Origin of the sequence: Synechococcus sp. CCY 9618 (genome assembly GCF_019038415.1) — a bacterium.
Taxonomy (GTDB): domain Bacteria; phylum Cyanobacteriota; class Cyanobacteriia; order PCC-6307; family Cyanobiaceae; genus Cyanobium.
The window spans coordinates 1-54,411 of record NZ_JAFKRG010000019.1 but is presented as its reverse complement, the minus strand read 5'-3'; the positions used below and the strand labels follow the sequence as shown (position 1 = coordinate 54,411).

The following is a 54,411-nucleotide window of genomic DNA, read 5'->3' as shown; positions in this document are numbered from 1 at the left end:
AGCAGCAACCGGTCCCAGTGGCGATCGATCGCCACAAGGGCGTTTCGCCAGCGCTCCAGCAGCGCCCCCTCGGAGCAGGCCTCCAGCAGAGGCGTGACCCCGCTCACGGGGGTCTGCCATGCCTGCGGATCGTCCACGGCTGCGGAGATCCGCTCCAGATCGTTCTCCAGGCTGCCGCAACCGATCTGATGCCCCACCAGGCCGGGATCCAGCTGGTCGGCCAGGGCGTGATTCAGGCTGCTGAACACCACACAGCCGCAGGCCAGGGCCTCGATCGGGGGCAACCCGAAGCCCTCGCTCACCCCCCGGCCGCGCCAGTAGTCGGCGGAGTCGTAGAGCACCACCACCGCGCTGTTGAACAGATCCACCAGATCGTCCACCCAGCCGCTCTGAACCTCCACCCGAAGCCCCCGCCGGCGCAGGGCCGGCACCAGTAGCTCGAGCACGTAGCGGCTGTTCTTGCGCTGCTGCACGAGCACATCGATCGGCCGGCTGCCGCCGCCCGGGGCCGCCCCTGGCCGGTGGCCCCGCTCCAGCCATTTGGGCTGCAGGGCATTCGGCACCAGGTACAGGGGATTGCGGGGGGCCCGGTCCCCCCAGTAGCCGAGGGTGTTGCGGCTCACCGCCAGCACGGGAACACCGGGCGGCAGGGAAAACCCGTAGCCGCTGCTGTGGGCGTGGTAGGCCACCGGGCGCCCCCTCAGCCGCCGCAGCAGGCCGGGAACATCAAAGCCCCAGCTGACGATCCAGAGGGCGTCTCCGGGCGTGGGCTCCCGCTCCAGCAGGTCGTCGAGGAAGGGATGATCGGGCTCCCGCTGGCGGTAGGTGACCACCTCAGTGGGCGCCAGCTGGGCCGTGAGCCGGGCCGTCTGCAGCTCCACCAGCAGGCCGCCGCAATTGAAGCGTCCGGTGGTGCCGGGAAGCAGAAAGCGAATGGGGCGCACGCGGATCTCGGTGGCGGCGTCCGCCGACGGCCCGGGGACCCTAGGCCGGTACGGCCTCGGTGCTGCCGGAGCGGCTGCGACGGGTGAGGAAGCCGAAGAGGACCTTGCCGATGGCGGCCACCAGGTTGCCCTCCAGCTCCTGGAACATCTTCATGTTGCAGTGGAAAGCCTCGTTGGCCTCCTCCACGATCCGATCGGCCATGGCCTGGTCGATGGGCAGGCTGTCGAGGGTGGCGCGGTAGTTGGTCTTGAAGGCCTTCTCGTCGGCGATGGCGTCGAATTCGTAGAAGCGCAGGCCGTCGTGTTCGCCCAGATTCATGGCCTTCTGGGCGATGTTCTTGAGGATCTGGCCGCCGGAAAGGTCGCCGATGTAGCGGGTGTAGTGGTGGCCCACCAGCAGCTCGGGGCACTCCCGGGCCACCTGGTGCAGCCGGGCCACGTACGCCTGGGCACCGGGGGTGGCCCGGATCTGCTGACGCCAGTCGCCACCGAAATAGAAGGCCAGGTCCTGCTCCAGCGATTCACGCCGGTTGAGCTCGGGTGAGGCGATCGGTCCGACCACCGGGTGGTCGGTCAGCTTGCCGATCTCCTCCTCCATGGCGCTGTAGACGAACCAGAGGTCAGCCACCAGGGTGCGATAGCTGGCCTTGTCGACGACCCCCTTGAGGAAACAGCTCACGAAGCCGGTGTTCTCGGCCATCGTGTGGGCTTTCTTCGTTCCCTCACGGAGTTGGGAGGCAAGGGCGACGGACATGGGTTCGGAAGGCTGCGCGGGCAGACGATCCAACGTAGGTGGGGCTTTCCCGGGCGTGCAGCAAGGTTGCGAAGGATTACGCGGCTCGCTCCCCGCTGGCCGCCTCGCCGCCGAAGAGATGGAACAGCTCACGGCACACCTGCTGGAGGGTGCCGACCACCTCGGCCACCGGCAGGTGCGAACCCGAGGGCTGCCAGTCACCCACGGTGGCCAGCCGCCAGCGCTCCGATTCGTAGGTGAGCCCGCGGATCAGCACCCCCAGCAGCCGGGGCCGCTCACCGGAGCCGGCGGGCGCCCGCTCCAGCCGCAGCTGCACCAGCAGCGAGCGGCACTGGAGGCGGGGACTCCAGCCGGGGAAGTGGAAAGAGAGATCCAGGCTTTCCCGCTCATCGAAGGCCCGGGTGAGGGGATCATCGCGCCAGGGGGTGAGGTTGGCCCGGGCGGCGGGGAAGTGCAGGCGGAACTGACCGACCACAGCGGCGATGGCGGCGGCCAGTTCCACCGATCGGGCCTGGTCAGCCGCATTCATGCCGTTTCCCCTGAGCAGAAACCCAACTTGGCTGAAACCTAGGCTCGCCCGCGTGTTTCGTGCCGACGCAATGGCCACATACGAGAAGCTCACCGTCCCTGCCAGCGGCACGGCAATCCGATTCGAGGGCGGCCAGCCGATCGTTCCCAACGACCCGATCATTCCCTTCATCCGCGGCGACGGCACCGGCGTGGACATCTGGCCGGCCACCCAGCGGGTGCTGGACGCGGCGGTGGCCAAGGCCTACGGCGGCGAGCGCCGCATCGAGTGGTTCAAGGTCTATGCCGGCGACGAGGCCTGCGAGCTCTACGGCACCTACCAGTACCTGCCCCAGGACACCCTGACAGCGATCGAGCAGTACGGAGTGGCGATCAAGGGACCCCTCACCACACCGATCGGCGGCGGCATCCGCTCCCTCAACGTGGCCCTGCGCCAGATCTTCGACCTCTACTGCTGTGTGCGGCCCTGCCGCTACTACGACGGCACCCCCAGCCCCCACAAGCGTCCCCAGGACCTCGACGTGGTGGTGTACCGGGAGAACACCGAGGACATCTACATGGGGATCGAGTGGGAGGCCAGCGATCCGGTCTGCGTTGAACTGATCGCCCACCTCAACGACACGGTGATCCCCGCCAACGGCAAGCTGGGCAAGCGCCGCATCCCGGAGGGCGCCGGCATCGGCATCAAGCCGGTGAGCAAGGCCGGCACCGAGCGCCATGTGCGCAAGGCCATCCTCCATGCCCTCGGCCTTCAGGGCGCCAAGCGCCACGTGACCCTGGTGCACAAGGGCAACATCATGAAGTTCACCGAGGGGGCCTTCCGCGACTGGGGCTACGACCTGGCCACCAGCGAGTTCCGCGACCAGTGCATCACGGAGCGGGAGAGCTGGATCCTGGGCAACCTGGAGGAGAAGCCGGGCCTGAGCATCGAGGACAACGCCCGCCTGATCGAACCCGGCTACGACAGCCTCACCCCCGAGAAGAAGGCGGCTGTGGATGCGGAGGTGCAGGGGGTGCTCGACGCCATCGGCTCCAGCCACGGCGACGGCAGATGGAAGCAGATGGTGATGGTCGATGACCGCATCGCCGACAGCATCTTCCAGCAGATCCAGACCCGTCCCCAGGAGTATTCGGTGCTCTGCACCCTCAACCTCAACGGCGACTACATCTCCGATGCGGCTGCCGCCGTGGTGGGCGGCCTTGGCATGGCCCCGGGGGCCAACATCGGCGACAGCGCCGCCATCTTCGAGGCCACCCACGGCACGGCCCCCAAGCACGCCGGCCTCGACCGCATCAACCCCGGCTCGGTGATCCTCTCCGGCGTGATGATGCTCGAATACATGGGCTGGCAGGAGGCCGCCGACCTGATCACCGCCGGGATCAGCGCCGCGATCGCCAACAAGGAGGTCACCTACGACCTGGCCCGGCTGATGGAACCCCGTGCCGAGGCCGTGAGCTGCTCCGGCTTCGCCGAAGCGGTGGTGCGCCACTTCGGGGGGTGAGCCCGGCACACTGGACGCCATGAGCGGTACCCCTGCCGAAGCCTTCATCGCGGCCGACCCCTGCGTCCACTGCGGCTTCTGCCTGCCCAGCTGCGCCAGCTACCGGGTGCTGGCCACGGAGATGGATTCCCCCCGAGGGCGGATCCACGCCCTCAAGGCCATCAACGCCGGGGAGCTGGAACTGGATGCCACGGTGGCGAAGCATTTCGACAGCTGCCTGGGCTGCTTCGCCTGTGTCACCGCCTGTCCGGCGGGGGTGCGCTACGACCAGCTGATCGAACAGGCCCGGCCGCTGCTGAATGCACCCGAGCTGCGCAGCCCGGCCCAGCGGGCCTTCCGGCGCCTGCTCTTCGCCCTGCTGCCCTATCCCCAACGGCTGCGGGCGGTGCTGCGGCCGCTGCGGCTCTACGCCGGCACGCCCCTGCAGGCCCTGGCGCGCCGCAGCGGCCTCACCCGCCTGTTCGGGCCCCAGATCGCGGCGATGGAGAAGCTGCTGCCGCCCCTGGCGGAGGAGGCCTTCCGCGACGACCTGCCCGTGCTGGTGCCGGCCCTGGGACCACGCCGCCAGCGGGTGGGGCTGGTGCTGGGCTGCGTGCAGCGGCTGTTCGATCCGGCCGTGAACACCGCCGCCATCCAGGTGCTGGCCGCCAACGGCATCGAGGTGGTGATCCCCCCCGGCCAGGGCTGCTGCGGCGCCATGACGCACCATCAGGGGGAACTGGAACAGACCCGGGAGCTGGCCTCAGCCCTGATGGAGAGCTTCGCGGCGGTGATCGGGCCGGGGAAAGCGGCGGGCCCGGAGCCCCTCGACGCCCTGCTGGTGGCCGCCTCGGGCTGCGGCCACACCCTCAAGAAGTACGGGGAGATCCTCGGCAGCCAGCACCCCCTGGTGGGGAAGGTGGCCGACATCCAGGAGTTCCTCGACGCGGTGGGCCTCAGCGAGGACTTCCAGGCGGCCCTGCAGCCCCTCCCCCACGCCGACGGCACCCCCGCCAGTGCCGAGCGCCCCCTGGAGCTCGCGTACCACGACGCCTGCCACCAGCTCCACGGTCAGGGCCTGCAGGCCCAGCCGCGCCGCCTGCTGGGCCGGATCCCCCATGTGCGGATCCGGGAGGCGACCGAGGCCGGGGTGTGCTGCGGCAGCGCCGGCATCTACAACCTCATCCAGCCCGAGGAGGCGGCAGAACTGGGCCGCATCAAGGCGGCCGATCTCTCGGGCACCGGCGCCGAGCTGGCGGTGAGCGCCAACATCGGCTGCACCCTGCAGATCCGCCAGGCCATGGGAGGTCAGCACCGTCCCCTGCCGGTGGTTCACCCCCTGGAGCTGCTTGTTCGCAGCTACACCCCCCCCGACTGACCCTCCATCCACCCCCAGGCCTCCCGCAGGGTTCCGGCCTCGCCGAGATTGCCCGGGAAGGTGAGCACCGGCAACCGCGCCTCTCCCGCTTTCCGGTCAGGGTCCCCGCCGGGTCCGGCCAGCACGAGCGACAGCCCCGGCAGCAGCTGCCCCTGCAACTCCACCGTCTCCAGACCCAGCCCATCGGCCAGCAGGGTGTGGGTGGTGATGCCCCCCTTGCTGATCACGTAGCCGAGCTCCGGCGCCAGGGCAGCCGCCAGCCTGGCCATCAGCCCCGCCAGGGCCTGGCCCAGGACCCGCCGTTCCTCCGGGTGACGACAGCGGGCCTCACCTCGGCTGGTGAACAGCACCGGTGTTCGGCCGTCGGCCAGCACCGCCGCCAGCCGCTGCCTCCAGGCCTGCTCCAGGGAAGCCAGCAGCAGCCGGGGCTCCGGACCCTCCAGCACCCGCTGCACCCGGGCCACGTCCAGCTCCACCCCGACGCAGCCGGGCTCGGCCAACAGGCGCTCCAGCTGGGCATCAGCCAGGGGCACATGGGAGCCCACCAGCACCAGTCCCGGCAACGACGTGGTGCCGGCCCGGCGGCGCAGACCCGCCAGGGCCGCCGGAGGCAGGGGCTGGGGGGGCAGCGCCGCCAGGGCCTGGATCAGGCTGGCGGCGCTCTGGAACAGGAAACGGCGGGGCCGCCCTTGGCCGCTGGGTGCCGCGGATCCTTCCGGGACCGCCAGGGCCCGCACCGCCGCCGCCAGGGCCGTCAGCTGCCGGTGCGAGGCCCCATCCACCGCCACACAGACATTGCCCTCCAGCTCCGCCAGGTGGCGGCGGAGGACAGCACCGCCACCCTCCAGTTCCTGCCGGCCGATGCGCTCCACGCTGGCGGCCGGGATGCGACCGCCACTCTTTTCAGCCACCCAGTCCGGCAGGTAGCTGGTGCCGTAGCCGAAGAGGCGATCACGGCCGAAGGGGCTCTCGTGCACCGGCCGCCCCTTCAGCAGGTGGACCCCATCCACGGTGGTGCGCCCCCCCTCCAGGAAGGCCGGCACCAGCAGGGTGGCATCGAAGGGACCGAGTTCCGCGGCGATCACCTCCACCTCCAGGGGGAAGTGGCCCCGCAGGGTCGAATCGCCCCGACTCACCACCAGCCAGCCGCCGATGGCGCCGGCGGCCACGGCCCGCGCCAGAGCTGGCTTCAGGGCACAGCAGATCTCACGCACCCGCTCGGCCGCCGCCGCCGGCGCCAGGGCCCGGGTGTTGGCCAGCAGGAACAGCAGCGGCGAGGGATGGGCCAGCCCCGCCGCCAGCGCCTGCCGATCCCAGCGCAGCAGCAGGGGGCAGCCGTGCACCGTCTGGGAGCCGGTGGGGTCGTCGTCGATGACGATGATCTTCAGCACCACCCCGGGATCAGCGGTCGCCTGCGCCATGGCACCATCGTGCCGTGATCTGCCCTGAGCCCAGCGAGCTGCAGGAGCTGGTGCGGGACCTGCACCGGCGCGGTGCGACCTGGCTGCCCGCCGGCCTCGGCTCCCGGCTCGACTGGGGGCCGCCGATCCAGGGGTCCTGCACCGTGATCAGCGCCGCCCGCCTGCGGGGGGTGAAGGAGTTCAATCCAGGCGATTTCACGATCACCGTGGCCGCCGGCACACCACTGGTGGAGGTGCAGGAGGTCCTGTCCCACCACCGGCAGTGGCTGGCCCTGGATCCCCCCTGGGGCGACGGCGGCGGCGCCGCCGCAGGCAGCATCGGCGGTCTGGTGGCCCGGGGCCTGGCCGGCGGCTACCGCCAGCGCTACCTGGGGGTGCGGGATCAGCTGATCGGCCTGGAGCTGATGCGGGCCGATGGCGTCAGCGCCCGGGCCGGGGGGAAGGTGGTCAAGAACGTGGCCGGCTACGACCTGATGCGGCTGTTCACCGGCAGCTGGGGCTCCCTGGGGCTGATCACCGAGCTCACCCTGCGCACGCTGCCCCGGCCGCCCCTGCGGCGCAGCGTCTGCTTCCAGGGCGATGCCGAGGGGCTGGCCGCATTGAGCCGCTGGCTGCTGGGCTCCAGCCTCAGCCCGGAGCGGGTCGACTGGTGGAACGGCCCCCTCGCCGCCACCGCCGGCCAGCCCGCCGAGTCCCTGCTGCTGGTGGGCCTGGCCAGCGTCGACGGGGCCACCCTGGAGGAACAGGTGCGCTGCCTGCAGGAGCGCAGCAGCCTGGGCGCCCGGGTGCTTGATGCCGAACACACCCAGGCCTGGCTGTCCCTGGCGCGGGGAGGTGCCGGCACCACGGACGTTGCCACGGAGACGGCCAGCGCCACAGCGCCCGCCTGGTTGCTGCGCGTCGGCGTCAGCCCCGACAGGCTGGAGCAGCTGATGCAGGCTCCCGCCCTGGAGGGTCTGACGGTGGACATGGCCGCCGGCAGCGGCCTGGGCATGGCCTGGAGCCCCCCCACGCCGGCCGGTGCAGCCGTTTCGCCCGGCCAGGTGGGCGACCTGCGCGAGCTCTGCGCTGCCCTCGGCGGCCACCTCACCGTGCTGCGCCAGCCCCCGGGCGCCCAGCTGCCCGCCTGGCTGGATGCCCCCTCCCGTCCGCTGATCGAGGCCATCAAGCAGCGCTTCGATCCGGCCGGGCAGCTGGCCCCTGGACGGCTGCCCGGGGTGGATCAGAGGCTGTCCACGGTGTAGCGGCAGCCCAGCTCCAGAACCTCGCCGGGGGCCACCTCCAGGCGCCGGTCTCCGGAGCTCAGGGCTCCCCGGGGGCCGCTCCAGGGCTCCAGGCAGACCATCGGCCGGGGCGGGTCGGTCCACACCACCACCAGATCCATCGGCGCCGCCGGATGCAGCGTCACCGCCCGACCACCGGCCGGATCCACCAGCCGCACCGGGCCGCAGCCCCGGCAGAGGAAATCGACCCCCTGCTCCAGCCGTGCCAGCTGGGCCGCCGTGGCGGCGGGGGTCATGGTGAGGTGGTCAAAGCAGTCGGACGGCAGACCTTCGAGGCGCACCCGGGCCGGATCAGCCACGACGACGTAGGGGTGCAGGCCCAGGCTGAAGGGCAGCGCCGAGGTGCCGGCCTCGCCCCGGTTGTGGATCCGGGCGGTGATGGCCAGGCTCTGCGGCTGCAGTCGCAGCTCCAGCTCCAGGGCGAAGGCGAAGGGGTAATGGGGGCGGCTGAGGGGGCCATCCTCCAGGCGCATCACCACCCCGTCACCCGCCGGCAGCGGGGCCACCGACCAGGGCAGATCCCGGGCGAAGCCGTGCTGGGCCAGGGGAAAGCGGCCCTGGGGCAGCACGAGCAGGTCGTCGGGCAGGTTGCCGCAGATCGGGAACAGCACCGGCATCCCCCCCCGCACCGACTTCGCCGGATCAGCGAAGCGTTCGGCATCGAAGTAGAGGACCTCGCGGCCGCCGCACTGCCAGCCGGTGAGCAGCCCGCCCCGCTCCGGCACGAGGGTGAGTCCATCGCCCGTGGCGGGGTCGGTGAAGCGGCGGACGGGGGAGGAACCGGAGGCGGGCTGGAGGGTCATGGCGGCGGAGATGGGGGCTGGCCTGGGACAGGATTCAGCCGGCGGTCAGCACCGGAACGGGGCCGGCCACGAGGCCCGCCAGCCAGTCGAGCAGAACGGCGTTCACCTGGTCGGGCACCTCATCGTGGGGGCAGTGGCCGGCCTCGAGCACCACCTCGGTGGTGCGGGGTGGGGCATGGCGCTGGAAGCTGGCCCGCCGGCCGGCGGCATTGATCCAGGGGTCGCGGATGCCCCAGAGCAGCAGCAGCGGCGCCTTGAGTTCGATGAAGAGTTCATCGAGAGGCTGGCCGCGGGGGATATCGAAAACCGTGCGGAACACCCCGAAGGCGCCGGGATCCCTGGAGGGTCGCAGGATGGCCTCCACCAGGGCGTCATCGACGTTGGTGCGATCGATGTAGACCTGCTCAAGCGTGCGTCGCACCGTGGCCGGCCGCCGCATGTTTTCGAACAGCAACCGCTGCAGCACGGGGCTGCGCAGCAGGGCCGCCCCGACGGTGCGGCGGGCGATCGCCCCCCAGCCCCGGGGGGGCTCCTGTTCGTCGCTGAAGGGTCCTGCCGCGTTCAGCAGGGCCACCCCAGCGGCCCGCTCCCCCAGGGCGGCGCCGGCCGCCAGGGCCGCGAAGCCCCCGAGAGAGTTGCCCACCAGCACCGTGGGCCGCCCGATCCGCTCCTCCACATAGGCGCAGAGCTGATCCCGCCAGAGGGCACCGCCGTAGGTGAGGCCGGCGGGCTTGGCGCTGCGGCCGAAACCCAGCAGATCGATGGCATGGACCTCGTGGGTCTCGGCCAGCACGGGAATGTTGAAGCGCCAATGGTCGGTGGAAGCACCGAAACCATGGACAAGCAGGATCGCCGGACCGACCGGATCGGGCGGTGCCACCCGCAGGGCGTGCACCCGATGGCCCAGGAACTGCCAGGGGGACTCGGGGGTGGAAGCCATGGACAGGGTGGTGGCTCAGGGAGGAGCGATGCTAGGAACCACGGCCAGCGAGCGGCCCTGCCCCCTGCGACTGCCGCCATGTCTGAAGCCTTCACCCTCTCCGTGCTGCGTCCGCTGCTGCCGGGGATCGCCCTCTGGGCCCTGGCGCTCTATCTGCCCCTCAGCGTCCCGCTGGCCCGGCTCGAGCAGGCCCTGGCCGAGGGTCCCCTGGATGAGGGATGGCAGCAACTCGTGCTGGTGGGCGGCAGCCTGCTGCTGTCGTTGGCGGTGGGCCTGGCGGTGGCGCTGGTGCTGAGCTTGGCCCTGGGCCCCAGCTGGGCGGCCAGCCTGGGGCTGATCGCCGTGCTGGGGGGACTGGGGCTCAGCCTGGCCGCCCGAAGGGGCAGGGACGATGATCGCGGCTGAGCATTCAAGCGCTGAAAGCGATCAGGCCGCCTGTTCGGCGGGCTTGTCGACTCGCGCTTCAGCACCTCCCAGCACGAGGCGCAGCAGCAGAGGCGCCAGGAAGGTGGTGCCGATCACCATCAGCAGGATGGCTGCCTCCAGGGGGGCCGAGAGGATGCCCGCCTGGCTGCCCAGCCCCAGGAAGATCAGGCCCACCTCGCCGCGGGGCATCATCCCCAGCCCCACCACCAGGCGGTTGGTCTTCTCCTTGCTGAAGTAGCTCCAGCCGGAGGCCACCTTGCCGGCGATGGCCACGGCCAGCAGGAACAGGGCGACGATCAGGCCCTCGTGGTTGCTGGCGTTGAAGGGATTCATCACCGAAAGGTCCAGCGAGCTGCCGATCAGCACGAAGAACACGGTGGCGAACAGGGCCACCAGGGGCTTCACCGACTGCTGGATGGCGTGGGTGTGCTTGGAGGCGCTGAGGATCAGGCCGGCAGCGAAGGCCCCCAGGGCGGCCTCCAGGCCGATGGCCTCGGCAGCGAAACTGCAGAAGCCCAGCACCACGAAACCAGCCACCACCACCTCACCGGGGGCCTTGAGCCGATCGAGGATCCAGTCGAAGGCGGGGGCGGCGGTGCGGCTCAGGAACAGGGCCACCGCGACGAACACGGCCGCGGCCAGCACCAGCTTCAGGATCGGACCGGCGGAGAGAACGCCATCGCCGGCGAGCGCCACCACCACCGCCAGGATGACGATGCCGAAGATGTCGTCGAGAACGGCGGCGCCGATCACGGTCTGACCTTCACGGGTCTTGAGAAACTTCAGCTCACCGAAGACGCTGGCGGTGATGCCGATGCTGGTGGCGGTCATGGCCGCACCGGCGAACACCGCCGGGAACAGCGGCACATGGAAGAGGTAATAGAGGCCGGCGGTCCCCAGGGCGAAGGGGAGGATCACGCCGGTAAGGGCCACGGTGGTCGCCTGCTTGCCCACCGCCATCAGCTCGTCGAGTTCGCTCTCCAGGCCCGTGAGGAACAGCAGGGCGTAGAGGCCGAGCTTGGAGGTGGCCTCCAGGGAGGGGAAACTCTCGTTGTAGACCTCGACCACGTCCTCGGGGGTGACCCCTGAGCAGCTGGCGATCAGGTCGAGCATCCCCTGGTTGAGCTCGGCGTGCACGGCCGGGGGCAGGATCAGATGCAGCCCTGTGACGCCGATCAGGACGCCGGCCACCAGCTCCCCGAGGATCGTGGGCAGCTTGAGGCGGACCATCAGTTCGGCCAGGGCGCGGGCCACGATGAAGATCACCATGTACCGGCCCACGCCCAGCAACGTCTCCACCGTTTCGATCTGGGTGTTGTCGACCTCGAGCAGAAGGGTGGGCGCGAGCATGAAGGGGGAGAGGTCATCGATGCGGCTAGGACGTTAGTGGCAGGGACGCCGGGCTGGTGTGCCCTTGCTGATCTCCGTACAGGTCGGGCGGGAAAAACGGCAACCACCGCTACGGTCTGGGAACGCACTGGAGGGCTTGCGCCTGAAGGACCCCCGCGCGCCGACCGCCATGACCGACCACCAGCCCCGCATCCTGAGCCTGCCCACCCCCGGGTGCTTCGCGGACCCCGATCGCAGCGGCCTGACGGCGACGGACGTGTTCGACGGCATGACCGAGCACCTCTTCTACACGCTCGGCAAGCTCGCCCCCAGCGCCAGCCGGCACGATCTCTACATGGCGCTGAGCTACGCCGTGCGTGACCGGCTGATGACCCGCTACCTGGCGGGCATCGAGGCGATCGGCGCCAACCCGAAACGGATCGTCGCCTATCTCTCCGCCGAATTCCTGATCGGGCCGCAACTCGGCAACAACCTGCTGATGCTCGGCATCCAGAAGGAAGCGGCCGAGGCCCTCAAGCAGTTCGGCATCAACGACATCGAGGAGATCCTCGACGTGGAGGAGGAGCCGGGCCTGGGGAATGGCGGACTGGGTCGCCTGGCCGCCTGCTTCCTGGAATCCCTGGCCTCCCTGGAGATCCCCGCCACCGGCTACGGCATCCGCTACGAGTTCGGCATCTTCGACCAGCTGATCCGCGACGGCTGGCAGGTGGAAATCACCGACAAATGGCTCAAGGCCGGCTGGCCCTGGGAGATCCCCCACCCGGACCAGGCCTGTTTCGTCGGCTTCGGCGGCCACACCGAGAGCTACCGCGACCAGCACGGCGCCTACCGGGTGCGCTGGATCCCCTCCGAGCATGCCATCGGCGTTCCCCACGACGTGCCAGTGCTGGGCTATCGGGTCAACACCTGCGACCGGCTGCGCCTCTGGCGGGCCGATGCCACCGAATCCTTCGATTTCTACGCCTTCAACAGCGGCGACTACTACGGCGCCGTGGAAGAGAAGGTGGGCTCCGAAACCCTCTGCAAGGTGCTCTACCCCAACGACGGCACCGCCAGGGGCCGCCAGCTGCGGCTCAAGCAGCAGCACTTCTTCGTCAGCTGCTCCCTGCAGGACATGATCCGCAGCCTCGATGCCCGCGGCATCCCCATCACGGAGTTTCCCGAGCACTGGGCCGTCCAGCTCAACGACACCCACCCCTCCATCGCCGTCGCCGAGCTCATGCGGCTCCTCCTCGACGACAAGCATCTGGAGTGGGACACCGCCTGGGCCATCACCACCGCCTGCCTCTCCTACACCAACCACACCCTGCTGCCCGAGGCCCTCGAGAAATGGGGCCTGGAGCTGTTCGGGTCGCTGCTGCCCCGCCACCTGGAGCTGATCTTCGAGATCAATCGCCGCTTTCTCCAGCAGGTGCGCCTCAAGTACCCAGGCAACGACGGCGTGCTTCGCCGCCTCTCGATCATCGATGAAGCCGGCGGCAAGGCTGTGCGCATGGCCCACCTGGCCACCATCGGCTCCCACCACGTCAACGGGGTGGCGGCCCTGCACAGCGAACTGGTGAAGACGGACCTGTTCCCTGAGTTCGCCGCCCTGTGGCCGGAGAAGTTCACCAATGTCACCAATGGCGTCACGCCGCGCCGCTGGGTGGCCCTGGCCAATCCCCAGCTCTCGGCCCTGCTCGACGAGACCATCGGCACCAGCTGGGTACGCAACCTCGACGAACTGCGCCAGCTGGAGCGCTTCGCCGACGACAGCGGCTTCCTGGAGCACTGGGGGGCCACCAAGCTGTCGGTGAAGCGCCACCTCACCAACTACATCCATCGCCACACGGGTGTGCTGGTGGATCCGGCATCGATGTTCGACGTGCAGGTGAAGCGCATCCACGAGTACAAGCGCCAGCACCTCAATGCCCTGCAGGTGATCGCCCAGTACCTGCGGATCAAGAACGGCCTGGCCGACGGCATGGCCCCGCGCACGGTGATCTTCGGCGGCAAGGCCGCCCCCGGCTACGCCATGGCCAAGCTGATCATCCGCTTCATCAACGGCATCGCCGAGGTGGTCAACGCCGACCCCGACATGGACGGGCGGCTGCGGGTGATCTTCCTGGCCGACTACAACGTGAAGCTGGGCGAACGGGTCTATCCCGCCGCCGATCTCTCCGAGCAGATCTCCACCGCCGGCCTGGAGGCCTCCGGCACCGGCAACATGAAATTCATGATGAACGGCGCGCTCACCATCGGCACCCTCGACGGCGCCAACGTGGAAATCCGCGAGCAGGTGGGAGAAGACAACTTCTACCTCTTCGGCCGCACCACCGAAGGCATCGCCGCCCTGCGCCAGGAGGGCTACCGGCCCTGGGAGTGGATCGCCTCCACCCCGGAACTGGCAGAGGTGCTGAACCTGATCGAGCACGGCCACTTCAGCAACGGCGACACGGAACTGTTCCGCCCCCTGCTGGACAACCTCACCGGCCGCGATCCCTTCTTCGTCCTTGCCGACTTTGAGGCCTATCTGCAGGCCCAGCGGGAGGTGAGCAGCGCCTGGTCCGACCGCAGCCGCTGGAACCGGATGTCGCTGCTGAACACGGCCCGCAGCGGCCTGTTCTCCTCCGATCGCTCGATCCGGGAGTACGCCGAGCGGATCTGGCGCGCCGAGGAATTCCCCGTGGCCATCACCTGCGAGATCAGCGATGCTCCTGCCAAGGGTAGGAGGCTTCCCGCTCCCCAGTGAGCAAGGGCCTCAGCCGCCCCGGTGGTCCGGCAGGTCCGGGGTCTGGTGCAACAGCCGGTTGAGGCGCAGCCGATCGGCATTGAGGGGGTCGGGGGCAAGTTCCCCGGCCACTTCACGGAAGGTCTGCTCCACCGGCTCGGGCACGCGCACGTCGAAGATGCGCTCCATCAGCGCTTCGATGGAGAACAGGTGAGCGTTGATGTTCTCCAGATCGGCCATGGCCTGCTGGATGGCATCACTGTCCGGGGAGCCGCCGCCGGCGACAGCCTGGGCTCCGGATTCCGTGGCAGCCGGGGGCGAGGAAGGCTCCCCTTCGCCATGCTGCTTCTGCAGTTCCTCAAGCACCCGCCCGGCGAGGGTGCGGAACGACTGCAACGCCGCCCAGTTCAGCTCCTGCTGCTGGCGGAGACTGGGATTCTCGCGGATCAACCGGTCATGTTCCCGATAGAACCGCTGGCAATCAGGACATTGGCAGGGCTCTTCTGGCACCGCGTCCCTTCTTCATTCAATGACCATCATGGCATCGTCAGGCCGCCAGGGGGCCCTGATCACGGTGATCGGAGTGATCACTGACGGCCGGAAGGGGGATTTCGATTGAACTCACCACCTGGATCACGTCCCGCAGCCGCATCGAATCGGCAAACCAGCCCATGGCCTGCTCCACATCGCCCCGGCGTTCCGCGTCGCCAGCCTGCTCCTCGTGGGCTTCGGCCAGCAAAGCCAGCCAGCAGAGACAACGGGCCTGCACCACCGAGAGATCCAGATCGTCGGGCTGGGTGTCGGCGATGCGTTCGCTCTCCTGCTGCACCAGCAGCCGCAGGCGCAGGTCGTGAAGCTGGGTCATCCGGCGGTGACGACTGGAGCCACGCTAGCGACGGTGTCCATCCCGGAAAATCCCACCATCAGTAGAGGAGGAGAGGAGAAACCCACGGGGCTGGCGGGACTCGAACCCACGACCTACGGTTTAGGAAACCGTCGCTCTATCCGGCTGAGCTACAGCCCCCGGTTCCCCGATTATGCGTGGCGGCCCGACATGTCGGCACCCTGATCCCTCGCATGCGGCGGCAAGCCATGATCCCTGCAGCGGTGCCTGACCTCAGCGGAGCCGCCGGCGAAACCGAGCTCAGCCCCTGGCGCCAGCCAGCTTCCGACACCCGGCAGGCGCCGTGCTTTTTGTGCTGATCCCCAGACCGGGGGAAGCGCATTCTGTGAATTGGGTGAGAGGTGGTAGCATTTCGTCAGAAGTTTCCATTTTGTCGGCCTCTCATCATGCCTTCGCTCAGAACGCCCATGAGCCTTGGGGTCGCACTTTCCGCAGGTCTGGTGGCGTCCTTCCTGTCTGGATCGCCAGCCCGAGCTAATCCCATCCCGGGCAATGCCCCGCCGGCCGAACAATGCGCCGTCCAGTCCGGCGACACGATTTTCTCCCAGAATTACTCCTGCATCATCGGCGGCAACGTTTACAGCAGCTTTGTCAACAAGTCTGACTCCGAAGTCCTACGCTTTGCCACTTACACGTTCACCGACTCAGCACCCTTTTTCACCATTTCAGTCTCCCCTCAGCAGGGCGACTCTTTCGTGCCGGGATCTGATTATGAGTTCGCTTACTCTATGACGGTGTTCGACGCTATTGGGACGGGCAATAGGATTGCGAGCATATCAACTGGAGCAACTCCTGACCGAAACAGCACCAACCCTTCCTTCCTCCAGATTTTGGACGCCTTTCCGACCCTCGTTGCTCCAGGTGAAGGTCCTCTGGGTGACCCCATAATTGCAAGTGTAATCAGAGTCAATGGCGGCCCGGCCATTGAAACTCCAGGTTTCTTCGGCACCCCCGTCATTTCAGCCGATTTCGTTTCATTCCTCTCGGTGGATGATGAACCCGACAACTCCGTGAGCAGTTTCAACAACACGGTGATTCGGCTGGATGCTCCTCCCCAGCCTCCCGGCGAATCCGTTCCCGGCCCACTGCCCATTCTCGGAGCAGGCGCTGCCTTCGGTATGTCCCGCAAACTTCGCCGTCGCATCCGCCAGACCGCCTGAGCGATCTGCTTCAGTTCCATCGCCCCCCTTGCTTCGGCAGGGGGCTTTTTTTTGCATCACGAATCGTGGGCCCGATCAGCCAGATCCAGACAAAAGCCGCAACGCCGCTAAGTTTCCTTGACATCAGCCACGCCCATGGACAGCGCGACGAAGGAACAGCTCCTGACGCCCTTCGACAGGGACAAGCGCAGCCAGATGGACATCGCAGAGTTGCTCTCCACCACCGGGCTGGTGCTGGTCGCCTATGGCCTCATCGTCCTTCTGTTCGCCTGTCTGCCGCTCAGGCTTGTGGATCCAGAATGGCAACTGCGGGCGTCCGGAGCCTTCAGCACCTCCGGCCCCTTCCTGTTGATCGGCCTGCTGCTGCTCTGCCTGGCCAGATCGTCCACTGGCGCCAGCAAGCAGCTGATCAGCCGGGTGAAACTGCTGCGAAGCCTGAGTACCTGGGCGGCCATTCTTTATCTGCTGCTGGTCCCCGTTCAGCTCCATGCCGGTGTCCGTCTCCTGCGCCAGAAGTCCGGCCAGGAGGCCCAGTTGCAGGCCCAGTGGAACACATTCAAGACGCAGCTCCAGGCCACCACCAGTGAGCAGGAGTTGCGCTCCCTGCTCGCCACCCTGCCCCAGCCGGTCCGGCTGCCCGACAAGCTCGACATCCCTCTGCCCGTGCTGAAGGAACAGCTGCTGACCAACGTCGATTCCCGTTTCAACGCCCTCCGTTACCAGAGCGCCGAGGCCAGCTCCCAGCGCTGGCAGAACTTCCTTGGCGAGGCGACCAGCAACTGCCTCAAGACCCTGCTGGTGGCGATCGGTTTCGCCGCCTTCGCCCAGCGCCGCCCGGGTGATCCCACCCTGCTGAACCAGGGGCTGGCGGTGATCGGAGGGGGCGGCCGTCGCCGCAGCGGCAGTGGCAGCGAAGCCAAGCGGGCTGGCTCCGTAAAGTGACGCTGGAAAGCAGGCGAGGTGATCGCGATCGGTGCGGCGTCGCCCTCGGGCAACCGCCGCGGCCGGTTGAGGAAAGTCCGGGCTCCCCAATGGCCAGGCCTGCTGGGTAACGCCCAGTGCGGGTGACCGTGAGGACAGTGCCACAGAAACACACCGCCGATGGCTCCCGGGACAGGTTCGCCCTGCCCGGTGCACAGGCAAGGGTGCAAGGGTGCGGTAAGAGCGCACCAGCGGCATCGAGAGGTGCCGGCTCGGTAAACCCCGGCTGGGAGCAAGGCCCAGGGACAGCGGTTGGCCATCTTCCCCGTCCCGATTCCCATGCGCCGCTCGAGGCCGCCGGTAACGGCGGTCCCAGACAGATGATCACCCCCCCTGCCGCCGGCACCGCCGAGGGCAGGGGAGAACAGAACCCGGCTTACGTCCTGCTTTCCCCCCTTGCCCCCGCGATGACACCCCAGCGCCGCCGGCAGCTCCTGGCCTTTCTGGACAGCCTGGGGCTCGGCGCCGCATCCGGATTTCTGCCCACCGACCCGGGCGACGCCGCCACCGCCCTGGCCACCCTGGATGAGGCCCTCACCCACAGCTCCACCGGCCTGCACCGCCACCACGACCGGCTGGAGTTCCTCGGCGATGCGGTGCTGCGCCTGGCGGCGGCCGAGTTCCTGGGCCGCCACCATCCCTCCCTGAGCGTGGGGGACACCTCCTCCCTGCGGGCCCAGCTGGTGAGCGACCGCTGGCTGAATGACCTGGCCGTCGCCATCGACCTCGAACCCCGGCTGCTGCTCGGGCCGATGGCCGCCGGGGACCAGGCCGGCCGCTCCACCGTGCGGGCCGAATGCTGCGAAGCCCTGGTGGGAGCGATCTACACCTTGGGGGGCGGCGCGCAGGGGGGCCTCGGGGTCGTGCAGCGCTGGCTCAGCCCCCACTGGCAGCGCAGCGCCGCCGAGCTTCTGGCCGACCCCCTGCGCCACAACTGGAAATCGGCCCTGCAGGAATGGAGCCAGGGTCAGGGCCAGGGGCTGCCTACCTACAGCTGCCGGGAGCGGAGCCGAGTGCATGGCGATCCGGAGCGCTTCGAATGCAGGGTGCTGGCGGCCGGCCTCAGCGGTGAGGGCCGCGGGGGCTCCCGACGGGAGGCCGAACAGCAGGCGGCCCGGGCAGCCCTGGCCGCGCTGGAGCTCAGGCCTGCTCGAGGGTGCTGAGGGGCACGGTCACCAGCTTGTCCCAGTTGCCTCCCTCGAACAGCACAGCGGCCATGGCTCCGCTGATGCGCTGCACGAAGCCCTGATAGCCGTTGTAGATGGAGCGGGGGTCGCGCACCACCACGGTGGAGCCGGGCAGGATCGGGAGGCTGGCCATGGCGGAGCCCGCAATCGGGGCCATCAGTCGATCCATTATCGGCACCGGGCTTTCCCGCCGGAGTGCCCGCAGTCACCCGCCGGGCCGGGGGGCGATGATGCGCCCCGACGGAAACCTGCAGGCCGTGGCCGACACCGGGATCGAAGGGCCAGGGGACGACCCTGGGGAGCTGATGGTGGTGGGGCGCTTTGTGGCGGCCCAGGGTATGGGCGGCGAAGCGCGCCTGCTTCCCCTCAGCGACTTCCCGGAGCGTTTCACCCGTCCAGGCGAGCGCTGGCTGCAGGCCCCCCGGGGCGCGCCGCAGCGGGTGCGGCTGCTGGCCGGGCGGCCCGTGCCGGGCAAGAGCCTGTTCGTGCTGCGGCTCGAAGGCATCAGCGACCGCACCGCCGCCGAAGCCCTGGTGGGTCAGCACCTGCTGGTGCCGGCCAGCGACCGCCCGGCCCTGGAGCCGGGGGAATTCCACCTGCTCGATCTGGTGGGGCTGCAGGTGCGCCTGCTGGCGGATCCCACCGTCGCGGTGGGCACGGTGACCGACCTGATCCATGCGGGCAACGACCTGCTGGAGGTGGAGCTGGCCCCGGGGCCAGGGGAGGCAGGCGGCAGTCCGTCCCCATCCCGACGGCTGCTGATCCCTTTCGTGGAGGCCATCGTGCCGGAAGTGAACCTGGCGGAGGGCTGGATCGGCCTCACTCCGCCGCCGGGCCTGCTGGACCTCTGAGGCCTGCCGACCCCAGGCGCCGGAGGCCAACGGTGCGGCCGGACGCCGACAGGGCTGGTGGATTCCGGTTGAATGGGTCGGTCTGATGGTCCTCCGGGACAGCTGCCGCCGCGATGGCTTCCCCCTCCCTGGTTCCCGTGATCCTCTGTGGCGGCACCGGAACCCGCCTCTGGCCCCTGTCCCGCGCCAGCTACCCCAAGCAGTACTGGCCGCTGGCCGGCACGGACCAGGAAACGCTGCTGCAGCAGACCCAGCAACGGCTGCAGGGCCTGCCCGGCCTGGCGCCGCCGCTGCTGATCTGCAACGAAGACCATCGCTTCATCGTCGCTGAGCAGATGCGCCAGATCGGTGTGGAGCCGGCGGCCATCCTGCTCGAGCCGGTGGGCCGCAACACCGCTCCGGCGGTGGCGGTGGCCGCCCTGCAGGCCACCTCCCGCGGCGACGATCCCCTGCTGCTGATCCTGGCCGCTGACCACGTGATCCGGCGGGCGGCCGATTTCCGTGCCACCGTGACCGCCGGCATGGCCGCCGCCACCGCAGGCCAGCTGGTCAGCTTCGGCATCGTGCCCACCAGCGCGGAAACCGGCTATGGCTACATCGAGGCCGCCGAGCCCCTGGCCGCCATCCCGGTGCCGATTGCCCGTTTCGTGGAGAAACCGGATCGCCCCACCGCCGAGGCGTTTCTCGCCACCGGCCGCTTCACCTGGAACAGCGGCATGTTCCTGTTCCGGGCCAGTTCCATCCTGGCGGAACTGGATCGACTCGCCCCCGAGGTGGTGAACGCCTGTCGCACCGCCCTGGAGCACGACAGCGCCGACCTGGAGTTCCTGCGACTGGAGCGGGAGGCCTTCGCCAATGGCCCGAACGTGGCCATCGACGTGGCCGTGATGGAGAAGACCGACCGGGGCGTGGTGCTGCCCCTCGATGCCGACTGGAGCGACGTGGGCAGCTGGGCGGCCCTGTGGGAGACCTCCGAACAGGACCTGGAGGGCAACGTGCTGCGGGGCCGGGTGATCAGCGAAGGCAGCCGCAACTGTTACCTGCGCAGCGAGCACCGGCTGGTGGTGGGACTGGGTGTGGAGGATCTGGTGGTGGTCGAGACCGACGACGTGGTGCTGGTGGCCCACCGCGACCGGGCCCAGGAAGTGAAGGCCATCGTCGGCCGGCTGGAGCGGGACGGCGCCCCCGAGAGCCGGGCCCACCGCCGCATCTACCGGCCCTGGGGCCATTACGACGGCGTGGTGGAAGGGGAGCGCTGGCAGGTCAAGAAGATCTCGGTGAAGCCCGGCGCCAGCCTCTCCCTGCAGATGCACCATCACCGCGCCGAGCACTGGGTGGTGGTGCGGGGCACGGCCGTGGTGGAGAAGGACGGGGTGGAGGAACTGGTGGGGGAGAACCAGAGCACCTACATCCCCCTGGGCTCCCGCCACCGCCTCACTAACCCGGGCAAGATTCCCGTGGAGCTGATCGAGGTGCAGAGCGGCCCCTACCTGGGCGAGGACGACATCGTGCGCTTCGACGACCGCTATGGGCGCAGTGATGCGCCGGCCCTGATCCCCTCCTGAGGGGTGCTTCGCTGACGCCGGCCTGCGGCGGGCGAGCCCGCTGGGCGGGCAACGCCCGCCTTCGGCCGGTGTCAGCGAAGCACCGCAGGGGGCAGGTGCGGGAGGAGGAGGAAGGGAGAGGAATCTGGCACCAGGGATTGCATAAGCCCGGCCAGGGGATCTGCCAGGCACGAAACGCTGGCCGTGGCCCCGCCAGCCCGCAGCCGATCCAGCGCTCCGCGGAGCTCGCGGACCAGAGCCGCTGAAGCCCCGGAGCTGCCAGCCCTTCAACCCCCTACCCCCAGGCGCCGTCGGGCCGCGGACGCCCGCAGGCGGCGTTGCCCGCGCCAGCGGGCTCGCCCGCCGCAGGGCGTCCGCGGCCCGACGGCCTCACTCGACGGTGACGCTCTTGGCCAGGTTGCGCGGCTGATCCACATCCAGCCCCCGGTGGGCGGCGATGTGATAACTCAGCAGCTGCATCGGGATCACGGTGAGCAGGGGGCTGAGCAGTTCGTCCACCTCCGGCAGGGGCAGCAGCACGTCGAAGAGCTCGGTGTCCGGGCAGGCGGGGGCCACGCCGATCAGCTGGGCGTCACGGGCCTTGGCCTCCTGGGCGTTGGAGAGCACCTTCTCGAACACGGTTCCCGGCACGGCGATCGAGACCACCGGCACCCGGGAATCAAGCAGGGCGATGGGGCCATGCTTCATCTCCCCGGCCGGGTAGCCCTCGGCGTGGATGTAGCTGATCTCCTTGAGCTTGAGGGCCCCCTCCATGGCGATCGGGTAGTTGATGCCCCTCCCCAGGAAGATCACGTCCTGGGTATCGGCGAACAGGTGGGCGAGCTCGGCGCAGCGCCGGTCGTGGTCCTCCACCAGCTCCTGCAGCACCGCGGGCAGGGTCCTCAGCTCCTCGACAAGGGCCCTCAGCTGGGCGGGGGTACGGCCGCCGCCGAGGGGGTGGGCGGTGCCCCCACGCCGCTCGGCGAAGGCCACCGCCAGGCCGTAGAAGGCCAGCAACTGGCCCAGGAAGGTCTTGGTGGCCGCCACCCCCACCTCGATGCCGGCACCGATGTCGAGCAGGTGGGGCACCAGCCGGCCCAGGGAGCTTTCCGGACGGTTGGTGATCCCCAGCAGGCGGGGGGCGTAGGCCGGATCGGCCACCAGGGCCCGGCGTTCCTGCTCCATCGCCAGGGCCGCAAGGGTGTCGGCCGTTTCGCCGGACTGGGTGACGCCGATGGTGAGCGTGTGGGGGGCCAAGGGAGGCGGCGAATAACGGAACTCGCTGGCATAGAAGACACGGGTGGGCAGGCCCGCCAGCTGCTCCAGCAGGTGGGCACCCACCTGGGCCGCGTGGCGGCTGGTGCCGCAGGCCAGGATCTGGATCCGCTCCACGCCGTCGTACACCGAGGCATCGAGGGGAAGGGCCACCAGGGCATCGCCGGGCAGATGGCGGGCCACCCACAGGGCCGCCGTCTCCGGCTGTTCGTGGATCTCCTTGAGCATGAAATGGCGGAAGCTGCGCTTGTCCGCCACGTGCTCGGTGCCCACCAGCAGCTGGGGGTTGCGCTGGACCCGGGCACCGGCGGCGTCGTAGAGCTCGATGCCCAGGGGCGTCAGCAGGGCCACCTCACCGTCCTGCAGGGGCAGGATCGTGCGGGTGAAGCCGGCCAGGGCGGGGGTGTCGCTGGCACAGAGGAACTCCCCCTCGCCCAGCCCGATCAGCAGGGGGGCCTGGCGCCGGGCCACCACCACGGCTCCCGGCACCGCGGCCCACACCACCGCTAGGGCATAGGCCCCCTGGAGCAGGGGCAGCACGTGCTGCAGCGCCTCCAGCAGCAGGACCGGGGAGGCGTCGGCCCCCTCCCCCTGCCGTTCCGCCAGCCGGCGGGCGATCAGGTGGGGAATCACCTCGGTGTCGGTGTCGGAGCGGAACTGCACCCCCTCGGCCTGCAGCTGCTCCCTGAGGCTGCGGTGGTTCTCGATGATGCCGTTCTGAACCACCGCCAGCTGGCCGCTGCCGTCGAGGTGGGGATGGGCGTTGCGCTCCTCCGGCTTGCCGTGGGTGGCCCAGCGGGTGTGGCCGATGCCGCACTGGCCCGATGCTCCTCTCTCCTCGAAGCGGGCCGTCAGGTTGACCAGCTTTCCCTCGGCCTTGAGGCAGTGCAGGCCCGAGCCGTCGACAGTGGCGATCCCGGCCGAGTCGTAGCCGCGGTACTCGAGCTGGCGCAGGCCCTCCAGCAACTGGGGGGCCGCCTCCCGCGAACCGATCAGGGCAACGATGCCGCACATAGGAGCAGAAATCCGGCGGGGGAACGGGGGCGGCGGGGCAAAAAAAAGCCCGGCACAGGCGCCGGGCATGAGCTTATGGGAGGCCAGCTGGAGCGCCGGCGTTCAGTAGGCCAGGCCCATGGAGCGGCTGGTCTCGTCGCCGAGGTAGACGCGGATGCTGAGGAAGTCGGTGGGGCAGGCGGTTTCGCAGCGCTTGCATCCGACGCAGTCTTCGGTGCGGGGTGATGAAGCGATCTGGCCGGCCTTGCAGCCGTCCCAGGGGACCATCTCGAGAACGTCGAGGGGACAGGCTCGGACGCACTGGGTGCAGCCGATGCAGGTGTCGTAGATCTTGACGGCGTGGGACATGCCAGGGCCGGGGGCGAACGGCGAGGTGCCCAAAGTACCCAAGCCGTTCCGGCGCAGGGCCGGACCTCCCCCCGGCCGTCACCCTTGTTCATACGGCGCAGGGACCCCTAAGGGGCAGACCCGTAGGATGCTGCCTCCCTCACAGCAGCCATGTCCCAGGAAGCGATCTTCGAGAAAGTCCGGTCGATCGTTGCTGAACAGCTCAGCGTGGAGGCTGAAGAGGTCAAACCGGAATCCAATTTCCAGAACGACCTGGGAGCCGACTCCCTCGACACCGTCGAGCTGGTGATGGCCCTGGAGGAGGCCTTCGACATCGAGATCCCCGACGAATCGGCCGAGGGGATCACCACGGTGGGCGACGCCGTCAAATACATCCAAGAGAAGCAGGCCTGAGGCGTTCATGGTGGAGGGTCTCCGCCGCGTCGTCGTCACCGGCCTGGGCGCGGTCACACCGATCGGCAACAACGTCGCGCAGTACTGGGAGGGTCTGAGCAGCGGTCGTAACGGCGTCGCACCGATCACCCTGTTCGATGCCTCCCGGCATGCCTGCCGCTTCGGCGCCGAAGTCAAGGATTTCGATCCGGCCGGCTGGCTGGAACCGAAGGAGGCGAAGCGCTGGGACCGCTTCTGTCAGTTCGGCGTGGTCGCCGCCAAGCAGGCCGTGGCCGATGCCGGCCTCGTCATTGATGACGGCAACGCCCCGCGGGTCGGCGTGGCCATCGGCTCCGGCGTGGGTGGCCTGCTGATGATGGAAACCCAGGCCCACGTGCTGGCCGACCGCGGTCCCGACCGGGTCAGCCCGTTCTGCGTGCCGATGATGATCCCCAACATGGCCACGGGCCTGGCGGCGATCGCCATCGGCGCCAAGGGCCCCAGCAGCGCCGTGGCCACGGCCTGCGCCGCCGGCTCCAACGCCATCGGCGATGCCTTCCGTCTGATCCAGCTGGGCCTGGCCGATGCCATGGTCTGCGGTGGCGCTGAATCAGCGATCACCCCTCTGGGGGTGGCCGGATTCGCCAGTGCCCGGGCCCTGTCCTTCCGCAACGACGACCCCGCCACAGCCAGTCGCCCCTTCGACGCCGAGCGCAACGGCTTCGTGATCGGCGAAGGGGCCGGGGTGCTGGTGCTCGAGAGCCTGGAGCACGCCCGGGCCCGGGGCGCCACGGTACTGGGCGAGATCGTTGGCTACGGCATGACCTGTGATGCCTACCACTACACCCTTCCCTCCCCGGGGGGCGTGGGAGCGGCGGAGGCGATCCGCCTCGCCCTGACCGACGCCCGTCTGGAGCCTGAGGAGGTGGATTACGTCAATGCCCACGGCACCAGCACCCAGGCCAACGACAGCAACGAGACCGCCGCCATCAAGTCGGCCCTCGGTGCCCACGCCATGGCCATCCCGGTGAGTTCCACCAAGTCGATGACCGGCCACCTGCTGGGCGGCAGCGGCGGCATCGAGGCCGTCGCGGCGGTGCTGGCAATGGGCCACAACCTGGTACCGCCTACGATCAACTACAGCACGCCCGATCCCGCCTGCGATCTGGATGTGGTGCCCAATCAGGCCCGGGAACGCACGGTCAACGTCGTGCTCTCCAACTCCTTCGGATTCGGCGGCCACAACGTCTGTCTCGCCTTCCGTCGGATGACCTGAACACCCACGCGCACCGCCGCACCGGGTCACCTCCATCCCCAGGAACACCACCCTTTCTCCGTATCCCCTGCCAAGCCATGGTCGCCGCCCCCACCACCCCGGTCGATAGCCACATCGAGACGCTCTGCATCAACAGCATCCGCTTCCTGGCGGTCGATGCAATCAACAAGTCCAACTCGGGCCACCCCGGCCTGCCGATGGGCTGCGCCCCGATGGCCTACTCCCTCTGGGACAAGGTGCTGCGGCACAACCCCAAGAACCCCCAGTGGTTCAACCGCGACCGCTTCGTGCTTTCGGCCGGCCACGGCTGCATGTTGCTCTACTCCCTGCTGCACCTCACCGGCTACGAGAGCGTCAGCCTGGAAGACCTCAAGCAGTTCCGCCAGTGGGGCTCCCGCACCCCCGGTCACCCGGAGACCTTCGAGACCCCGGGTGTCGAGGTGACCACCGGGCCGCTCGGTCAGGGCATCTCCAACGCCGTGGGCCTGGCGATCGCCGAAGCCCACCTGGCGGCCAAGTTCAACAAGCCCGACGCCACCATCGTCGACCACTACACCTATGTGCTCATGGGTGACGGCTGCAACCAGGAGGGCGTTTCCAGCGAAGCGGCCTCCCTGGCCGGCCACCTGGGTCTGGGCAAGCTGATCGCCCTCTACGACGACAACCACATCACCATCGACGGCAACACCGGCGTGTCCTTCACCGAGGACGTGATGAAGCGCTACGAGGCCTACGGCTGGCACGTGCAGCACGTGGCGGACGGCAACACCGACGTGGAAGGCATCACCCGGGCGATCGAGACGGCCAAGGCCGTCACCGACCGGCCCAGCCTGATCAAGGTGACCACCACCATCGGCTACGGCTCCCCCAACAAGGCCAACACCGCCGGGGTGCACGGCGCCGCCCTGGGTGCCGAGGAGGCCGAACTCACCCGCCAGCAGCTGGAGTGGACCTACGGCGCCTTCGAGGTGCCCGAGCCCGCCTACGAGCACTGGCGCCAGGCGATCCAGCGCGGGGCCGCCGCCGAGGCCACCTGGAACGACAGCCTGGCCGCCTACCGCAGCCGCTACCCCGCCGAGGCCGCCGAATTCGAGCGCCTGCTGCGCGGCGAACTGCCCCAGGGCTGGGATGCGTCTCTGCCGGTGTTCACCCCCGCCGACAAGGGTCTGGCCACCCGCCAGCACTCCTACAACGCCCTCAACGCGTTCGGCCCCAGCCTGCCGGAACTGATCGGCGGCTCCGCCGACCTCACCCACTCCAACCTCACCGACATCAAGGGCGAGGCCAGCTTCCAGAAGGGCCATGAGGCCAACCGCTACCTGCACTTCGGCGTGCGCGAGCACGCCATGGCGGCGATCCTCAACGGCATCGCTTATCACAACAGCGGCCTGATCCCCTACGGCGGCACCTTCCTGGTCTTCGCCGGCTACATGATCGGCGCCATGCGGCTGTCCGCCCTGTCGGGCCTGGGGGTGATCTACGTGCTGACCCACGACTCGATCGGCCTCGGCGAAGACGGTCCCACCCACCAGCCCGTCGAAACCCTCGCCAATCTGCGCGCCATCCCCAACCTGCTGGTGATCCGTCCCGGCGACGGCAATGAGACCATGGGTGCCTACAAGGTGGCCGTCACCAACCGCAAGCGCCCCACCGTGCTGGCCCTCAGCCGCCAGGCCATGGCCAACCAGGCCAACTCCGCCGCCGAGAAAGTGGCCCTGGGCGGCTATGTGCTCGAGGACTGCGCCGGCACCCCGGAACTGATCCTGATCGGCTCCGGCACCGAGCTGGACCTGTGCGTCAAAGCCGCCGCCCAGCTCACGGCCGAGGGCAAGGCCGTACGGGTGGTGTCGATGCCCTGCATCGAGCTGTTCGAGGAGCAGGATGCCGCCTACCGCGAATCGGTGCTGCCGGCCTCCGTGCGCCAACGGGTGGTGGTGGAAGCCTCCAGCTCCTTCGGCTGGCACAAGTACACCGGTTTCGATGGCGCCAGCGTGTCGATCGACAGCTTCGGCGCCTCGGCCCCCGGCGGTGTCTGCCTGGAGAAGTTCGGCTTCACCGTGGACAACGTGGTGGCCACCGCGAAGGCCCTGGGCTGAAGCGTCAGTGGGGCTTCCCCCGGGCGGCTGCCCTCAGGTCCAACCCATTCGTTGAGGATCAGCCGCAGCAAGCGGTCATCGGGTGGAGCGGCCCAGCGCGGGAGAGGCGAGATAGGCGGAGAGGTCGTCGAGGCAACAGGCCCTGGGGTCCTCTCCCGCTTCGACTACACGGAGATACCACTGAAGCGTGCGGGCCGTGGTGGTTGCGAAGTCCCAGCTGATGGCGTCAGGGTTGCGCAGGGTGATCGGCTCGCCGGCCCGCAGGGAGCGCACCGTGTCGGGAATGATCCGGTCGGCGGCCCAGTCGCCACCGCCGATCACGTTCCCGGCCCGGGCGCTGGCCAGGCGAAGGTGGGGCGACTGGTGGGGCCGCGGACCGCAGAAGCTGGGGCGCCAAGAGGCGATGGCCAGTTTGGCCGCCGCCTTGCTGCTGCTGTATGGATCATGGCCGCCGAGGGAATCGTTCTCCCGATAGCCGTAGAGCCACTCGTTGTTGCGCTACACCTTGTCGGTGGTGATCAGCACGGCCACGCAGGGATGGGGCGCCAGTGCAACACCAGCTCCGGCTGGGAACTCGCCACCAGGGCTGCGACGGCCTCAAAATCCCCCACATCGCCCTCGTTGTGGTCAAGGCGTCGCTCCAGATCCAGCTGCTTGAACAGGGCGGGTTCCGTATCCGGTTCGATGGTGAAACCGGTGACCCTGGCCCCCAGCTCGCAGAGACACAGGGCCAAACAGCTGCTCTTGAAGCCACAACAGATGATGAAATCGTTGATGCCGTGGTGGCTGTAGATCTTGAGGATGTGCCAGAGAATCGGCTTGGGCCGCAGGTGGGTTTCCTCCGCCAGTCGGGTACCCAGACCACCGACCAGGATGACGACTTTCACCAGCAGGAAAAGTCGGTGGAGGGGTGCTGGCCGGGGACGCGGAGGATGTCTGCCGGCGCGCAGGCAATGGCAACGCAGCAAGCCGGTTCTGAAGCTTCGCTTGGCTGGGTATCGGCTCGCAGGTCACCAACGGAAGGGATCAGGCCTCCCGCTCAGCCACCCACCGTCTCCACCGGCTCCCGCTCCGACTGCGCCTTGAGCACCTCCTCGAGCCCCGCCAGGTCCTCGTCGGTGATCTTGGTCTGCATGGGGCAGTGCTTGGGACCGCACATGGAGCAGAATTCGGCCTGCTTGTAGATGTCTGCTGGCAGGGTTTCGTCGTGGTATTCGCGGGCCCGTTCTGGATCGAGTGACAGATCAAACTGCTTGTTCCAGTCGAAGGCGTAGCGGGCGCGGCTGAGTTCGTCGTCCCGGTCGCGGGCGCCGGGGCGGTGGCGGGCGATGTCGGCGGCGTGGGCGGCGATCTTGTAGGCGATCAGGCCCTCGCGCACGTCCTCGGCGTTGGGCAGGCCCAGGTGCTCCTTCGGCGTCACGTAGCAGAGCATCGCCGTGCCGTGCCAGCCCGCCAGGGCGGCGCCGATGGCGCTGGTGATGTGGTCGTAGCCGGGGGCGATATCGGTGACCAGCGGACCCAGCACGTAGAAGGGCGCCTCGCTGCACTCCTCCATCTGCTTTTTGACGTTGAACTCGATCTGATCCATCGGCACATGGCCCGGACCCTCCACCATCACCTGCACGTCGTGCTTCCAGGCGCGGCGGGTGAGTTCACCCAGGGTTTTCAGTTCGGCCAGCTGGGCAGCGTCGGAAGCGTCGTGCTGGCAGCCGGGGCGGAGGGAATCTCCCAGGGAGAAGCTGCAGTCGTAGCGCTTGAAGATCTCGCAGATGTCGTCGAATCGGGTGAAGAGTGGGTTTTGCTTGTGGTGGTAGAGCATCCACTGGGCCAGGATGCCGCCGCCGCGGCTCACGATGCCGGTGAGCCGTCCCTTCACCAGCGGCAGGTGCTCGATCAGCAGGCCCGCATGGATCGTCTGGTAGTCGACCCCCTGCTGGCAGTGCTTCTCGATGATGTGCAGGAAATCGTCGGCATCGAGCTTCTCGATCGAGCCGTGCACGCTCTCCAGCGCCTGGTACACGGGCACCGTGCCGATCGGCACCGTGGAGGCGTTGATGATCGCCGTGCGCACCTCATCGAGGTTGACGCCGCCGGTGGAGAGGTCCATCACCGTGTCGGCGCCGTACTTCACCGCCAGCTTCAGCTTCTCCACCTCCTCGTTGAGATCGGAGGCATTGGGCGAGGCGCCGATGTTGGCGTTCACCTTGCACCTGGAGGCAATGCCGATCGCCATCGGCTCCAGGCCAGGGTGCTCGATGTTGGCCGGGATGATCATGCGGCCCCGGGCCACCTCCTCCATCACCAGGGACTCAGGCAGGTTTTCCCTGCTGGCCACGAAGGCCATCTCCTCGGTGATCACCCCCTGGCGGGCGTAATGCAGCTGGGTGACGTTGGCTTGACCACGACGCTTCTGAATCCAGGCACTGCGCATGATGGATAAGGGCGGAGGACGGAACGGCCCGCCGGCGGGAGCCGGACGAGGACGATGGGGGCCGAAATGGCGAGGCGCAGCCTGAGAAACCGCACTTCCCTGCGCCGGCATGACCCGGATCAGGTTCGGAGGGTGTGATCTCAGCCCTGGGCGAAGCGATCGGTGGATCCTGCGCCGGGCACCCCTAGTGACACTTGAAACCTAGCAAGGTTGAACGGGGACAAGGGCTCCACAGCAATGATTCCCGGTTCTGTACAAGGTGTACAGAACCGGGAATCAGCGCGCAACCCTGTCCCCGGGGCAGGCGATCCAGGTCGGCGCAGGCATCAGGCCTGCAGACCGTCCAGCGCCACGGCCGCCACCCGGTGGTCGCCATCCCCCTGCAGCGCCGCCAGGCCCTCCCGCGCCTCGGCCGCCTCCGGCCCCCGGCCATCGCGCACCAGGCGGCCCAGGATCTCGGCCCCACCGGCCCGCACCGTGCCGTCGCCATCTGCCACCGCCAGGCGGGCCAGCTCCAGCAGCCACGCCGGCGGCATGGCCTCCTGCTCCGCCAGGGCCGAGAGGATGCTGCAGCGCACCAGCCACTGGTCGTCGGCCACGAAGGCCTCCCGCAGCAGGGGCCAGGCCCGCTCCACCCCGTAGCTGGCGAGGGCGTTTGAGGCCTCGGCACGCACGTTGGCGTCCTCGTCGCCTTGCAGGGCACTCACCAGGGCCTGCCAGCCCGCCTCGCTGCGCTTGACCCCCAGACCGGCACAGGCCAGCGAACGGATCACGAAGGTGGTCTGCTCCAGCCCCAGCAGCAGCAGGGGGATGGCCGCCTCCGGCTCCACTCCCCGCAACCCCGCCAGGGCCGGCATGGCCAGGGACGGGTCGCCCGAGGCGATCGCCTGCCGCGCGGCTTCAAGATCGGGGGTGGGTGCAGTCACGGGGATCTCGGCGGGGAACCTTCACCATCGCGCAGCGGGCTTCAGCCGGGTGGAACCGGCGGCGCCGGCGGCGGCGTGGCGGCAGGCCGCTCCTCGCGCAGGGCCCGCAGCAGCTCGGCCCGGCGGCGGCGCCGGCGGACCCAGCTGGTGGTGAGCAGGCCGCTGCCGATCACCAGGGCGGGCACGGCCGGCAGCTTGTCGGACCCCTGCCGCTGCAGCAGCACCACCAGGGCCAGCAGGATCAGCAGGGGCACGGAGAGGGCCAGCAGCGGCGCCCGGAAGCGGGGAGGCCGACGGGGGCTCAAACCGGCCGCTCCATCCAGCGCAGCAGGCTCAGGGTGAGCACCTTGATGCCCACCCCCAGACAGCCCTCGTCGGGATCGAAGCTGTTGCTGTGCAGCGGCGAGCAGCCACCGGGGCCCGCCACCCCCAGCCGGAACATGGTTCCGCGTGTGTCCGCCAGCAGCTCGGCGAAGTCCTCGGCCCCCAGGGAGGGCTGCTCCAGCCACTGCACCCGGGAGCGGCCCAGCAGGGCCACCGCCGCATCGGCCACCAGCTGGGTGAGGGCGGGATCGTTGTGCACCGGCGGGGAGATGCAGCGGTAGTGGACGCGGGCCTCACCCCCATGGCCGCGGCAGAGGGCATGGACGGTGTCCTCGATCCAGCCGGGCAGCTGGGCGTGGACCTCCAGATCCAGGCAGCGGACGGTGCCCAGCAGCCGCACGTGGTCGGCGATCACGTTGAAGGCCTTGCCCCCCTCGATGCGCCCGAAGCTGACCACCACCGGATGCAGCGGATCGAGCCGCCGGCTGATCGCCTCCTGCAGGCCGCTCACCACCCGGGCGGCGATCCAGATCGCATCGGTGCTCTGGTGGGGGCGGGCGCCATGGCCCCCTTCCCCCAGCACCTCCACCTCCAGCTCCCCCGCCGCGGCCGTGAGGCTGCCGCTGCGCACCCCCACCGTGCCCACCGGCAGGCTGGGGAAGACGTGCACCCCGAACAGGGCCTGGACCCCCTCCATGGCCCCATCCGCCCGCATCCAGGCCGCCCCCTGGGCGGTCTCCTCCGCCGGCTGGAACAGCAGCCGCACCCGCGCCGTGAGCCGCTCGGCCACCCCGGCCAGCAGGCGGGCCACCCCCAGGCCCACGGCCGTGTGGATGTCGTGGCCGCAGGCATGCATCAGACCCTGATGGCTGGAGGCATAGGCCAGCCGGGTGCGCTCCTCGATGGGCAGGGCATCCATGTCGGCCCTCAGGGCCACCAGGGGGCCATCGGCCGGACCCAGCTCGGCCAGCACACCGGTGCGGCCCACCCCTTCGCGCACCTGCCAGCCCCAGCGGCGCAGCTCCCCGGCCACCAGGGCGGCCGTCTGCTGTTCATGGCCGCTCAGCTCGGGGTGACGGTGGATGTGGCGGCGCACCTGGATCAGCTCCGGCAGCACCTCCTGCAGGGTCGTCTCCAGCTGAAGCACGTCCCAAGGTTCGGCGCCGGTGGCGGCGATCGGGGAGAAGGAGAGGGGGTTCATGGACAGGGGGGTGGGCAGTTCAGGGGGTCAGCGCCAGGAACTGGGCCAGAGCCTGAACGGGAACCGGCGGCCAGCGCCGTATCTGCAGCAGCCATTCCTGCTGCCGGTAGCGGGGATCGAGGCCGGAGGCCGCGGCCCAGTGGCTCTCCGCTTCGCCCCGGGCGCCGCGTCGCCACAGCAGGGCGGTGAGGCCCGCCCGGGCATCGGCGAACAGGGGGTAGCGGCGGATCAGGTCGCGCAGCTGCTTTTCCGCCGCCGCCGTCTCCCCCAGCTGGAAGGCGGCCAGGGCGGCGCTGGAGCGAGCCATGGCGAAGCCCGGCCGGGCGGCCACGGCGGCTTCGAAGCAGCGGCGGGCCTCCCCCCAGTCGCCCTGGGAGCCCTCCACGTTGCCGAGGTTGTAAAGGGCGGAAGCATCAAGGGGATCCCGCTCCAGAATCCAGCGGTAGTCGGCGGCAGCCTCCGACCAGAGGCCCAGGGCCTCCTCGGCGGTGCCGCGGTTGAGATGGGGATCGCCGCTGGTGGGCTCCAGGGCGATGGCCCGGTCCTGGTCGGCGATGGCCCCCTGCGGATCGCCCATGGCCAGCCGCACGTTGCCCCGGTTGCTCCAGGCCGAGGCATCCTGCGGTGACCGCTCCACCACCTGATCCCACAGGGGCAGGGCATCACCGAAACGCCCCTCGCGGCTGGCCGTCAGGGCCCGCTCGAACAAGTCCGGCAGCGAACCCGCCGCCGTGCCGGGGTCGGCCCGCACGGCCGCCGGCCAGGCCAGAAGCCCCGCCAGCAGCAGGCTGAGCAGGCCCAGAACCGCCGCAGATCGGCTCCTCATGCCGCCACGGCGGCGGGGCCGTCGAGATGGGCGCGGCCGGCGGGGGTGACGATCCGCCCGCGGGGGGTGCGCTGCAGGAATCCCAGCTGCAGCAGGAACGGCTCCACCACCGCCTCCAGGGTGGCGGGATCCTCCCCCAGCCCCGCCGCCAGGGTCTCCAGTCCCACCGGTCCGCCCCCGTAGGCCTCCACCATCAGGCTCAGCAGCCGGCGGTCGCTGGCATCCAGGCCACGGCCATCCACCCGGTGCAGGGCCAGGGCCTCATCCACCAGCGCCGCATCGATGCGGCCGTGCCCTCCCACCGCCGCCACGTCCCGCACCCGGCGCAGCAGGCGGTTGGCGATGCGGGGGGTGCCCCGGCAGCGACGGGCCACCTCGGCGGCGGCGCAGGGCTGCAGGGCCAGATGCAGCAGGCCGGCGGCCCGCTGCACGATCGCCTCCAGGTCGCCCTGGCCGTAGAACTCAAGCCGCTGGATCAGGCCGAAGCGATCCCGCAGCGGCGAGCTGAGCGACCCGGCTCGGGTGGTGGCCCCCACCAGGGTGAAGGGGGCCAGGGCCAGGCTGCGGGTGCGGGCGGTGGTGCCCTTGCCCACGGTCAGATCGAGCCGGAAGTCCTCCATGGCGGGGTAGAGGATCTCCTCCGCCACCCGGTTGAGCCGGTGGATCTCGTCGATGAAGAGCACCTCCCGGGGCTGGAGGTTCACCAGCAGGCCCACAATGTCGCGGGGCCGCTCCAGGGCGGGGGCACTGGTGATCCGGCAGCGGACCCCCAGCTCCTCGGCCAGCACCAGGGCCATGGTGGTCTTGCCGAGGCCGGGAGGGCCGTAAAGCAGCACGTGGTCCAGGGCCTCCTCGCGGCTGCGGGTGGCCTCCACCGCAATGCGCAGCACCTGCTTGAGTTCGCTCTGGCCGATGTAGTCCGCCAGGCGACGGGGCCGCAGCCCATCCTCGCGGTGCACCGGTTCCTCGTCGGGGCGGGCGACGGGATTCACCAGGCTCCCGGCGCAGACGCCACCGGGGTCAACGGACCCGGGCCGGGGCGAAGCGGTGCGGCGGGGACCGGCGGGCCCCGGCGCGGCCGTTCCTCCCGAAGAGATGATCGCCATGGTTGGAGGGTACCGGCTGCTGCCTAGGGTCGGGGAGCACCAAGGCGATGGCGGGGGCGGCGGCGATGGCGAAGGGGCCCGGCAGGAAGGGCGGCGGCGCCAAGGGCGCCGACCCGGCCAACCGGCTGCTGGCCGACAACCGCCTGGCCCGGCACCAGTACGAGATTCTCGAGACCCTGGAAACGGGCATCGAACTGCTCGGCACCGAGGTGAAGTCGATCCGGGCGGGCCAGGTGAACCTGCGGGACGGCTTCTGCCTGATCCGCAACGGCGAGATGCAGCTCCACAACGTCCACATCTCCCCCCACAGCCACGCCGGCAAGTTCTTCAACCACGAGCCGCTGCGGGTGCGCAAACTGCTGGCCCACCGTCGCGAGATCGACAAGCTGCGCGTCGCCCTCGACCAGAAGGGCCTCACCCTGATCCCCCTCAACCTGCACCTCAAGGGCTCCTGGATCAAGATCACCATCGGCCTGGGCAAGGGCCGCAAGCTGCACGACAAGCGTGCGGAAGAGAAACGCAAACAGGTGGACAAGGAGACCCGGGCCGCCGTCGCCCGGCTCTGAGCGGGGCCCTCAGGGGCTGGTGGGTTCCACCGGGGGTGGCGCGGCCGGGGGGGGCTGGACCCCGCCGGTCGTCCGACCGCCACCGCTGGTCGCCGGTGCCGGATCGGGCAGCGGTTCGGTTGTCTCCCCCTGCACCGGCGGGGGCTCCGGCACCGGGGCAGGTGTGGGCGGCGGTGGATCGGCCCGCAGCGACAGGCGGATCATCGCCGGGGCGACACCATCGTTGGTCAGCAGCAACTGGACCGGGGAGCGTTTCTGGGATCCCAGGGTCACCACCCGCAGCGGCCCCTTGGGCTCCAGCAGGGTGCCCTCGGAGGAAAAGACGCTCATCTGGAGCAGGGGTGAGCCGTTGACCCCGAGGGCGAGGCCGTGGCCCGCAGGCAGGCGGATCGGGAACAGACGGGCACCACTGGCGGGCACCTCCGCCGCCAGCACCTCGGTGGCGCCGGAGGCGGCCTCGATGGGCTCGATCCGCAGGTTCTCCAGGGTGAGGTCGGCGGCGGCGTACCAGATCTGGCGGAAAGGCTCCGGTGGCATCGCCTGGGAGGCCCGACCCGGCAACAGGTTCTGGACGCTGGCCGACACCAGCTCCCGCAGCACCGCCGGGCTCAGGCCCTGACGCACCAGGGCGGCCTGGCGCTGCTCCCAGTCGGTGCTGCTGAAGCTGCCCAGGCGGCGGCGCAGGGGCAGGGGCAGCTGCTCCACCCGGGCCAGCCATTCCTCGGCGATCTCGTTCCAGACCCGCCGCAGGGGGGCGTCCTCCAGCGTGTCCGAGGGCAGACGGCCATTGCGTTCCGGGTACTGGGCCAGCAGGGCCGCATCCACCAGGCTCAGGAACCAGGCCCGGTCCACCTGCATCGCCCGCAGCCGGTTGAGCAGCTGCTGGCGCTGATCCACCTCCGATGGGGGAAGGCTGCTGGGGAGCTCGGCAACCCCACCCGGAGCCGGGGGAGCCACCTTGCCGCGGCCCAGCCACCACCAGCCCACGGCGGTGCCGACGACGGCCGACAGCACCAGGGCGACCAGCACGGGCCAGAAGCCCCCTTCCGCCGCTTCCTCCCGTTCCTCGTAGCGCCGGCGCAGGGCCTCGGGGTCGGCGGCGGGGGCCGTCGCGGCGGGGGACGCCACGGCCCTGAAGGGAAGCTGGGGCTCGCCCTGGGCCGCCGGCTCCTCAGGGCGGCGGGGCTCGGAGCGCGGGGCCTCCGCGATCGGGCGCTCGCTGATGGGCCCCTCGGCGCCGTCGCCGGCGAACGGGGGCTGGGCAGGCGCCGCCATCGGCACCAGCATCACGGTCCGATCGGCACGGGGCACCGGACCCGTGCTGTCCGGCATCGCCAGGGACTGGAAGGCCACCAGGGCCTGGCCGGCCGAGGCGAAACGCCGTTCGGGCTGGCGGCTCAGCAACCGTTGCAGCTGACGGCTCAGCTCCGGCTCGATCTCCAGGACCGCCGGCCAGCGCCACTCCATGGTGGCCGGGTCCAGCAGCTGGGCCGGGCCATCGCCGCTCAGCAGCACCAGGGAGACCACCCCGAGGGCATGCAGATCCATCCAGGGCTGGGCGGGCTCGCCCCGGAACAGCTCCGGCGGCGCATACCCCGGCGTGGCTCCCAGCAGCCGCTCCCCGCCGGATCCCGGGGCGGTGCCCCGCACGAGGCCGAAATCGAGCGGCACCGGCAGCCCGTCGCTGTTCCTGCGCAGCAGGTTGGCAGGGCTGAGATCCCCATGCAGCAGATCCTGGCTGTGCAGGGCGGCGAGCACCGGCAGCAGCTGGCGCAGCAGCAACAGCACCTCTCCGGCACCGAACACCAGCTGTCGTTCCGCCCGCAGGTCCAGCAGTTGCTGGTAGGTGCGGCCCGCCTGCCACTCCCGCACCAGCCAGAGCTGATCCTGTTCCTGGATCACCGCACCGATGCGGGGCACCTGGGGATGGAGCACCCCCTGAAGCCGCGCCCACAGCTCCCGGGCCCGGGCCTGATCCTGATCGGGGCCGAGGCGGCGCAGGGCCATGGGGGCGTCGGCGGCCAGCTGGTCGCTCGCCAGCCACAGCTCCCCCTGGGGGCCCGCCGCCTCCGGCCCGAGGCAGCGTTCGAGGCGGTAACGGCCGCCGATCACCTGGCCCTGGGCTGGGGCTGCCGACGTCATGGAATCAGGGCCGGGCCGGAACGCAGGGGTTGCTGCAGGCCTCGGCCCGCGAGCCAATCATGGTCGTAGAGGCGCGAGCGGTAGCGGTCGCCGCTGTCGCACAGCACGGTGACGATGCGATGGCCCGGCCCCATGCGACGGGCCGTCTCGACGGCCGCCGCCACATTGATGCCCACCGACCCCCCCATGAACAGACCCTCCTGCCAGAGCAGGCCGTAGATCGTGCGCAGGGCCGTGGGGTCGTCGATGCGCACCGCATCGTCGATCGGCGCCCCCTCGAGGTTGGCGGTGACGCGGCTGTTGCCGATGCCTTCGGTGATCGAGCCACCCTCACTCTTCAGGTTGCCGTCGGTGGCCCAGCTGTAGAGGGCGCTGCCGTGGGGGTCGGCCAGCACGCACCGGACCGCCGGGTTTCGTTCCTTCAGGTAGAGGGCCACGCCGGCATAGGTGCCCCCGGTTCCGGTGGCCGCCACCCAGGCATCCACCCGGCCCGCCGTCTGCTGCCAGATCTCCGGGCCGGTGCTGCCGTAATGGGCGCGGCGGTTGGCCAGGTTGTCGAACTGGTTGGCCCAGAGGGCGCCTGGGATGTCCTCGGCGATCCGGCCGGAGAGGCGTACGTAGTTGGCCGGGTCGCTGTAGGGCACGGCCGGCACGGTGCGCACCTCGGCACCGAGACTGCGCAACAGACCGATCTTCTCACCCGACTGGGTGTCGGGGATCACGATCAGGCAGCGATAGCCCCGCGCATTGCAGAGGTGGGTCAGGCCGATGCCGGTGTTGCCGGCGGTGCCCTCCACCACCGTGCCGCCCGGCTGGAGGGCGCCACTGGCCTCCGCCTCCTGGAGGATTCCCAGGGCGGCCCGGTCCTTCACCGAGCCCCCCGGGTTCATGAACTCCGCCTTGCCGAGGATCTCGCAACCCGTCAGCGCGCTGAGCCCATGCAGCCGGATCAGCGGTGTCGATCCGACAGCCCCGCTGAAGCCCTCGGTGATCCCTGTGCTGCTGCCTTCGTTGTGGGCGCCCATGTGGTTGGCCTTCTCCATGGCTGCGTGGCCGGATCGTAGGGAACATCCCTAGGGTCGGCCCCAGAGAACGACAGGCCCATGGGCTCCAGGGCGCATTCCCCGGCGGACATCACCCAGCTCTGGCACAGGCTGCAGGCGGTGCGTCAGCACAGCATGGACCTGATCGCCGGCCTCGAAGCGGAGGACCTCTGCCTGCAGGGCATGGCCGATGCCAGCCCCGCCAAATGGCATCTGGGGCACACCACCTGGTTCTTCGAGACCTTCCTGCTGGAGCCCCATCTGCGCGGCCACGAGACGCCGGATCGCCGCTGGGGCCACCTGTTCAATTCCTATTACGAAGCCATCGGCAGCCGCCATCCCCGGCCCGAGCGGGGCCTGCTGACCCGCCCGACCATCGCCGAGGTGCTCGCCTGGCGCCATCGGGTCGATGCCGGGCTGGAGGCGCTGCTGAACGACGTGGATCGCCGTCCCTCCGATGAGGCCGAGCCCCTGCTGGCGCTGATGGAACTGGGTCTGCAGCACGAGCAGCAGCACCAGGAACTGCTGCTGATGGACCTGCTCGACGGCTTCAGCCGCAACCCGCTGGAGCCCGCCTATGGGCAGGAACCCTCCGGTGCCGGTGAGACGGACATTCAGGGAGGCTGGCGCCGCCACCCCGGCGGCCTGGTGGAGATCGGCCACGCCGGCGGCGGCTTCCACTTCGACAACGAGGGGCCTCGCCACCGGCAGTGGCTCGAGCCCTTCGCGATCGCCGAAGCGCTCGTGACCAACGGCGACTACGCGGCCTTCATCGCCGATGAGGGCTACCGGCGGCCGGAGCTGTGGATGAGCGAGGGCTGGGCCCTGGTGCAGGAGCGGGGCTGGACCGGGCCGCGCTACTGGCGCGGCGACTGGGAGTTCACCCTGGCGGGCCGGCGGCCGCGCCACCCCCGCTCGCCGGTGCGCCACCTCAGCTGGTTCGAGGCCGATGCCTTCGCCCGCTGGAGCGACGCCCGGCTGCCCACCGAGGCGGAATGGGAGGTGGTGGTGGCGGAACCGGCCGCACCCGACGGCCACCCGCTTCCCGGGGCCTTCGGCGCCCTGTGGCAATGGACGGCCAGCCCCTACCGCCCCTACCCCGGCTTCCTCCCCGCCCCCGGCGCGGTGGGGGAATACAACGGCAAGTTCATGACCTCCCAGTTCGTGCTCCGCGGCAGCAGCTTCCTCACCCCGGCGGGCCACGCCCGCCCCACCTACCGCAATTTCTTCCCGCCCCACAGCCGCTGGATGGCCGCCGGCCTGCGGCTGGCCCGTGACAGCGCCACGGGCGCATGCTGATCGACCTCCATCCCGAACCGGCCGACATGGCCCGGCTGGTGGTCGAAGGCATGGGCCGCAGCCCGAAACAGCTGCCGGCCTGGCTGCTCTACGACGCCGAGGGATCCCGTCTTTTCGATGCCATCTGCGAACAACCGGAATACGGGCTCACCCGCACCGAGACGGCGCTGCTGGAGGCGCGGGCCGACGCCATGGCGGCCGGCCTGGGGCCCGGGGTGGTGGTGGAGTTCGGGGCGGGCAGTGCCCGCAAGGTCAGCCCCCTGCTGAGCGCCCTGGGGCCGGCCGCCTACGTGGCCCTCGACATCAGCGCCGACCATCTGGCCCCGGCCTGCCGCGCCCTGCAGGCGCGCCATCCCGACCTGCCCGTGCTGGGCATCTGCTGCGACTACAGCCACCTGGATCACCTGCCCGACCACCCCATGCTCAAGGGGCAGCGGCGGCTGGGCTTCTATCCGGGCAGCTCCCTCGGCAACTTCGATCCCCCCGGAGCCCTGGCCCTGCTGCGCCAGTTCCGGCGGCTGCTCGGACCGGACAGCCGCCTGCTGATCGGCATCGACCAGCCCAAAGCCGTGGAGCGGCTGGAGGCGGCCTACAACGATCGGGCCGGCTGGTCGGAGGCCTTCGCCCACAACCTGCTGACCCGGCTCAACCGCGATCTGGACGGCGACTTCTCGGCCGCCGACTTCCGCTACCGGGCCTGGTGGGACGTCGCACAGAGCCGCATCGCCATGGCCCTGGTGAGCCAGCGCGACCAGGAGGTGCGGATGGCGGGGCGGCACTGGCCCTTCAGGGCCGGGGAGCCGCTGATCACCGAGTACAGCTACAAGTACGGTCCCGCGGCCTTCCTGGAACTGGCCGCCGCGGCCGGCTGGCGGGGAGCGGACCGCTGGAGCGATCCGGCCGGGGATCTCTCCCTGCATCTGCTGGTGCAGGCAGACTCGGACGACCAGCGAAGCGGGCCATGAGCAGGGAGGAGCAACGGCAGGCCATGCGGGGCGTGCGTGAAGGGCTGATCGAGGAACTGGAGGGGCTGTACCGGCGGGCCTTCGACCGCATCGGCGAACAGGACCTGGGCGAGGGTGCCATCGCCCGGCTCACCCAGCTGCTGCTCCGCTCCCGCGAGGCGGCCATCACGCCCCTGCAGGAGGAGATCGAAGCGCCCCTGATCACCCGCGCCCCCGGTGAGCCGCTGCCATGAGCAACAGCTGGCTGGAGGAACTGGAGGCGCGGCTGGAGCAGCAGCTGGAGGGCTTCCTGCGCACCAATCCCCAGCAGGAGGAGCTGCTCAGGGAACAGGAGGGCCGGGAGCGGCAGCAGAGGCTGCTGGGAGAGCGGGTGAGGCTGCGCCAGCAGGCGGAGGACCAGCGGCAGGAGCTGCTCAGGCTCGCCGATGAGATCCGTCAGTGGCAGGGACGGATCGCCCGGGCCCGGGCCGCCGGAGCCGAGGCCCTGGCCGGCCGCGCCGAAGCCCATGTGGCCACCCTGATGAACCAGGGGCGCCACCGCTGGCAGGCCCTGGCCGACCTGGGCCAGCGCTTCACCGGCGTGGAGGCGGAGCTGGCCGAGCTGGTGCGCCTCCGCCATTCCCGCGCCGCCTCCACGCCGGACCTCGAAGCGGACTGGGCCCGTTTCGAGGCCCAGCAGGAGCTGCAGGAGCTCAAACGGCGCCAGCAGCGCTAGATCCCTTTCGGACCGATGGGTTTTCTGCTCTCGAAACTTCTCCCCCTGGGCCTCTACCCCCTCGGCCTGGCCCTGCTGCTGCAGATCGCCGGCCTGGTGACGCGGCAGCGCCGCCTGGGGCCCGCCCTCTCCGCGGCCGGCATCGCCCTGCTGTGGCTGGCCGCCACACCCCTGCTCAGCCGCCAGCTGGTGTGGGGCCTGGAGGAAAGGGCCGCCCGGATGACCCCCGCCCCGATCCCCCGGGCGGATGCCGTGCTGGTACTGGGGGGAGGCCTGCGGCCGGCCCTGCCCCCTCGCCAGGGAGTGGAAGTGAATGAAGCCGGCGACCGGCTGCTGCGTGCCGTGGCCCTGCTGCGGGAGGGCAAGGCCCCCTGGCTGCTGGTGACCGGCGGCCGGGTCACGTTCATGGCCAACGACCCTGCCGCCGGCGAAGCCGCTCTGGCCAAGGTCCTCGCCACCAGCCTGGGGGTGCCGGCCGACCGGATCGTGACCAGCGAGGAGGGGCGCAACACGGCCGAGGAGAGCCGGGCCCTTGTGGAGGTGGCCCGGCGGCGGGGCTGGACCTCGCTGCTGCTCGTCACCAGCGCCACCCACCTGCCCCGGTCCTTCGCCACCCTCAGGCGGGCAGCGGGCGACATCCGGATCATCCCGGTCGCCTGCGACTTCCAGCTTCCCGGCAGGGAGTCCTTCGGGACGCCCACAGTGGTCGGCAGCCTGCTCAGCGTGCTCCCGAGCGCCGAAGCCCTGGTGCTGACCACCACAGCGATGCGCGAACACCTTGGGCTGCTGGCCTACCGGCTGCGGGGCTGGATCTGAGGGGGGAGACCCGCCTCTACTTCTTGGGGGCGGGCGGCACCAGGCTCACGCCCTCGGGCGGAGGGGTGGGGTCGGGGTCGGCGATGAGCATGTGCTGCAGCACGATCTCCGGACGTTCGCTGTCCCGCCAGCGGATGCGGTAGGCAGGCATCTTGGTGCCCCGGCTGGTGGTCTGCTCCACCGGCTCCATGACCCAGCCACGGCGTGATCGCCCCTGGGGATTGCGCTTCACCACCGCATCGGCGTGTTGGAAGCGAAAACCGACGCGCTCACCACTCATACGAGAGCCCCGGGCTGGGGAAATGCCTACTGAGGACCATTATCTCACTGCGTCGGTTGCGGGCCTCTCCCTGGCCTCGGGTCGCAACAGGGGGAAGGCGATCACGTCGCGGATCGAGGGGCTGTCGGTGAGCAGCATGGCCAGCCGGTCGATGCCGATGCCGAGGCCACCGGTGGGGGGCATGCCCACCTCGAGGGCCTGCAGAAAATCCTCGTCCACGGTCTGGGCTTCCGGATCCCCCGCCTGGCGCCGTTCCTGCTGCAGCTCGAGCCGGGCCCGCTGGTCCACCGGATCGATCAGCTCGCTGAAGGCATTGGCCGTCTCGCGGCCGACGATGAACAGCTCGAAACGCTCCACCAGGCCGGGCTTGCTGCGGTGGGCCCTGGCCAGGGGCGAATTCTCGACCGGGTAATCCAATACGAAGGTGGGCTGCTCCAGGCTGGCCTCCACCGCCTGCTCGAAGGCTTCCACCAGCAACCGGCCGACGCTGTCGGCCGCTTCAGGCACAGCCAGTCCGGCGGCCTCCATGGCCGCGACCGCCTGGGGGCGATCGGCGAAGGTGTTGAAATCGAGTCCGGTGGCCTGTTCCACCAGCTCATGCATGGTCACGCGCCGCCAGGGGGGGGTGAGGTCGATCGCCGTTCCCTGGTAGCTGATCCGGGTGTCACCGCAGACCTCCCGGCAGGCTGCCGCCAGCAGCTGCTCGGTGAGGTCCATCATGTCGTGATAGTCGGCGAAGGCCTGGTAGATCTCCACCGACGTGAACTCGGGGTTGTGGCGGGTGCTGATCCCTTCGTTGCGGAAGATGCGGCCGAGCTCATAGACCTTCTCAAAGCCCCCCACCACCAGACGCTTGAGATGCAGCTCGGTGGCGATGCGCAGGGTGAGGGGCAGATCGAGGGCGTTGTGATGGGTGGCGAAGGGGCGGGCGTCGGCGCCACCGGCTTCGGTCTGCAGCACGGGGGTTTCGATTTCCAGGAAGCCGCGGTCATCGAGCCAGCGGCGCATGGCGCTCACCAGCCGGGCGCGGCGACGGAAGGTCTCGCGGGTGTGGGGGGAGACGATCAGGTCGAGATAGCGCTGGCGGTAGCGCTTCTCCACGTCGGCCAGCCCGTGCCACTTGTCGGGCAGGGGCTGGAGCGCCTTGGAGAGCATCACCCAGTCGGTCAGCTTCACTGACAGCTCCCCCCGGTCGGTGCGGCGCAGGCTGCCGTGCACGCCGATCCAGTCCCCGCTGTCCACCAGGGAAGTGATCTGGGCGAAGGCCTCGGGGTCGTGGGGATGGGCCGCCTGCAGGGTGGCCTTTTCGATGAACAGCTGGATCGGACCGGATTCGTCGGCAATGGTGAAGAAGGCCAGCTTGCCCATCACCCGCCGGGTCATCACCCGACCGGCCACCGCCACCAGCACCGCCCGCTCCTCCCCGTTGGGCAGGTCGGCATGGGCCTGCTGCAGATCGGCGGTGCGGTGGCTGGGGGCGAAGCCCAGGCCGTAGGGAGCCCGACCGAGGGCCTCCAGGGTCCGGGCTTTCTCCAGACGGGTCTCACGCAGATCCGACAAGGCAGGCAGGGCGAAGGAGAAGGACGCTGCCCATCCTGCAGGACCGGCCGGTCAGCGAAGGGAAGATCAACGGAGATGGACTCAGCCGGCGGCGGCCAGGGTCCCCTCACCCATGCGCTGGGAGGCATAGCCCGTGCCCCGCACCGTGAGAATCAGCTCGGGGTTGCGCGGGTCGGGTTCGAGCTTGCCCCGCAGCCGGGCCACGTAGACGTCGACCACGCGCAGATCGGCGGCCCTGCGGGGCGGGTAGCCCCACAGCTGCTCGAGGATCTCGGCCCGGGGCACCACCCGGCCCGGTTCGCGGAACAGCAGTTCGAGCAGGCTGAATTCGGTGTAGGTGAGGGCAATGCGCTGGCCCTCGCGGGTCACCTGGCGGCGATTGGTGTCCACCACCAGATCGCCCACCCGCAGCACGCCGGAGCCGGTGGGAAGTTCCCGGGGTTCACTCGTGGCCGCCCCCCGGCCCATGCGGCGCAGGATGGTGGCGATGCGGGCCTCGAGCTCCTTCGGGCTGAAGGGCTTGGGCAGATAGTCGTCGGCCCCCAGATCCAGGCCCGCCACCCGCTCGGCGATGGCATCGAGGGCGGAAAGAAAGATGATCGGCACGCAGGATTCTGCCCGCAGGCGCCGGCAGACGGCGAAGCCGTCCAGCTTGGGAAGCATGACGTCGAGCACCACCAGATCGGGCTGCTCCTGATGGAACAGGGCCAGGGCCTCCTCGCCGTCCTCGGCGCAGAGCACCCGGTAGCCGGCCAGCTGGAGGCGCATCACCAACACCCGTCGCACGGCTGCCTCGTCGTCGACGACCAGGAGGGTGGCGATCGGTTCGGCGGGCTGAGGGTCGGAAACCTGGTCCGAAGAGGACGACCGGGACGGAAGACCCGAGCCTCCGGAACCCTGAAAATCAGAGTCGTCCCTTGTGGAGGATGCAACCCTGGGCATGTGCATCGCTCCTGTCCGACCGGATGAAGAATCGCAACCTTAACGCGACGCCGAAGCGGGGCGCGAGCACGGAATCGCCTACGGCAGCAGGGATCTATTCAGAATCAAACATTTCTTCGGAACTTCGCGGCGATGGTGGCGCCCTTCAGGGCCAGCGGGCCTCGGCGTACCGGTTCCACTGACGTTCGGCTTCGGCCAGGGCCGCATCACTCTCAAGCTGGCCGAGCATGGCGCGCTGCAGCTGGGTGTAAAGGATCGACTGGAGGCGCTTCACCCCCGGGCTGGCCGGCACCAGCACCCTGGCCCGGGCCAGGGTGGCCACCGACAGCAGTCGGGCGCTGTGGACCAGTTTCTCCTGGCGATCCGTGGGCACCGCCTGCCTTAGCCGGCGCTCCAGCTGCTCCAGGGCTCCGGTGGAGGAGGGCAGCACCCGGGCCTCCTCGGCGAAGGCCAGCTGGTTGGCGGCATCGCTGAGGAACAGGGCGAAGCTGGTCGCCTCGGCGGCCATGGCGCTCTGGCGGGGCACCACCAGATTCATCACCGCCACGTTGGCCTCTCCGTCCGGACCGGTCAGCGGCGGGAAAGGAACCGAGGTGGCGGCGATGCCGGGGGCGTTGGTCTGCAGGTTGCGCAGAAAATCGGGGCCGCTGGCCACCTGGGCCAGGTCGCCGGCCTGATAGAGCTCAATGGCCCGGCGGTAGCCCTGGCTCACCACCTCCCGAGGCAGCAGGCCGCGGCGGTAGAGATCGCTCCAGAAGGCGAAGGCCCGGCGGCCGGCCGGACTGTTGAAGGCCGCCCGCTGGCGATCGTCGAGCAGCCGCACCCCCATCTGCACCATCGCCTCCATCAGCTCGGCGGAATCGTCGGGAACCACGGTCACGAACAGGGCATACCGGCCGGTGCGGCGCTTCACCGCTTCGGCATAGGCCGGCACCTCCTCCCAGCGGCGGGGCGGAGCGGCAAGGCCGGCCCGCTCCAGCAACCGGCGGTTGGCGATGGTCACCCGGGCCGTCAGATACCAGGGGATACCGAACAGCTCCCCCTGCTGCCGCCCCGAGGACCAGATCCTGGCCAGGTAGCCGCCGGCGGCATCGGGGGGAAGCAGGGGGGTGAGGTCCCGCAGCCCCCCCTTGCTGGCCAGGTTGGCGGCGAAATTGGGGTTCAGGTTGACCAGGTCAGGGGCGGTACGGGCGAACACCGCCGCCAGCAGCTTGCGTTCCACTGATCCCCAGGGCACGTCGGTCCAGCGCACGGTCACCCCTGGGTGGCGCTTCTCCCAGGCCGCGATCACCCGCCCCATGTAGGGGGTGAAGCGGGGGGCCAGATCCAGGGTCCAGACGTTGAGCACCCTGGCGTCACCCGGCCGGGGCCGCCGGGCGCAGGCTCCGGCGGCGAGGGCCAGGGCGAAGGGTCCCGCCAGCAGCCGCAGGGCCTGGCGTCGCGGCAGGGAGAGGCGTGGGGGAGACCCGGCCATGGTCAGCGACGCCAGCCGGCGCCCATCTGGCGCCAGAACAGCAACTGCAGGGAACAGAGCATGGGGGCGAGCAGGGCCGTGAGCAGGGTCTGGGCGAGCAGGACCTGGAAGCCAGCCCCCGCCAGATCATCCCAGCGCCAGCCCGGCAGGGCCAGCAGGGCGGGATTCACCCCCTGATCCACCAGGTTGCGCCCCGTCACCGCCCCCCCCTGCTGGAGGGCCTCCCGGGCCCCGAACCAGTCGAGCACTCCCCACTGGAGGGTCAGGGTGAGCCCGAGCAGGGCCGTGCCGAGCAAGGCCAGCAGACCGAGGCTGAAGCTGCGCTGGATCGGCGGAGCCCGCCGCCCCATCCGCCCCCACCACCAGCCGAGCAGCAGCAGGGCCGGCACCTGGGTGACCCCCCCGGGATGGAGGGCGTCCATGAGCAGGCCCAGACCCAGGCCGGCGCAGGCCCCTGAGAAGGGGCCATCGCTGAGGGCCCAGGGCAGCAGCCACAGCACCGCCCAGCAGGGACCCACCCCGTCGAGACGCAGCCAGCCGGGAGAGGCCAGCACGAGCAGCGGCACCAGCAGGGCCGTGGCAGCGAGTCGGGGCTGCCGGGTGAGCAGGTCCATCAGCGCACCTGCACCTGGACCCAGTCCAGCGCCGACAGCGGGGCGATCAGCTGCACCACCGCCTCCGGGGCGGGATCGGCATTGGCGTCGACGGTCTGGATCACGCCCACGGGCAGGTTCGGCGGCACCAGGGTGCTGGCGGGGGAGGTCACCACCACGTCGCCGGGGCGGGCCTGGGGATCCTTCTCGAGAAAGCGCAGCAGTGGCCGGGCGGTGCCGACGCCGGACAGCAGCCCATGGTGCTGGGTGCGGCCCACCCAGACCCCGACCCGGCTGCGGGGATCGGTCAGCAGGGTGACGGTGGCGGTGGTGGGGGTGACGCTGCCCACCAGGCCGACCAGACCGCCGGGCCCGAGCACAGCCTGGCCGGCGCGGATGCCGCTGAGGGAGCCCTGGCCGAGGAGCGCCTGCTGCCACCAGCCGGCCCCCTCCCGGGAGATCACCGGAGCCGTGACCCGGCTGGGGTTCTGCTCCTGCAGTTCCAGCAGGGTCCGCAGCCGCTGGTTATCACGTTCCAGCTGGGCCAGCCGGGCTCCGTCCTCCACCCGGCGCGCCGATCGCAGCCATTCCGCCTGGGCCGTGCCGGGCCAGAAGGGCCGGCTCAGGAAGGCATAGGCATCGGCAAGCACGGCTCCCTTGCTGAGTCGCACCGCCAGCAGGGCCAGCAGCACCAGCAGCCAGGGAGCGATCCGTCGCAGGGAAGCGCCTTGGGGGAAGCGAAGCCAGCGCCAAGCCGGCATGGCGATCAGGCCGCCTGACGGGCGAAGTCAGGGGTGTCGAGCACGCGCTCCAGGCGGCTGTAATCCTCCAGGACCATGCCGCAGCCGTTGACCACACAGAGCAGGGGGTCTTCGGCCACGTGGGTGAGGATCCCGGTTTCGTGGCTGATCAGATCACAGATGCCCCGTACCAGGGCCCCGCCGCCGGCGAGCATGATGCCCCGATCGACGATGTCGGCAGCCAGCTCAGGCGGGGTGCGCTCCAGGGTGCGCTTGACCGCCTCGACGATGACGTTGAGTGGCTCGGCCATCGCTTCACGGATGTCGCCGGCCCGGATGTTGATGGTGCGCGGCAGGCCGGACAGCAGGTGCAGACCCCGCACGTCCATGGAGGTCTCATCGTGGTCGTCGTCGGGGAAGGCCGAGCCGATGCGGATCTTGATGTCCTCGGCGGTGCGCTCTCCCACCACCAGGTTGTGCACTTTCTTGAGGTAGACGCTGATGGCATCGCTGAGTTCATCGCCCGCCACCCGCACCGACTCGCTCAGCACGGTGCCGCCCAGGCTGAGCACGGCCACCTCGGTGGTGCCGCCGCCGATGTCGACGATCATCGTTCCCACCGGATCGGTCACCGGCAGACCGGCACCGATCGCGGCAGCCACCGGCTCGTCGATCAGGTGCACCTGGCGTGCGCCGGCCAGGCCGGCCTGATGCACAGCGCGGCGCTCGACGCCGGTGACCCCGCTGGGGATGCCGATCACCAGGCGGGGGGCGATCACGCCCCGGCCTTCATTGCCCTTCTGGATGAAGCTTTTGATCATCTGTTCGGCCGCATCGAAGTCGGCGATGACCCCATCCCGCAGGGGCCGGATCGCCCGGATGTTGCCGGGGGTGCGGCCCAGCATCAGCTTGGCCTCCTCGCCCACCGCCAGGGGAGTGCCCCGCTCCAGATCGATCGCCACCACGGACGGCTCCTGCAGCACGATGCCTTTGCCGGACACGTACATCAGGGTGTTGGCCGTCCCCAGATCGATGCCGATGTCGCGGGAGAACTGGAAACGGCGGAAGAACACGGGCGAGGCCTCTGGCAGCGGCAAATCATAGGTGGGGCCATACCCCCCGACCGGCGCCGGAGCCGGGGGTGTGACAACCGGGACGAAGGGTGGAACGAAAAGGGAGAGGCCCCCGATCGGGGTGCCCCATCATTGATCCACTTGTTCCAGGAGCACGCCATGGGCGTCAATTCCATCACCCTTGTCGGCCGGGCCGGCCGCGACCCGGAGGTCCGTTACTTCGAATCCGGCAGCATGGTCGCCAACCTCACCCTGGCGGTGAACCGCCGCAGCCGCGACGACGAGCCGGACTGGTTCAACCTGGAGATCTGGGGCAAGCAGGCCCAGGTGGCCGCCGACTACGTCCGCAAGGGGGCCCTGATCGGCATCATCGGCTCCTTCAAGCTCGACCGCTGGACCGACCGGGCCAGCGGCGAGGAGCGCAGCAAGCCGGTGATCCGGGTCGACCGGCTGGAACTGCTGGGCAGCAAGCGCGACGCCGAGGGCGGCGGCGGCAGCTTCGGCGGCGGTGGTGGCTACGGCGGCGGCGAACCCAGCGAAGAGGAGGTGCCGTTCTGAGGCTTGAGCAGGAGCCGAACCGGGGCCGGGAAGCCCCGGATCGCCAGCCGGGGCTTGTGCCGGTGCTCCAGCCGGGTTATCAAGCGTCCTGAAGCCAGAGGAGGCGTCCTTCGGGGCGCCTTTTTGCTGTCTGGGGCCAGGGAAGGATCAGTGGCGGTCGCGGCCGCGCTTCCAGATCCGCAGACCGAGGGCCACCACCCCAGCGAGCGCGGCCAGCAGGAGCAGCAGCTTCACCACCCTGGCGGCGGGCGCGATCCAGAGCTCGACGTTGGTGTAGCCCTCACCCAGCGCCAGCCCGGCCAGGGTGAGGGCCAGGGTCCAGATCAGGCTGCCGGCGGTGGTCCAGAGCAGGAACGGGGTGAGCGGCATCATCTCGATGCCGGCGGGAACGGAGATGAGGGTGCGGACTCCGGGCACCAGCCGGCCCCAGAACACCAGGGCGGTGCCGTGGCGGTTGAACCAGCGGCGGCTGCGCTGCAGCTCCCGGGGACTGATGCCGATCCAGCGTCCGTGGCGCTCGAGCCAGTGCTCGATGCGCTGCTCGTTCACCAGCCGGCCGATGCCGTACCAGGGGAGGGCGCCGAGCACGGTGCCCAGCAGGCCCGCCAGCACGACTGGAATCAGGGAGAGCTGCCCCTGCTGCACATAGAAGCCCCCGAGGGGCATGATCAGCTCCGAGGGGATGGGAGGGAACAGGTTCTCCAGAAACATGGCCGCGAAAATCGCTCCGTAACCCGCCGCCGGGTTGGCCTCCACGGCCGACCCGATCATGCGGGGCAGTTCCTGCATCAGCTCCAATGCCATCGAGCCGCCCGGATCAAAAGCGCCAATGTCCCATGACGGCCCGGACGCTGCCAGCGACGGGCCGTTCCGGATCAGTAGCGGTAGTGGTCCAGCTTGTAGGGACCCTCAACCGGCACAGAGATGTAGGCCGCCTGCTCGGTGGTGAGCTCGGTGAGCTTGGCTCCGATCTTCTCGAGGTGAAGCCGGGCCACCATCTCGTCGAGGTGCTTGGGAAGCACGTAGACCTCCTTCGCGTACTGGTCACCCTTGCTGAACAGCTCGATCTGGGCCAGGACCTGGTTGGTGAACGAGTTGCTCATCACGAAGCTGGGGTGGCCGGTGCCGCAGCCCAGGTTCACCAGCCGGCCCTCGGCCAGCAGGATGATCCGGTTGCCGCTGGGCAGGATCACGTGATCCACCTGGGGCTTGATGTTGTCCCAGCTGTACTGCTTCAGGGACGCCACATCGATCTCGTTGTCGAAGTGGCCGATGTTGCAGACGATCGCCTGATCCCTCATGGCGAGCAGGTGCTCGTGGCGGATCACGTGGTAGTTGCCGGTGGCCGTCACGAAGATGTCGACGTCGGCGACCACATCCTCCAGACGCACCACCCGGTAGCCCTCCATGGCGGCCTGCAGGGCGCAGATGGGGTCGATCTCGGCGATCATCACGGTGGCACCGAGGCCGCGCAGGGACTGGGCTGAACCCTTGCCCACGTCGCCGTAGCCCAGCACCAGGGCTACCTTGCCGGCCACCATCACGTCGGTGGCCCGCTTGACGCTGTCGACCAGGGACTCACGGCAGCCGTAGAGGTTGTCGAACTTGCTCTTGGTGACCGAATCGTTGACGTTGATGGCCGGGAAGGGCAGCTCGCCGCTTTTCTGCATCTGGTACAGACGGGCCACGCCGGTGGTGGTCTCCTCGGTGACGCCCTGGATGTTGGCGTAGATGCGCGAGTAGAAGCCGGGCTGCACCGCCAGCCGCTGGCGGATCGAGTGGAACAGGGCGACCTCCTCCTCACTGGAGGGGTTGTCGAGCACCGACAGATCCTTCTCGGCCTTGGTGCCGAGCACCACCAGGCCGGTGGCGTCGCCGCCGTCGTCCAGGATCATGTTGGGGGTGCCGCCATCGCCCCACTCGAGGATCCGGTGGGTGAAGGCCCAGTACTCGTCGAGGGTTTCGCCCTTGTAGGCGAACACGGGAATGCCGGCCGCGGCGATGGCGGCGGCGGCATGATCCTGGGTGGAGAAGATGTTGCAGGAGGCCCAGCGCACCTCGGCGCCGAGGGCCACCAGGGTCTCGATCAGAACGCCGGTCTGGATCGTCATGTGCAGGCTGCCGGCGATGCGGGCCCCCTTGAGAGGCTGCTCGGCGCCGAACTTGCGGCGCAGGGCCATCAGGCCGGGCATCTCGGTCTCGGCGATCGCCAGTTCCTTGCGGCCCCAGTCGGCCAGGCCGAGATCGGCGATCACGTAGGAACTGGTCGCCTGAACGCCGGCGAACGCAGCCTCAGGGCTGGAGGGTGTTGCCACCATGAAGAGAAGCTCCCTTTCGGGAGGACGAACAATGGGAAATATCTGCGGAGACGCCGAGGCTTCGGGCTCGCTAAAGGGCAATCTACAGGGGTGGAACGGAATGACGCGATCGAGGTCTGCCATCTGGCGGATCCCTCGGCCACCGAGGCCCTCGGCCGGACGCTGGCCGGGCGCCTGAGCGCCTGCGGCAACGCCGGGCAGGCCGCACTCCTGCTGCTGCAGGGGGAGCTGGGTGCCGGCAAGACCTCCCTTGTGCAGGGTCTCGCTGCCGGCCTGGGCATCAGCGAGCCGGTCACCAGCCCCACCTTCGCCCTGGCCCAGCACTACGACACCGGCTCCGGGGGCGGCGGGGCGGCCCTGGTGCATCTCGATCTCTATCGGCTGGAGCAGAGCGCCGCGGCCGACGAACTGTTCGCCCAGGAGGAAGAGGAAGCCCGCCGCATGGGTGCAGTGCTGGCGGTGGAATGGCCCGAGCGGCTGAGCTTCCGTCCCGATGGGGCCTGGGAGGTTGAGCTGACCCACCTGGAGGATGGACGGCGGGCCCGGATCACACCGCCGCGCCTCAGCCTGCCGCGATCCGGTCCTGCAGGGCCGCGATGATGCGGGCGTTGGCCGCAGGAAAGGGATAGGACGCCAACTCGGTGGGCTCCACCCAGCGCACCTGCTGGGAGGCCAGCGGCTGGGGCTCCCCCGAGCGCCAGCGGCAGAGATGCACCACGAAGCGCAGCCGCTTGTGGCTGTAGGCGTGCTCAAGGGTGATGAGCTCTTCCCCCACCTCCACCTCGATCGCCAGCTCCTCGCGCAGTTCACGCCGGATCGTGGCGGCGATCGGCTCGCCGGGCTCCTGCTTGCCGCCGGGGAATTCCCACAGCCCACCCAGCAGGCCCTCCGGCAACCGCTGGTCGATCAGCACCCGCCCGCCCTCATCGCGCACCACCCCCACCCCGATCACCTGGAAGGGAACGGCACGGGCGGTGTCCTTCACGGGAAAACGGCCTGGATCGCCGGCAGCGTAGGCAGCGCAGTGGTCCTGCCAGGGGCAGCTGCCACAGGCGGGCCGTCGGGGTGTGCAGATCGTGGCGCCCAGATCCATCAGGGCCTGGTTGAACGCCCGGGGCCGCTGCGGGTCGAGCAGGCTCTCGCTGAGCCACCAGAACCGGGCCTGCTGCCGTTTCGGCGGCCCGGGATGGGCGATCAGCCGGGACAGCACCCGTGCCACGTTGCCGTCGAGGATCGGGGCGGGCAGGTCGAACGCCGAGGCCACGATGCTGCCGGCGGTGCTGCGGCCGATGCCCGGCAGCGCCAACCAGCCCTCCACCGTGCGGGGCCACAGGCCTGACTGCCGCTCCGCCCTTCCCTCCAGCAGCTGGATGGCCCCCAGGCGCAGCCGCCGGGCCCGCGCGTAGTAGCCCAGCCCCTGCCACAGCAGCAGCACGTCGTGTTCATCGGCGCCGGCCAGGGCCTCGAGGACGGGCAGCCGCTCCATCCACCGGCGCCAGTAGGGCAGCACCACGGCCAGCTGGGTCTGCTGCAGCATCACCTCGGCCACGTACACGGGGTAGGGATCGAGCGCCTCGCCCGGCGCCGGCGGGCGGCCATCGGGGAGGCGCTTCCAGGGGATGTCGTGGCGGCCATGCCGCTCCCACCACTCCAGAAGCTGCCGGCGCAGCGCAGCGCCCTCGGCCTGCAGGGAGTGACCGTCCTCGCTGGGGGAGTTGAACCGGAGGCCCACGGACGACGGGAGGCAAGGCACACCGGACCGATCCTGCCGGGCCGCAGGCCGCAGGTTCAGCTCATCCATAGCCTGGGATCAGCAGATCCGCTCCCTCGCTTCTCCCCCTCCATGGTTCCCCCGATCCCAGCTTTGGTGAGCCTGCTGGCCCTGCTCGTCTTCCAGGCCGCCACCCTGATCGTGGGACAGGCCCGCGCCGCCCATGGTGTGAAGGCCCCGGCCACCACGGGGCCGGAGCCCTTCGAGCGGGCCCTGAGGGTGCAGCAGAACACCCTGGAGCAGCTGGTGTTCTTCCTGCCGGCCTTCTGGCTGGCCGTACTGCTCGACAACCCCACCATCGCCAGCGCCCTGGGGCTGATCTGGGTGGGTGGACGCATCGCCTACGCGGTGGGGTACCTCCAGGCCCCGGAGAAACGAGGGCCGGGATTCGGCATCAGCTTCCTCAGCAGCGCCGTGCTGCTGGTGATGGCCGTGGTGGGGGCTGTGCGCTCCGCCCTCTGAGGCGGTCTCCGATCAGAGGAATCCCCCTGGCCGGGGGCGGGCACTGGAGAGGGACACGTTCCCCTGGACCACCGGCGGCGGCGCGGGCCGGGGCGGCGGCTGGGGCACGGCCACGACGTTGAAGGCGATGGACCAGCGCTCGCCATCGCCGCGGAACGGCGGCACCGAATGGGGCTGCCAGGCCGGAAAAACATAGAAATCACCTGGCACGGGCAGCACGTAGTGGGCCATGCCGGTGCGGAAACTCTGGATGTGCCATTCCTCCGGGCCATGGAAGCAGAGCTGACCGTCGAAGCTGTCGGCCCTGATCTGAGGGGGCACCTGCAGGAACAGCACCCCGGAGAAGCTGCCGCCGTGGGTGTGGGTGGGGTTGTAATCACCGGATCTCTGGGCGTTGAGCCAGAGGTCGATCATCTGGAGGCCATAGCGACCCGGTGTCCACGGACCCCGACCCTGGGGAGGCTGGCGGTCGATCACGTGGCGGATCCAGCGCTCACAGGCCGGCAGGATCACGGAGCGGCAGAGCTCAGCAGCGGCGGGATGGTCGGGGCCGAGTTCCCGCTGCTGGGTGAGCTGGCCGGCCAGCTTCACCGAGGCATCGGGACTGCGTTCGGGATGACCCAGCACGGTGCGGGCCATGGCCTGCAGGTCGGCCAGCTGGGCAGGAAGCAGCTTGCCCTGGAGCAGATAGCGCGGAAAGAGACTGATCACCTCCATGGCGGGCTCCTCCGGGGATGCAGGGGGCATGCCGACCATGGGAGGAAGAACTGCGCTCGCCTGCCAAGCCTCGCAAACGGTGGGCGGTGCCGGAGGGCTCAGCTGGCCACGTAGGCCTCGACGGCGTCACTGAGGCGGCGCAGGCCCGCCAGGCCGTCACGCTCCAGGTTGCGCACCCGGTCGCGGCTGATGCCCAGGATGCGGCCGATGCCGGTGAGGCTCATCGGCTCCTGGCCGTCGATGCCGTAGCGCATCTTCATCACCCGGCCCTGCAGGTCCGGCAGCTGCTCCAGCAGCGCCCGCAGGTCGCCCTTCAGGCACTCCCCGTCCACCAGGTCCCCCGGCAGCAGCTCGTCCCCCGCCAGCAGATCCAGCAGTTCCGTGTCCTCCCCGTCCCCCACCTTCGTCTCCAGGCTCACCGGCTGACGCGCCCGGCACAACAGGTCCTTCACATCCTCCTCCGGCAGCTCCACCGCCACCGCCAGCTCGCTCAAGGTGGGGGTGCGGCCCAGTTCCTGGCTCAGCTCCCGCTGGCCC

General features: G+C 69.9%; 55 protein-coding genes, 1 tRNA gene, 1 other RNA gene, 1 pseudogene and 1 riboswitch (1 of these 59 only partly in view). Of the genes and pseudogenes, 23 read left to right on the top strand and 35 right to left on the bottom strand.

Annotated features, from left to right (window positions below; all coding sequences use genetic code 11):
- The 3 genes from KUG41_RS05370 to KUG41_RS05360 form a co-directional block, all read right to left on the bottom strand.
- Nucleotides 1–944 carry the 5' portion of a glycosyltransferase family 1 protein gene (locus KUG41_RS05370; protein ID WP_216901846.1) on the bottom strand. Its footprint begins 115 nt before the window's first position, so the window shows 944 of its 1,059 coding nt (coding positions 1–944); its start codon is at nt 942–944; the stop codon falls past the left edge of the window.
- Nucleotides 945–984: 40 nt separating this feature from the next.
- Nucleotides 985–1,698, bottom strand: coding sequence for a heme oxygenase (biliverdin-producing) (locus KUG41_RS05365; protein ID WP_216901844.1), 714 nt, complete (start codon nt 1,696–1,698; stop codon nt 985–987).
- Between the two features lie 76 nt (nt 1,699–1,774).
- Nucleotides 1,775–2,227, bottom strand: a complete 453-nt coding sequence (locus tag KUG41_RS05360) for a hypothetical protein (protein ID WP_216901842.1) — start codon at nt 2,225–2,227, stop codon at nt 1,775–1,777.
- Between the two features lie 70 nt (nt 2,228–2,297).
- On the opposite strand from KUG41_RS05360, the gene KUG41_RS05355 reads away from it, so the two are divergent.
- Nucleotides 2,298–3,728 (top strand): NADP-dependent isocitrate dehydrogenase, encoded by a 1,431-nt coding sequence (locus KUG41_RS05355; protein ID WP_216901840.1) that lies wholly within the window; start codon nt 2,298–2,300, stop codon nt 3,726–3,728.
- Between the two features lie 19 nt (nt 3,729–3,747).
- A complete protein-coding gene (locus KUG41_RS05350) occupies nt 3,748–5,085 on the top strand; it encodes a (Fe-S)-binding protein (RefSeq protein WP_216901838.1) in 1,338 nt (445 codons plus the stop codon).
- On the opposite strand, the gene KUG41_RS05345 is transcribed toward KUG41_RS05350, so the two are convergent.
- A complete protein-coding gene (locus KUG41_RS05345; protein WP_216901836.1) occupies nt 5,067–6,506 on the bottom strand; it encodes a four-carbon acid sugar kinase family protein in 1,440 nt (479 codons plus the stop codon). The two genes, KUG41_RS05350 and KUG41_RS05345, sit on opposite strands and share 19 nt — an antisense overlap.
- A 14-nt stretch (nt 6,507–6,520) precedes the next feature.
- Between KUG41_RS05345 and KUG41_RS05340 the strand changes: the two genes are divergently transcribed.
- On the top strand, nt 6,521–7,750 hold the full coding sequence (locus KUG41_RS05340) for an FAD-binding oxidoreductase (RefSeq protein ID WP_371734035.1): 1,230 nt from the start codon (nt 6,521–6,523) through the stop codon (nt 7,748–7,750).
- On the opposite strand, the gene KUG41_RS05335 is transcribed toward KUG41_RS05340, so the two are convergent.
- Nucleotides 7,729–8,592 (bottom strand): galactose mutarotase, encoded by an 864-nt coding sequence (locus tag KUG41_RS05335; RefSeq protein WP_216901834.1) that lies wholly within the window; start codon nt 8,590–8,592, stop codon nt 7,729–7,731. The genes KUG41_RS05340 and KUG41_RS05335 overlap by 22 nt on opposite strands.
- Before the next feature lie 34 nt (nt 8,593–8,626).
- A complete protein-coding gene (locus tag KUG41_RS05330; protein WP_216901832.1) occupies nt 8,627–9,532 on the bottom strand; it encodes an alpha/beta fold hydrolase in 906 nt (301 codons plus the stop codon).
- A 78-nt stretch (nt 9,533–9,610) separates the two neighbouring features.
- On the opposite strand from KUG41_RS05330, the gene KUG41_RS05325 reads away from it, so the two are divergent.
- Nucleotides 9,611–9,937, top strand: coding sequence for a hypothetical protein (locus KUG41_RS05325; RefSeq protein ID WP_216901830.1), 327 nt, complete (start codon nt 9,611–9,613; stop codon nt 9,935–9,937).
- Nucleotides 9,938–9,958: 21 nt separating this feature from the next.
- Here the strand turns inward: KUG41_RS05325 and KUG41_RS05320 are convergent, their stop codons facing one another.
- Nucleotides 9,959–11,308 carry a cation:proton antiporter gene (locus KUG41_RS05320; RefSeq protein WP_216901828.1) on the bottom strand — a complete coding sequence of 450 codons (1,350 nt, stop codon included), beginning with the start codon at nt 11,306–11,308 and terminating at the stop codon, nt 9,959–9,961.
- Between the two features lie 169 nt (nt 11,309–11,477).
- On the opposite strand from KUG41_RS05320, the gene KUG41_RS05315 reads away from it, so the two are divergent.
- Nucleotides 11,478–14,039 carry a glycogen/starch/alpha-glucan phosphorylase gene (locus tag KUG41_RS05315; protein WP_216902015.1) on the top strand — a complete coding sequence of 854 codons (2,562 nt, stop codon included), beginning with the start codon at nt 11,478–11,480 and terminating at the stop codon, nt 14,037–14,039.
- A gap of 9 nt (nt 14,040–14,048) precedes the next feature.
- On the opposite strand, the gene KUG41_RS05310 is transcribed toward KUG41_RS05315, so the two are convergent.
- The 3 genes from KUG41_RS05310 to KUG41_RS05300 all read right to left on the bottom strand — a co-directional run bounded on the left by KUG41_RS05310 (nt 14,049) and on the right by KUG41_RS05300 (nt 15,042).
- Nucleotides 14,049–14,528 carry a hypothetical protein gene (locus KUG41_RS05310; protein ID WP_216901826.1) on the bottom strand — a complete coding sequence of 160 codons (480 nt, stop codon included), beginning with the start codon at nt 14,526–14,528 and terminating at the stop codon, nt 14,049–14,051.
- 37 nt (nt 14,529–14,565) lie between these two features.
- Nucleotides 14,566–14,883 (bottom strand): hypothetical protein, encoded by a 318-nt coding sequence (locus tag KUG41_RS05305; RefSeq protein WP_216901824.1) that lies wholly within the window; start codon nt 14,881–14,883, stop codon nt 14,566–14,568.
- Nucleotides 14,884–14,968: 85 nt separating this feature from the next.
- A tRNA-Arg gene (locus KUG41_RS05300) sits at nt 14,969–15,042 on the bottom strand.
- Nucleotides 15,043–15,362: 320 nt separating this feature from the next.
- On the opposite strand from KUG41_RS05300, the gene KUG41_RS05295 reads away from it, so the two are divergent.
- The 4 genes from KUG41_RS05295 (at nt 15,363) to rnc (ending at nt 18,226) form a co-directional block, all read left to right on the top strand.
- Nucleotides 15,363–16,082 (top strand): hypothetical protein, encoded by a 720-nt coding sequence (locus KUG41_RS05295; protein WP_216901822.1) that lies wholly within the window; start codon nt 15,363–15,365, stop codon nt 16,080–16,082.
- A 135-nt stretch (nt 16,083–16,217) separates the two neighbouring features.
- Nucleotides 16,218–17,024: an HpsJ family protein gene (locus tag KUG41_RS05290; RefSeq protein ID WP_216901820.1), complete on the top strand. Its 807-nt coding sequence runs from the start codon at nt 16,218–16,220 to the stop codon at nt 17,022–17,024.
- 5 nt (nt 17,025–17,029) lie between these two features.
- Nucleotides 17,030–17,458: RNase P RNA component class A (gene rnpB / locus KUG41_RS05285), an RNA gene on the top strand.
- 12 nt (nt 17,459–17,470) lie between these two features.
- Nucleotides 17,471–18,226 carry a ribonuclease III gene (gene rnc / locus KUG41_RS05280; protein WP_216901818.1) on the top strand — a complete coding sequence of 252 codons (756 nt, stop codon included), beginning with the start codon at nt 17,471–17,473 and terminating at the stop codon, nt 18,224–18,226.
- Here rnc and KUG41_RS05275 read toward each other — a convergent pair.
- Complete coding sequence (locus KUG41_RS05275; protein ID WP_371734033.1) at nt 18,204–18,407, bottom strand: NAD(P)H dehydrogenase subunit NdhS; 204 nt, start codon at nt 18,405–18,407, stop codon at nt 18,204–18,206. The two genes, rnc and KUG41_RS05275, sit on opposite strands and share 23 nt — an antisense overlap.
- Before the next feature lie 148 nt (nt 18,408–18,555).
- Between KUG41_RS05275 and rimM the strand changes: the two genes are divergently transcribed.
- Nucleotides 18,556–19,101 carry a ribosome maturation factor RimM gene (gene rimM, locus KUG41_RS05270; protein WP_254216878.1) on the top strand — a complete coding sequence of 182 codons (546 nt, stop codon included), beginning with the start codon at nt 18,556–18,558 and terminating at the stop codon, nt 19,099–19,101.
- Nucleotides 19,102–19,214: 113 nt separating this feature from the next.
- Nucleotides 19,215–20,666 carry a mannose-1-phosphate guanylyltransferase/mannose-6-phosphate isomerase gene (locus KUG41_RS05265; RefSeq protein ID WP_216901803.1) on the top strand — a complete coding sequence of 484 codons (1,452 nt, stop codon included), beginning with the start codon at nt 19,215–19,217 and terminating at the stop codon, nt 20,664–20,666.
- A gap of 369 nt (nt 20,667–21,035) precedes the next feature.
- Here KUG41_RS05265 and glmS read toward each other — a convergent pair whose 3' ends face one another.
- A complete protein-coding gene (gene glmS / locus KUG41_RS05260; protein WP_216901802.1) occupies nt 21,036–22,934 on the bottom strand; it encodes a glutamine--fructose-6-phosphate transaminase (isomerizing) in 1,899 nt (632 codons plus the stop codon).
- A gap of 102 nt (nt 22,935–23,036) precedes the next feature.
- Nucleotides 23,037–23,282, bottom strand: coding sequence for a photosystem I iron-sulfur center protein PsaC (psaC, locus tag KUG41_RS05255; RefSeq protein WP_007099573.1), 246 nt, complete (start codon nt 23,280–23,282; stop codon nt 23,037–23,039).
- A gap of 150 nt (nt 23,283–23,432) precedes the next feature.
- Between psaC and acpP the strand changes: the two genes are divergently transcribed.
- The 3 genes from acpP (at nt 23,433) to tkt (ending at nt 27,026) form a co-directional block, all read left to right on the top strand.
- Entirely contained in the window at nt 23,433–23,675 is a 243-nt protein-coding gene (acpP, locus tag KUG41_RS05250) for an acyl carrier protein (RefSeq protein ID WP_216901800.1), read from the top strand.
- 7 nt (nt 23,676–23,682) lie between these two features.
- A complete protein-coding gene (gene fabF, locus KUG41_RS05245) occupies nt 23,683–24,930 on the top strand; it encodes a beta-ketoacyl-ACP synthase II (RefSeq protein WP_216901798.1) in 1,248 nt (415 codons plus the stop codon).
- Between the two features lie 77 nt (nt 24,931–25,007).
- Nucleotides 25,008–27,026, top strand: a complete 2,019-nt coding sequence (tkt, locus tag KUG41_RS05240) for a transketolase (protein ID WP_216901796.1) — start codon at nt 25,008–25,010, stop codon at nt 27,024–27,026.
- 75 nt (nt 27,027–27,101) lie between these two features.
- Here tkt and KUG41_RS16070 read toward each other — a convergent pair whose 3' ends face one another.
- From KUG41_RS16070 to ruvB, 8 genes and pseudogenes are all read right to left on the bottom strand, one after another.
- Nucleotides 27,102–27,347, bottom strand: coding sequence for a hypothetical protein (locus KUG41_RS16070; protein ID WP_216902038.1), 246 nt, complete (start codon nt 27,345–27,347; stop codon nt 27,102–27,104).
- A gap of 422 nt (nt 27,348–27,769) precedes the next feature.
- Nucleotides 27,770–27,913 (bottom strand): annotated as a pseudogene (locus tag KUG41_RS16065) (glucose-1-phosphate cytidylyltransferase); the annotation flags it as partial.
- 152 nt (nt 27,914–28,065) lie between these two features.
- The gene (gene thiC / locus KUG41_RS05225) at nt 28,066–29,457 is read right to left on the bottom strand and encodes a phosphomethylpyrimidine synthase ThiC (protein WP_216901794.1); all 1,392 of its coding nucleotides are present in this window, start codon (nt 29,455–29,457) and stop codon (nt 28,066–28,068) included.
- Nucleotides 29,458–29,536: 79 nt separating this feature from the next.
- Nucleotides 29,537–29,653, bottom strand: a riboswitch (TPP riboswitch).
- A gap of 130 nt (nt 29,654–29,783) precedes the next feature.
- On the bottom strand, nt 29,784–30,383 hold the full coding sequence (locus KUG41_RS05220) for a HEAT repeat domain-containing protein (protein WP_216901792.1): 600 nt from the start codon (nt 30,381–30,383) through the stop codon (nt 29,784–29,786).
- Between the two features lie 41 nt (nt 30,384–30,424).
- Entirely contained in the window at nt 30,425–30,688 is a 264-nt protein-coding gene (locus tag KUG41_RS05215; protein WP_216901790.1) for a DUF3188 domain-containing protein, read from the bottom strand.
- Nucleotides 30,685–31,908 carry an amidohydrolase gene (locus tag KUG41_RS05210; protein ID WP_254216867.1) on the bottom strand — a complete coding sequence of 408 codons (1,224 nt, stop codon included), beginning with the start codon at nt 31,906–31,908 and terminating at the stop codon, nt 30,685–30,687. Before KUG41_RS05210 ends, KUG41_RS05215 begins: the two co-directional genes overlap by 4 nt.
- A gap of 19 nt (nt 31,909–31,927) precedes the next feature.
- Entirely contained in the window at nt 31,928–32,734 is an 807-nt protein-coding gene (locus KUG41_RS05205) for a tetratricopeptide repeat protein (protein ID WP_216901788.1), read from the bottom strand.
- Nucleotides 32,731–33,840, bottom strand: a complete 1,110-nt coding sequence (gene ruvB, locus KUG41_RS05200; protein ID WP_254216866.1) for a Holliday junction branch migration DNA helicase RuvB — start codon at nt 33,838–33,840, stop codon at nt 32,731–32,733. The genes KUG41_RS05205 and ruvB overlap by 4 nt, the downstream gene beginning before the upstream one ends.
- 65 nt (nt 33,841–33,905) lie before the next feature.
- Between ruvB and smpB the strand changes: the two genes are divergently transcribed.
- Nucleotides 33,906–34,406 (top strand): SsrA-binding protein SmpB, encoded by a 501-nt coding sequence (gene smpB / locus KUG41_RS05195; protein ID WP_216901786.1) that lies wholly within the window; start codon nt 33,906–33,908, stop codon nt 34,404–34,406.
- A gap of 9 nt (nt 34,407–34,415) precedes the next feature.
- On the opposite strand, the gene KUG41_RS05190 is transcribed toward smpB, so the two are convergent.
- Together KUG41_RS05190 and KUG41_RS05185 are read right to left on the bottom strand one after the other, a co-directional pair.
- Nucleotides 34,416–36,548 carry a serine/threonine protein kinase gene (locus KUG41_RS05190; RefSeq protein WP_216901784.1) on the bottom strand — a complete coding sequence of 711 codons (2,133 nt, stop codon included), beginning with the start codon at nt 36,546–36,548 and terminating at the stop codon, nt 34,416–34,418.
- Nucleotides 36,545–37,591 (bottom strand): cysteine synthase A, encoded by a 1,047-nt coding sequence (locus KUG41_RS05185; RefSeq protein WP_254216865.1) that lies wholly within the window; start codon nt 37,589–37,591, stop codon nt 36,545–36,547. Before KUG41_RS05185 ends, KUG41_RS05190 begins: the two co-directional genes overlap by 4 nt.
- A 60-nt stretch (nt 37,592–37,651) precedes the next feature.
- On the opposite strand from KUG41_RS05185, the gene egtB reads away from it, so the two are divergent.
- From egtB to KUG41_RS05160, 5 genes are read left to right on the top strand one after another with little or no spacing between them, the layout of a single operon-like run.
- Nucleotides 37,652–38,890, top strand: coding sequence for an ergothioneine biosynthesis protein EgtB (gene egtB, locus KUG41_RS05180; RefSeq protein ID WP_216901782.1), 1,239 nt, complete (start codon nt 37,652–37,654; stop codon nt 38,888–38,890).
- On the top strand, nt 38,884–39,855 hold the full coding sequence (egtD, locus tag KUG41_RS05175; protein ID WP_216901780.1) for an L-histidine N(alpha)-methyltransferase: 972 nt from the start codon (nt 38,884–38,886) through the stop codon (nt 39,853–39,855). Before egtB ends, egtD begins: the two co-directional genes overlap by 7 nt.
- Entirely contained in the window at nt 39,852–40,088 is a 237-nt protein-coding gene (locus KUG41_RS05170; RefSeq protein WP_216901778.1) for a hercynine metabolism small protein, read from the top strand. The genes egtD and KUG41_RS05170 overlap by 4 nt, the downstream gene beginning before the upstream one ends.
- Nucleotides 40,085–40,570, top strand: coding sequence for a hercynine metabolism protein (locus KUG41_RS05165; RefSeq protein WP_216901776.1), 486 nt, complete (start codon nt 40,085–40,087; stop codon nt 40,568–40,570). The genes KUG41_RS05170 and KUG41_RS05165 overlap by 4 nt, the downstream gene beginning before the upstream one ends.
- A gap of 15 nt (nt 40,571–40,585) precedes the next feature.
- On the top strand, nt 40,586–41,386 hold the full coding sequence (locus KUG41_RS05160) for a YdcF family protein (RefSeq protein ID WP_216901774.1): 801 nt from the start codon (nt 40,586–40,588) through the stop codon (nt 41,384–41,386).
- A 16-nt stretch (nt 41,387–41,402) separates the two neighbouring features.
- On the opposite strand, the gene KUG41_RS05155 is transcribed toward KUG41_RS05160, so the two are convergent.
- From KUG41_RS05155 to KUG41_RS05125, 7 genes are all read right to left on the bottom strand, one after another.
- Nucleotides 41,403–41,666, bottom strand: a complete 264-nt coding sequence (locus KUG41_RS05155) for a hypothetical protein (protein WP_035832975.1) — start codon at nt 41,664–41,666, stop codon at nt 41,403–41,405.
- A gap of 39 nt (nt 41,667–41,705) precedes the next feature.
- Nucleotides 41,706–43,226, bottom strand: coding sequence for a lysine--tRNA ligase (gene lysS, locus KUG41_RS05150; RefSeq protein WP_216901773.1), 1,521 nt, complete (start codon nt 43,224–43,226; stop codon nt 41,706–41,708).
- An 81-nt stretch (nt 43,227–43,307) separates the two neighbouring features.
- A complete protein-coding gene (gene rpaB, locus KUG41_RS05145; protein WP_371734032.1) occupies nt 43,308–44,168 on the bottom strand; it encodes a response regulator transcription factor RpaB in 861 nt (286 codons plus the stop codon).
- 145 nt (nt 44,169–44,313) lie between these two features.
- A complete protein-coding gene (locus KUG41_RS05140) occupies nt 44,314–45,642 on the bottom strand; it encodes a sugar ABC transporter substrate-binding protein (RefSeq protein WP_216901772.1) in 1,329 nt (442 codons plus the stop codon).
- A gap of 2 nt (nt 45,643–45,644) precedes the next feature.
- Nucleotides 45,645–46,256, bottom strand: a complete 612-nt coding sequence (locus KUG41_RS05135; protein WP_216901771.1) for a rod shape-determining protein MreD — start codon at nt 46,254–46,256, stop codon at nt 45,645–45,647.
- Nucleotides 46,256–46,996 (bottom strand): rod shape-determining protein MreC, encoded by a 741-nt coding sequence (gene mreC / locus KUG41_RS05130; RefSeq protein ID WP_216901770.1) that lies wholly within the window; start codon nt 46,994–46,996, stop codon nt 46,256–46,258. Before mreC ends, KUG41_RS05135 begins: the two co-directional genes overlap by 1 nt.
- A 5-nt stretch (nt 46,997–47,001) precedes the next feature.
- Complete coding sequence (locus tag KUG41_RS05125; RefSeq protein ID WP_216901769.1) at nt 47,002–48,048, bottom strand: rod shape-determining protein; 1,047 nt, start codon at nt 48,046–48,048, stop codon at nt 47,002–47,004.
- 159 nt (nt 48,049–48,207) lie between these two features.
- On the opposite strand from KUG41_RS05125, the gene KUG41_RS05120 reads away from it, so the two are divergent.
- Nucleotides 48,208–48,606 carry a single-stranded DNA-binding protein gene (locus KUG41_RS05120; protein WP_216901768.1) on the top strand — a complete coding sequence of 133 codons (399 nt, stop codon included), beginning with the start codon at nt 48,208–48,210 and terminating at the stop codon, nt 48,604–48,606.
- A gap of 147 nt (nt 48,607–48,753) precedes the next feature.
- On the opposite strand, the gene KUG41_RS05115 is transcribed toward KUG41_RS05120, so the two are convergent.
- Nucleotides 48,754–49,410: a DedA family protein gene (locus tag KUG41_RS05115; RefSeq protein ID WP_216901767.1), complete on the bottom strand. Its 657-nt coding sequence runs from the start codon at nt 49,408–49,410 to the stop codon at nt 48,754–48,756.
- Nucleotides 49,411–49,481: 71 nt separating this feature from the next.
- Complete coding sequence (gene ahcY, locus KUG41_RS05110; protein ID WP_216901765.1) at nt 49,482–50,924, bottom strand: adenosylhomocysteinase; 1,443 nt, start codon at nt 50,922–50,924, stop codon at nt 49,482–49,484.
- Nucleotides 50,925–51,014: 90 nt separating this feature from the next.
- Between ahcY and tsaE the strand changes: the two genes are divergently transcribed.
- Nucleotides 51,015–51,524 carry a tRNA (adenosine(37)-N6)-threonylcarbamoyltransferase complex ATPase subunit type 1 TsaE gene (gene tsaE / locus KUG41_RS05105; protein WP_216901763.1) on the top strand — a complete coding sequence of 170 codons (510 nt, stop codon included), beginning with the start codon at nt 51,015–51,017 and terminating at the stop codon, nt 51,522–51,524.
- On the opposite strand, the gene mutT is transcribed toward tsaE, so the two are convergent.
- Nucleotides 51,487–52,614 carry an 8-oxo-dGTP diphosphatase MutT gene (mutT, locus tag KUG41_RS05100; protein ID WP_254216874.1) on the bottom strand — a complete coding sequence of 376 codons (1,128 nt, stop codon included), beginning with the start codon at nt 52,612–52,614 and terminating at the stop codon, nt 51,487–51,489. The two genes, tsaE and mutT, sit on opposite strands and share 38 nt — an antisense overlap.
- A gap of 153 nt (nt 52,615–52,767) precedes the next feature.
- On the opposite strand from mutT, the gene KUG41_RS05095 reads away from it, so the two are divergent.
- Complete coding sequence (locus KUG41_RS05095) at nt 52,768–53,157, top strand: MAPEG family protein (RefSeq protein ID WP_216901751.1); 390 nt, start codon at nt 52,768–52,770, stop codon at nt 53,155–53,157.
- 12 nt (nt 53,158–53,169) lie between these two features.
- Here the strand turns inward: KUG41_RS05095 and KUG41_RS05090 are convergent, their stop codons facing one another.
- Nucleotides 53,170–53,904, bottom strand: a complete 735-nt coding sequence (locus KUG41_RS05090) for a putative 2OG-Fe(II) oxygenase (protein WP_254216864.1) — start codon at nt 53,902–53,904, stop codon at nt 53,170–53,172.
- A gap of 68 nt (nt 53,905–53,972) precedes the next feature.
- Nucleotides 53,973–54,411 (bottom strand): sigma-70 domain-containing protein (locus tag KUG41_RS05085; RefSeq protein ID WP_305798562.1); only part of this gene is annotated, 439 nt, incomplete at its 5' end.

Excerpts from the sequence above, each read along its gene's own strand:
- KUG41_RS05365 (WP_216901844.1), bottom strand. The coding sequence starts at position 1,698 with ATGTCCGTCGCCCTTGCCTCCCAACTCCGTGAGGGAACGAAGAAAGCC.
- KUG41_RS05360 (WP_216901842.1), bottom strand. The coding sequence starts at position 2,227 with ATGAATGCGGCTGACCAGGCCCGATCGGTGGAACTGGCCGCCGCCATC.
- KUG41_RS05355 (WP_216901840.1), top strand. The coding sequence starts at position 2,298 with ATGGCCACATACGAGAAGCTCACCGTCCCTGCCAGCGGCACGGCAATC.
- KUG41_RS05350 (WP_216901838.1), top strand. The coding sequence starts at position 3,748 with ATGAGCGGTACCCCTGCCGAAGCCTTCATCGCGGCCGACCCCTGCGTC.
- KUG41_RS05345 (WP_216901836.1), bottom strand. The coding sequence starts at position 6,506 with ATGGCGCAGGCGACCGCTGATCCCGGGGTGGTGCTGAAGATCATCGTC.
- KUG41_RS05335 (WP_216901834.1), bottom strand. The coding sequence starts at position 8,592 with ATGACCCTCCAGCCCGCCTCCGGTTCCTCCCCCGTCCGCCGCTTCACC.
- KUG41_RS05330 (WP_216901832.1), bottom strand. The coding sequence starts at position 9,532 with ATGGCTTCCACCCCCGAGTCCCCCTGGCAGTTCCTGGGCCATCGGGTG.
- KUG41_RS05325 (WP_216901830.1), top strand. The coding sequence starts at position 9,611 with ATGTCTGAAGCCTTCACCCTCTCCGTGCTGCGTCCGCTGCTGCCGGGG.
- KUG41_RS05320 (WP_216901828.1), bottom strand. The coding sequence starts at position 11,308 with ATGCTCGCGCCCACCCTTCTGCTCGAGGTCGACAACACCCAGATCGAA.
- KUG41_RS05315 (WP_216902015.1), top strand. The coding sequence starts at position 11,478 with ATGACCGACCACCAGCCCCGCATCCTGAGCCTGCCCACCCCCGGGTGC.
- KUG41_RS05305 (WP_216901824.1), bottom strand. The coding sequence starts at position 14,883 with ATGACCCAGCTTCACGACCTGCGCCTGCGGCTGCTGGTGCAGCAGGAG.
- KUG41_RS05290 (WP_216901820.1), top strand. The coding sequence starts at position 16,218 with ATGGACAGCGCGACGAAGGAACAGCTCCTGACGCCCTTCGACAGGGAC.
- rnc (WP_216901818.1), top strand. The coding sequence starts at position 17,471 with ATGACACCCCAGCGCCGCCGGCAGCTCCTGGCCTTTCTGGACAGCCTG.
- KUG41_RS05275 (WP_371734033.1), bottom strand. The coding sequence starts at position 18,407 with ATGGCCCCGATTGCGGGCTCCGCCATGGCCAGCCTCCCGATCCTGCCC.
- rimM (WP_254216878.1), top strand. The coding sequence starts at position 18,556 with ATGGTGGTGGGGCGCTTTGTGGCGGCCCAGGGTATGGGCGGCGAAGCG.
- KUG41_RS05265 (WP_216901803.1), top strand. The coding sequence starts at position 19,215 with ATGGCTTCCCCCTCCCTGGTTCCCGTGATCCTCTGTGGCGGCACCGGA.
- glmS (WP_216901802.1), bottom strand. The coding sequence starts at position 22,934 with ATGTGCGGCATCGTTGCCCTGATCGGTTCGCGGGAGGCGGCCCCCCAG.
- psaC (WP_007099573.1), bottom strand. The coding sequence starts at position 23,282 with ATGTCCCACGCCGTCAAGATCTACGACACCTGCATCGGCTGCACCCAG.
- acpP (WP_216901800.1), top strand. The coding sequence starts at position 23,433 with ATGTCCCAGGAAGCGATCTTCGAGAAAGTCCGGTCGATCGTTGCTGAA.
- fabF (WP_216901798.1), top strand. The coding sequence starts at position 23,683 with ATGGTGGAGGGTCTCCGCCGCGTCGTCGTCACCGGCCTGGGCGCGGTC.
- tkt (WP_216901796.1), top strand. The coding sequence starts at position 25,008 with ATGGTCGCCGCCCCCACCACCCCGGTCGATAGCCACATCGAGACGCTC.
- thiC (WP_216901794.1), bottom strand. The coding sequence starts at position 29,457 with ATGCGCAGTGCCTGGATTCAGAAGCGTCGTGGTCAAGCCAACGTCACC.
- KUG41_RS05210 (WP_254216867.1), bottom strand. The coding sequence starts at position 31,908 with ATGAACCCCCTCTCCTTCTCCCCGATCGCCGCCACCGGCGCCGAACCT.
- KUG41_RS05205 (WP_216901788.1), bottom strand. The coding sequence starts at position 32,734 with ATGAGGAGCCGATCTGCGGCGGTTCTGGGCCTGCTCAGCCTGCTGCTG.
- ruvB (WP_254216866.1), bottom strand. The coding sequence starts at position 33,840 with ATGGCGATCATCTCTTCGGGAGGAACGGCCGCGCCGGGGCCCGCCGGT.
- smpB (WP_216901786.1), top strand. The coding sequence starts at position 33,906 with ATGGCGAAGGGGCCCGGCAGGAAGGGCGGCGGCGCCAAGGGCGCCGAC.
- KUG41_RS05190 (WP_216901784.1), bottom strand. The coding sequence starts at position 36,548 with ATGACGTCGGCAGCCCCAGCCCAGGGCCAGGTGATCGGCGGCCGTTAC.
- KUG41_RS05185 (WP_254216865.1), bottom strand. The coding sequence starts at position 37,591 with ATGGAGAAGGCCAACCACATGGGCGCCCACAACGAAGGCAGCAGCACA.
- egtB (WP_216901782.1), top strand. The coding sequence starts at position 37,652 with ATGGGCTCCAGGGCGCATTCCCCGGCGGACATCACCCAGCTCTGGCAC.
- egtD (WP_216901780.1), top strand. The coding sequence starts at position 38,884 with ATGCTGATCGACCTCCATCCCGAACCGGCCGACATGGCCCGGCTGGTG.
- KUG41_RS05170 (WP_216901778.1), top strand. The coding sequence starts at position 39,852 with ATGAGCAGGGAGGAGCAACGGCAGGCCATGCGGGGCGTGCGTGAAGGG.
- KUG41_RS05165 (WP_216901776.1), top strand. The coding sequence starts at position 40,085 with ATGAGCAACAGCTGGCTGGAGGAACTGGAGGCGCGGCTGGAGCAGCAG.
- KUG41_RS05160 (WP_216901774.1), top strand. The coding sequence starts at position 40,586 with ATGGGTTTTCTGCTCTCGAAACTTCTCCCCCTGGGCCTCTACCCCCTC.
- KUG41_RS05155 (WP_035832975.1), bottom strand. The coding sequence starts at position 41,666 with ATGAGTGGTGAGCGCGTCGGTTTTCGCTTCCAACACGCCGATGCGGTG.
- rpaB (WP_371734032.1), bottom strand. The coding sequence starts at position 44,168 with ATGCCCAGGGTTGCATCCTCCACAAGGGACGACTCTGATTTTCAGGGT.
- KUG41_RS05140 (WP_216901772.1), bottom strand. The coding sequence starts at position 45,642 with ATGGCCGGGTCTCCCCCACGCCTCTCCCTGCCGCGACGCCAGGCCCTG.
- KUG41_RS05135 (WP_216901771.1), bottom strand. The coding sequence starts at position 46,256 with ATGGACCTGCTCACCCGGCAGCCCCGACTCGCTGCCACGGCCCTGCTG.
- mreC (WP_216901770.1), bottom strand. The coding sequence starts at position 46,996 with ATGCCGGCTTGGCGCTGGCTTCGCTTCCCCCAAGGCGCTTCCCTGCGA.
- KUG41_RS05120 (WP_216901768.1), top strand. The coding sequence starts at position 48,208 with ATGGGCGTCAATTCCATCACCCTTGTCGGCCGGGCCGGCCGCGACCCG.
- KUG41_RS05115 (WP_216901767.1), bottom strand. The coding sequence starts at position 49,410 with ATGGCATTGGAGCTGATGCAGGAACTGCCCCGCATGATCGGGTCGGCC.
- ahcY (WP_216901765.1), bottom strand. The coding sequence starts at position 50,924 with ATGGTGGCAACACCCTCCAGCCCTGAGGCTGCGTTCGCCGGCGTTCAG.
- KUG41_RS05095 (WP_216901751.1), top strand. The coding sequence starts at position 52,768 with ATGGTTCCCCCGATCCCAGCTTTGGTGAGCCTGCTGGCCCTGCTCGTC.
- KUG41_RS05090 (WP_254216864.1), bottom strand. The coding sequence starts at position 53,904 with ATGCCCCCTGCATCCCCGGAGGAGCCCGCCATGGAGGTGATCAGTCTC.